Below are 57,671 nucleotides of genomic sequence, written 5' to 3' on the forward strand. Positions count from 1 at the left end.
GTCAGCCGTGAAGTCTTCGCCGAGGCGTTGCAGATCATCACCGGACTGTGGACCAAACCCGTCGGTGAGCCGTACACCTTCGTCGGCAAGCACTTTCAGGTGTTCGACGCCGACTGTCGCCCCACTCCGCTGCAGCGCCCTACCCCGCCCATCTACGTCGCGTCGATCAGCCCCGAATCATTTGATCTGGTCGCCGAATACGGTCACAACATGCTCATCACGCCGACCCTGATGACGTTGCCCGAGCTCAACAGCTTCGTCATCAAGGCCAAACGTGCACTGATGCAACGCGGCGTCAGCCCGCTGTCCATGGATTTCCCGATGAATTGGCAGATCCACCTCGCCGACACCGACGAGCACGCCATCGACAACGCGCGCGAGTCGCTGGAGTGGTACTTCCGCTCCGCCATGAGCAACGCACCGCACGGACCCGAGACGCCGGAGACGTATGAGCGATACGCCGACCTGGCCGCAGCCGCCGGGGAGGCGGGCGGCATGACCGTCAGCGGACTGCGCGAGGGCGGTGTGGTCTACGTGGGCGACGCCGACGGGCTGATCCGCGAGATCGAGATCTTGCGCGAGGAAACAGGTTTGCAGCACCTGATCTGCTGGATGCGGTTCGGCGACATGAAGCACGACCACGTCGTCGAATCGATGAAGATCTTCGCCGACAAGGTGATGCCGCACTTCCGCGACCTGCCACCGGTGGTCCCACGCGCCCTGCGCGACGAGGACGATGCCGACTGGTCGGGCGCACATCTTCATCTCGACATCACCGACGACGAGCTGGAACACCAAGGAGAAGGAGAAGTTTCATGGGTTATCTCGCGGTAGAGAACGACAAGCGCATCTACTTCGAACACCATGCCGGCGAGGGCAGGCCCATCGTGCTGGTGCATGGGTGGGGCGCGAACACCCGCTGCTGGGACACCACTGCGCCGGCGTTGCGAGCGGCCGGCCACGAGGTCGTGCTCGTGGATCTGCGTGCCTGTGGGCGGTCGGACAAGGACTTCGACGATGTCTCCATCGCGACCCTCGGCGCCGATGTCGCCGCGTTGGCCGAGCATCTGAACCTGAAGAACCCCGTCATCAACGGCTGGTCGCTGGGCGGCGGCGTCGCCACCGAGGCCGTCGCGGCGCTGGGCTCACGGGCCGGCGGCCTTGTCCTCACCGGCGGCGCATCACCCCGCTACACCGCCACCGACGACTGGCCGCACGGCAGCACCGTCGAGGACGTCGAAGGCGTGCTGGCCGGCGCCGCAGCCAACCGCGCCGACACGTTCCGGGCCGTGGCCGGTGCCGTCTGCGCCACCACCCCGAGCGATGACACCCTGAACTGGATCTGGGGCATGTTCATGGAGATGGGGCCTCGCGGCGACGACTCGCTCCGCGACCTGGCCACCATCGACCTGCGCAAGCACCTCACGTCGCTGGAGGTCCCGATCCTGGTGCTGCACGGCCGCGAGGACGGCTTTGTGCCCTTCTCCAACGCCGAGGCGATCCCGTCGCTCAACGCCCGGGCCACGGTTGTGGAGTTCACCGACTGTGGGCACGCGCCGTTCCTGGAATACCGCGACAAGTATCTGTCCGAGCTGATGGGATTCCTCTCCGCATGAGCAACTCACCGAAAACGTGGATCGTCACGGGCGGGTCGCGCGGCATCGGCCGGGCGGTGGTCGAACGGGCCACCGCGGACGGCGACCGTGTCGCGTCGCTGGCCCGCGGGGTGTCGTCCACGCCGTATTCGTTCCCTGACCAGGTGCTCGAGCTGAAAACCGATATCACCGACCGCGACTCGGTCGACCGGGCGATCGCCGCGGTCACCGAGGAGTTCGGTACCTGCGACGTACTCGTCAACGGGGCAGGCGTGCACCGCGGCGGCCGGGTCGAGGATCTGAGCCGCGACTCCTGGGATCTGGTGCTGGCCACCAACCTGACGGCAGCGTTCGAGATGTGCCGCGCCACCCTGCCGTTGTTCGACGGCGGCGGATCGATCGTGAACGTCGGCGCGGTCGTCGGCTTCCGCGGCTTCCCGGGCGACGTGGCGTACGGATCGGCCAAGGCCGGCCTCAGTGGACTCACCCAGGTGCTCGCCGCCGAACTCGCACCCCGAAACATTCGGGTCAACCTGGTGATCCCTGGTTTTGTGGATACCGACATGACATCGGGACTGAGCGAACGGGCCCGCGCCAAGATCGTCCGGTCGATCCCCGCCGGACGGACCGGAACAGCCCAGGAAGTGGCCCAGGTGATCGTCGATGTGGCTGCCGCGACCTATATGTACGGCGCCATCGTCCCCGCTGACGGCGGATTGATGAACTCGTTCAGCGGCGGCCAGTAGCTGCGGTTGTGACAACCCACAACGGCCCGCAAATCACCGATAGTGACCGAGGCCACACGACCGATAGCGTGGTGTTTGCAACGAACAGTTACCCCAAATCGCGCCGGACACAACATATTCGGTAGCCGAGTCTAGATCCGAGGAGTCTGCCAGTGAGCACCACCGCCCCCACCGTCAGTATCGAGGAGAAGAACAAGGAGCTCGTCGCCGACTTCATGAAGGTGTTTTCCGCCGGCGACGTCGACAAGATACTGAGTTTCCTCTCACCGACCGCCACCTGGTGGGTGGCAGGCACCATCGACGGCATCTCCGGGTCGAAGAACAAGCAAGAGTTCGGCGAGATGCTCAGCAGCCTGTCGTCGACATCCAAGAACGGCGCGATCGCACTCACGCCGCTGGCCTGGACCGCCGAGGGTGAGCGGGTCGCGGTCGAAACCGAGTCGTACGCCGAACTCGAAAACGGCAGGACCTACAACAATCTCTACCACTTCGTCTTCGTCATCAAGAACGGTGAGATCGAATCCATCAAAGAGTTTCTCGATACCGAGCACACCCGCGCAGTCTTCCTCGGCTGAACCGCCCACAACAACCAACCCTCAACTGATTCAGGAGTTTTCATCATGGAATGTGGAGTCCTTCTCGTCTTCCAGAACTACCACGCGAACGCCACCGACCAAGAAGTGTTCACCCACGATCTGGGGCTCGGCCTCCTGGCCGAAAAGCACGGATTCGACTCGGTCTGGTCGGCCGAGCACCACTTCGACGACTACTCGATGTGCCCGGACAACATGCAGATCATGTCGTACCTCGCGGGCCAGACCTCACGCATCAAGCTCGGCCTGGGTGCGGTGATCCTGCCCTGGAACAACCCGCTGCGCGTGGTCGAAAAGGTCATCATGCTCGATCAGATGTCCGGTGGGCGTGTGCTTCTCGGTATGGGCCGCGGCCTGGCGAAGATGGAATACGAGGCCTTCGGCATTCCGATGGAAGAGGCCCGTGCACGCTTCAACGAGTCCGCCGAAGTGGTCATGCGCGGTCTGCGCACTGGCATCGTCGAGAGCGACGGCCCGATGTATCCGCAGATCCCCACCGCCGTGCGTCCCGCACCAGGACCCGAGAACAACTGGGATGGGCGACTCTTCGCGGCCGCGATGTCGCCGGACTCGGTTCCCATCGTCGCCGACCTGGGTGTGCAGATGATGACCTTCATGCAGTTCCCCTTCGAGAAGCATGCTGAAGCGATCAACGGCTGGAAAGATCTGTTCCGCGCTGCGCAGGGCCGCGAGCCCGGCCCCGCCGTCATCCAGGACTTCGTCATCTGCCACGAGGACGAGGAAGAGGCCCGCCGCCTGGCCTACGAGCACATCAACCGTTACTTCCTGTCGGTCATCAAGCACTACGACTTTGCAGGCAAGCACTGGCGCGAGACACCCGGCTACGAGACCTACCAGGCCGGCGCCGACATGATCCGCGAAGCCGGCATGGAGAACGCCGCCAACGCGTATGTCGAGGCCAATATCTATGGCACGCCGGAGCAGTGCGTCGAGAAGTACGCGCACCGCCACGAACTGATCGGCGACTTCTTGCCGAACGCCGCGTTCTCCTTCGGCGGCATCCCGTTCGACACGGCCGAATCAAGCCTGAAGCTGTTCGGCGAGAAAGTTGTTCCTGAGCTCCACAAGATGAAAGCTCCTGCAACAGCGGGAGTCTAGATACTGCGGTGACGCCAGAGGCGAGTCATCCCTCTGGCGTCACCGTTCACCAACTGTTCGTTCCATCGCGAAGAGGTCATCACCAGTGAATACCAACCACGAATCCGTAGCCGCCCAGTTCCGCGACGTCATGTCCCGGGTGTGTACGCCGGTATCGGTGATCACCTCGCTCGACGGCAACCGCCCCCACGGCACCACCGTGAGTGCTTTCGCCTCACTGTCGATGGACCCGCCGATGGTGCTCGTATCGCTGGACCGCGGCTCCGACCTGCTGGCCATCGTCCGAGACACTGGGCAATTCGGGATGAACATCTTGGCTCACAACCAATCCGAGCTGGCGATGACGTTCGCACGCAAAGGTTCGGACAAGTTCTCGAGAGTCGATTGGCAGACCTCGTCTGGCGTGCCGCAGCTGCCCGACGTCTCTGGCTTTCTGGCCTGCTCGGTCTCCACCCTCGTCGAAGGCGGCGACCACATCGTGGTTCTCGGTTCGGTACTGGCCTCCGAGTCCAGCACCGCTCCGCCCCTGACCTACCACGATCGGGCTTTCGGCACCCACCGCGCGCTGGAGGTGTGCGCGCGATGAAGACCCCGAGCGAAGCTGTGTCGCATGCCGTCGCCGCCCTGGCCGAAGGCCGGATGATCGTCGTGATCGACGACGCCGACCGCGAGAACGAAGGTGATCTGATCGCCTGCGCGTCCATGATCACCGCCGATCAGATGGCGTTCATGGTGCGCCACACCACCGGCATCGTGTGCGTGCCGATGTCCGCCGAACGCGCCACCAGACTGCAGTTGCCGCAGATGGTGCAGAACAACACCGATTCCCACGGGACCGCGTTCACCGTCAGCGTCGACCACATGGGTGTCACCACCGGCGTCTCCGCCCACGACCGGACCCGCACTGTCCGAGCCCTTGCCGACGACGCCACCTCCCCCAACGACCTTCGCAGGCCCGGACACCTCTTTCCGCTGCAGGCCCGCGCGGGCGGCGTCTTGACGCGCGCCGGCCACACCGAAGCCGCCGTCGACCTCGTGAGCCTGGCCGGAGCCGGTGATGTCGGGGTGATCAGCGAATTGGTCGCCGACGACGGCAGCATGATGCGCGGCGAACAACTCATGGAGTTCGCCGCCGCACACGACCTCCCGGTACTCGAGATCGCCGACCTGGTACGCCATCGCAACGCCACCGAATCGATGGTCGAACGCATTGCCACATCCAGCATGCCGACGCTGTTCGGACAGTTCCGTGCCGTCGCATATCGCTCCGTGGTCGATCAGACCGAGCACCTCGCGCTCGTGATGGGCGACGTCGCCGAAGCCGGTGCCACCGACGCCGGAGCGCTGGTCCGGGTGCACAGCGAATGCCTCACCGGCGACATCATCGGCTCACTGCGCTGCGACTGCGGCGAACAGTTCGAGCAGGCCATGGCCGCCATCGCCGCCGAAGGCGCCGGGGCCGTGATCTACCTGCGTGGACACGAGGGCCGCGGCATCGGCCTCGCCCACAAGATCCGCGCGTACGCCCTGCAGGAGGAAGGTCTCGACACCATCGAGGCCAACCTCGCGCAGGGCCTGCCGGTCGATTCCCGCAACTACGGGGTCGGTGCGCATATTCTCGCCGACCTCGGGATCCGGCGGCTGCGCCTCATCACCAACAACCCGGCCAAGTACGGCGGCCTCGACGGCTATCCGTTGGAGATCGTCGATCGCGTCGGACTCCCCGCGCGGCCCACCGAGCAGAACGTGCGCTATCTGCGCACCAAGCGCGATCGGATGGGCCATGAGTTCATCGGCATCCACGACCCGGAAACCGACCCCGGGAAACTTGAGAGCCTCAACAGATAGCCGGTAGTGTGACGTAGAGCATAGCCAGCCGATGTGAAGTGGCGGAGATGACCGTAGAACGAACGGTGAGCACGGCGGCCCTCGACGACGAGGACCACCGGAACGGCCTGTCGATACAGGTCGCGGCAAGTGCTGCCGACTCGAGTTCCACTCGCGAGCGCGAGGTCATCGCGGCATTCAGCGAGATCACCACCGAGGCCATCACCGACGCCAAACTCGAGGATCTGCTCTGCCTCGTCGGCCAGAAACTGTGCCAGCTGATGGGTGTGACCCGGTGTTCGCTGTATCTGCGTCACGCCGGCGGTAAGTACCGCGGCGCCGCCGGATACTGCGAGGAAACCGGCAACATCAGCGAGGCGGTCAAGCGCCAGGAATCGGGTTTCGCCGACGACCTCTTCAGCCAGGAGGTCATCAGCACCAAGCAGCCCGTCGTGATCCACGACGCGCTGAACGACCCCCGGCCGCATCACCGGACGATGGCCCACTGGGACGTCCGCGCGATGCTCGGGGTCCCGCTGATCTTCGACGACGAGGTCATCGGGCTGATCTTCGTCGACACCCGCGGTCGGGAACATCGGTACACCGATGAGGACATCGAGGTCGCGCGGCTGTTCGCGCGGCTCAGTGCCCTGTTCATCAGCCAGGCGATGCTCAACGCCCGGCTACGCGGTCAAGCCGCCGAGATCGCCCGCAACAACGCGACCCTCGCCTATCTCGGCGACGTCCACCACAAGCTGACCAGCGCCGTGCTCGAAGGCGCCGACATCACCACCGTCGTCCGCCTCCTCAGCGAACTGTCGGCGAAGCCGGTGGTGCTCTACAACAACAACTTCGAAGTGCTCACCTGGGCCGCGCCTCCGGCGCTCGCTTTCGATGCGCCTCCGGTCCTGACGGAGAAGGTGCGGGCGATGCCGTCGGTGCGGCAGACACTCAGCGAGTTGAGTGTGTCGACGCCGTCTGCGGTGGTTCCGGCCAGCCTCGCCGTCGGACTCGGACGTCGTCATCTGCTGTGTCGCATGGTGATCGAAGGCACCCCCAGCGGATTCCTCGGCATCGTCGAGGTGGGACGCAGCCTCGAACCCATCGACGCCAACATCGCCGAGCGCGGCGCCATGGTGCTGGCGTTGCAGATGCTCTCGGAACGGCGGCAGATAGAGACCGAGGGACAGGCCCGCGACGACTACCTCTCCGACCTGCTCCGCAACAGCCGCGACAAGGAACATCTGGTCCGGCGCGGACCCCAGTTCGGCATCGACCTGTCCATCCCCCATGTCCTGATTCGCTTCTCGGTCGACGACGCACCGGGAAAACTGTCGGCGTCGGCGACGCAGAACCTCGTGACCCGCACCTTCCAGGATGTACTGGGCATCCCCGCGCCTCCGGCGGTGCGCCTTCCTGGCGCAGTCATCGTGCTCATCCCCCTGACCACCGGGGACAACGCCGAGATCGAAGCCCTGCGTCAGCAGGTCACCGCCGTGCGCGACCGGTTGAGCGGACAACTCGCCCTCGGCGCCACCATCATCTCCAGCGCATGCCACACCTCCGTCGACTATCCGCACGCCCACCGAGAGCTGCGTGAAATCGGCTCCATCGCGCGATCTTTCGACTGGCATAGCCGCATCCTGACCCTCGACGAATTGGGTCTGTTCCGCGTGGTGATCAGCAGCGGGCACGTCAAGGAGGCCGTCCACTTCGCTCACACCTTCGTGCGCGCGGTCCGCGACCACGACGACGGCACCTTGCTCGAGACCTGGCGGGCCTTCGTTGCCGCCGAGGGCAAAGCACAGGCGACGGCTGTGGCGCTGGGCGTCCACGAGAACACCATCCGGTACCGGCTCGGCAAGATCAAGGAGATCACCCAGAAAGACCCGACCGGTTTGGACAGTCTGCTGTCGGCGCGGATGGCCTTTCAGGTGCTGGATCTGGCCGGGGAGTAGCGATTCGGTCTGAGATCGTCCGTTTGACGTGGGTCCAAGGGCATATTGCCCTCCGCCACCCTGAATCGGACGATCTCGGGGTCGGTTTGGGGAAAACCACAATGGTTCTCGGCCAAGGCCTGTTGACCGGCACCGACCCGCAATAACGTGGCACATATGGGTACACCGTCGACGCCGACCACCGAGATGACCGTGGACCTGCGCGCCGTCAGCGACTGGATGGACACCCGCGGCCTGCCCGATGGCGACATCGTCGACGCGAACGCACTGGGCGGCGGTACCCAGAACATCATGATCGCGTTCACCCGCGGCGACCGCTCATATGTCCTGCGCCGCGGTCCGCGGCATCTGCGGCCACAGTCGAACAAGGTGATCACCCGCGAGATCGAACTACTGGGAGCGCTCGCGACGACGGACGTCCCCCATCCCCGCCTTGTCGCGGGGTGCACCGACGAGAACGTCCTCGGCGCGGTCTTCTACCTGATGGAACCGGTCGACGGATACAACGCAGCGGTGTCGCTGCCGTCGGCCTACGCGGCTGATCGCGCCGGCAGGCACACGATGGGTCTGGCACTCGTCGATGCACTCGCGACCCTGGGCGAGGTCGATCACCATGCGGCCGGCCTCTCTGACTTCGGGCGGCCCGACGGGTTCCTCGAACGGCAGGTACCGAGGTGGCTTGGAGAACTGGAGCGCTACGCGTCGACACCCGGCTATCCTGGACCGCCCTTCCGCAACCTCGACGCCGTTGCCGACTGGCTACAACGCAACTGTCCGAACGATTTCACACCCGGTGTGCTGCATGGTGATTACCACGTCGCGAATGTGATGTACGCCCCTGACGAACCTCGCGTCGCGGCCATTGTCGACTGGGAGATGGCCACGATCGGTGACCCTCTCCTCGACCTCGGCGCCCTGTTGGCGGTGTGGGTCGACGGTCCGGACAGCACCGATCTTCTCGACAGCGCGCTCGGCGCAGCAGGCGGGCTTCCCTCACGCGGCGAACTGATCGCCCGCTACGCCGAGACATCGTCCCGGGACCTCTCGGCGATCACCTGGTACATGGTGGTGGCCTGTTTCAAACTCGGTCTCATCCTCGAAGGCACCTACGCCCGGGCCTGCGCCGGCAAGGCACCACGAGAGGTCGGCGATCGCCTGCACCGCTACGCCACCGAACTGTTCGATCGCGCCGGAGCGTTCATCGCCCAGGCCTGATCACCACGACCCCCGATCACCGAATGGAGTGAACAACCCTATGTCATGGGATTTTTCAACTGAGCCGGAGTTTCAGAAGAAGCTCGACTGGATGGGCGAGTTCGTCCGCGAAGAGATCTGGCCGCTCGAAACGCTGGGCCTGGACTGGGACCAACTCCGCAAGGCCATCGCGCCCCTGCAACAGGAGGTCAAGGACCAGAACCTGTGGGCGGCGCATCTCGACCAAGAGCTCGGTGGTCAGGGATATGGCCAGGTCAAGCTCGGCCTGATGCACGAAATACTCGGTTCGTCGACCCTGGGTCCACTCGTATTCGGCTGCCAGGCACCCGATTCGGGCAATTGCGAGATCCTCGCCGCGGTGGGCACCGACGTTCAGAAGAAGAAGTGGCTCGATCCGCTGTTGTCGGGTGAGTACTATTCGGCGTTCGCGCTGACCGAACTCGACAACGCAGGCGCCGACCCGACCAACCTCACGACGACCGCCGTGGCCGACGGCGACGATTGGATTCTCAACGGCCACAAATGGTTCATCAGCAACGCATCGACGTCCGACTTCATCATTGTTGTCGCCGTCACCGACCCCGGCGCCGAACGGCACCGCCGGACCTCACAGTTCATCGTGCCCATCGGAACCCCGGGACTCGTCGTGGTCCGCGACATCGCGTCCATGGAGAACACCGCACCGCGGCCCAACACCTACGGCTCCCACTGCGAGGTCACGCTCGAGAACGTGCGCGTCGACGCCGACGCCCTGCTGGGCAACGTGGGCGACGGTTTCCTCATCGCGCAGAAACGGTTGGGGCCCGGGCGCATTCATCACTGCATGCGGTGGATCGGGCAGTCGCAGCGAGCGTTCGACATGCTCTGCGAGCGTGCGACCTACCGTTTTGCACAGGGATCAGTGCTCGGCGAGAAGCAAACCATCCGTAATTGGATCGCCGATTCCGCTGCCGAGATCCAGGCCCTCAAGCTCATGACCCTGCACGCGGCATGGGTCATCGACGAGGAGGGCACCGCGAAGGCACGCAAAGACATCGCGCTGATCAAGTTCTACGGCGGCAAGGTCTTGCACGATGTGATCGACCGCGCCATCCAAATCCACGGATCGCTGGGCTTCAGCTCGGACCTGCCGCTGGAGTCGATGTACCGGGCCGCGCGCGCGGCGCGGCTTTACGACGGACCCGACGAAGTGCACCGCGACAGCGTCGCCAAGGCCTACCTGAAGGCGTACTCACCGCCCCCGAACAATGTCCCGACCCAACACATCCCTACCCGCCGGGCCGCGGCGCAAGAACGGTTCGCCGACCTGCTCGCCGAAATCGCCTGATTTCTCCCCGACAACCGCCACGAACAAAGGAGTTCAGTCATGTCGCTCGAAGGAACACTCGCCATCGTCACCGGGGCCGCGCAGGGCATCGGGCAGGCCACCGCGAAGAAGCTCGCCGCCGACGGCGCCCACGTCGTCGCCGCCGATATTCAGGACTGCGACGTCACGGTCAAGGAAGTGTCCGATGCCGGGGGCTCGATCCAAGCGGTGCGCCTCGACGTACGCGAAGCCGAGAACTGGGCGTCGGTGGTCGCCGACCTCAAGGCCGAACACGGTAAGCCCGTTCAGCGGCTTGCCAACATCGCCGGTGTGGTCAACATGCTCAGCGAGGACTCCGTTGTCGGACTCACCGAAGACGCCTGGAACGTCGTCATCAACACCGACCTCAAAGGCGTCTGGCTCGGTATGCAGGCCGTGATTCCCGGGATGATCGAGGATGGCGGCGGTCGCATCGTCAACATCTCGTCGATGGCCGCACTGCGCGGTCTGCCCAACCTCGCGTCGTACTCTGCGGCCAAGGGCGGCGTCGTCGGACTCACCAAACAGGCCGCCTATGAGTACGGGCCGCACAACGTGCTGATCAACGCGATCGCGCCCGGCACCATCGACACCCCGATTCTCGCGGACATCACCGAGGAGATGCGTCAGGCCAACGCCAATGCGCACATCGTCAAGCGTCTCGGACTGCCGTCCGAGATCGCCTCGATGGTCGCCTATCTCATGCGGGAAGGTGACTTTCTCACCGGCGAGATCTATCCGGTCGACGGTGGTTGGGCCGCGAAAGGCAATTTCTGAGTCGGCTGCAATTCCGGAAGTTCGTCGGCACAGGTGGTCACCCGATAGGTTCTCCGTAGCCATCCGAACGAACCGAGGACGATCCACTGACGACGACGACCGCTTCACAGGCCATCGCCCGGCGTCGCACCCTGCCGCGTGGCACCGACCCCGCGATCATCGGTGTCGTCGCCTTTGTCATCGGCATCCTCGGCGCCGGGCGACCGTCGTTCTGGTTCGACGAAGCCGCCACGATCGCGGCGTCGACGCGGTCGAGCAAAGAACTCTTCGAGCTGGTGTCGCAGCACGACTCCGCGCACTCGTTGTACTACCTGCTCATGCACGGCTGGTTCTCGATCTTTCCGCCCACCGAGTTCTGGGCCCGTGTCCCAAGTGTGCTCGCGGTCGGCCTGGGTGGGGCAGGCGTCGTCGTCCTGGGCAAGAAGCTCTCGACCCGAGCAGTCGGGATCAGCGCCGGCCTCTTCTTCGCTGCCCTGCCCAGGGTCACGTGGGCTGCGATCGAAGCGCGCCCCTACGCGCTGGCCGCAGGTGTTGCGGTGTGGGCGACCGTCGCATTGCTCGTCGCGGTCGAGCGGCGGAAGGTCGGGTTCTGGGCTCTGTACGCAGCTGCGGTGATGCTGTCGATCCTGGTCAACATCCACCTGCTCATGATGGTGTTCGTCTATCTGTGCGTGATGGTCATCGTCCGCGTACCACGCGCGGTGTTCTTCTCTTGGTGTCTGGCAACCGGGCTGGCCCTGGCAGTGCTGCTGCCGTACATCCAGTTCATGAGGTCGAAGGCTGACCAGATCAACTGGATCCGGCCGCTCGACAAGCGAGTGCTCTTCACAGTCGTCCAAGGCCAGTACTTCGAAACTGCCGTCTGGGCCGTGGGTACAAGTGTCGCGCTGATCGCCGGCGTGGCCGTCGTACTCCTTTTGCGTAAGGCCGCGATCACCGGTTTTTGGCGCACCATCGGTGTGGCCGCGGCGTGGATCATCGTCCCTACCGCCGGGATGCTGCTGTACTCGGTTTTCGTCAAGGTCATCTACGTCGACCGGTATCTGACGTTCACCGCCCCCGCGATGGCATTGCTGCTCGGGGTCTGCACCGTGCAGATCGCCGCCCGATCGATTGTGCGCATCGAGGTGGTGCTGGTCATCTTCGCCGTCGCAGCCCTGCCGAACTACGTTCAGCAGCGCGGCGATTATGCCAAGTTCGGTGCCGACTACAGCCAGGTCGCCGACACCATCGCCGCGCAGTCGTCCCCCGGCGACTGCTTTCTGCTCGACGAGACCGTCCCCTGGCGGCCGCGGCCGATCCGTGCGCTGCCGGCGTCTCGCCCTGAGGCGTTCGAAGATCTCGTCGACGTCGGCCTGCGTGAACCTGCCACCGTCCCCAATTTTCTGTGGGATCGCAATCTGCCCCCGGAACGGGTGGTCGACCGGATCGCCGCGTGTGACGTGCTCTGGACGATCGCGGGCAAGAATCCCGCCCGCCCGGACTACGAGGAAGGCGCAGCGCTCGCGCCTGGGCCGAGGTTCGCCGCCTCATCCGCGTTCACCGTGCCCGATGCGCTGGGTTTCCAGATCGTCAAGCGGTGGCAGTTCAACTACACCGCGCTGAACAAGTCCGTCCGGTAGCGGCTACAGCTCGTCGACGCTGATGAGCCCGTCTTGCAGCGCGCGAGCGAGTAGCGCCGACTTGGTGGCGCCGGAGCGGCCGACAGCGTCGTATTTGTCCCGGATCCGCGTGATGTGGGTATTGACCGTTGCCGGGGTGATGAACAGCTTCCGGGCGGCCTCACTCTTCGAATCACAGGTGAACCATGTTCGGAGAACTTCGATTTCGCGTGCGCTGAGCGTCGGAACGGACGTGACGGCGACATCAGGTTCGGGGTTCATCGTGTACATGGCGTGGGTCCGATCTACTTTCGGCGGCAGTTTTGCTAACTGCCAGTCGAGAGAACACTATCGGCGAAGTCGGACACTCACCAACTGAAACTTGCAGTGACCCCAGTACTGGGGTCATGCTTAGCACCAACAACCGAACATCCTGCGTTGTAACAGTTTATCGTCCGATAATGCCCCGGCGACCGGACCGAACTCCACCGCGATGCGTTGGATCGCCCCTGAAGTGATAGACCTCCCCCGGGCTCTGGGCGTTGCGCCCCTTCAATAACGTTGATGCTCTTCCGATTTGGGTGTTCATATCTTCGTACGACTCGCGTGGCCACAGCGACACCGCCGACCGGGCACATCGGCAAACACATGACGACGGCCCGGCCCGGCAGCACCTCGGCGATGATGAAGCGCCGCCGAGTCAGCGGCCGCCGCTGCTCCTCGCTCGCTGCTCGGCCCGCCAGATCGCCGTCGGGATGTCGGTGTCGAGCCACTCATTACGGCGTGCGACCTGGTCGATCAGCTCCGATACCAGGTCGTCGTCTATGTCGTCTCCGGAAACATCAAGGGCTCGAGCCACGTACGTCGCCACGATTCCGTCCACCTGCACCGCCGGAATACCGGCTAGCAAGAGCAGGTATGACCACGTGAAGCCCGACCGCTGACCGGGCACTTCCCGCCACACCGCCTTCACCACGTGAAGCGCATCGCAATCTGCGGCCACCCGAAGGTCTTCGGAGGTCGCGATGCCGGCTGCGTGAAGCCTGGTCGCGGCCTCCTTGACCGCCTCGGCCTTGAGCGGCGCACCGGGTGTCGTCGAGGTCGGCCGACGGTTGCCGATATCTTGCGCCCAGGCCTCAGAGCTCCCCAGTTCCGCAAAAGTGGCGAGCAGCTCAGGCGCGCCGTCCCCGGTCGCGTCCCCATCCTGCGCCTCCCGGTAGGCGATGTACCGGTCGAGGATGTTCTCGACCGTCGCGTACCGCGCGCCCGTCGAGAAGATCGCGTCGATGATGCTCAGCGCCAATGAATCCCGATACCGCCGCGGCCGGAACCACTGCGCGTGATCCCCCAAGTCCGACTGCAACGCACTCTCCAGCGCATCCACCCGAACGTCCACCCCTGCTGACATGTTTCCCCCTACGAAATTTGGCCGCCCACTCCCCATGAGCGACTCGTGAAGGAGGCTAGCGCGGGCCTCCGACAAACGACTCCGAGGCCGACGTCGACTCGGTCGCGGAAGCGTTGTAGTCATCGAGCGAGTTCCAGAACGTCAGCGCGACAATGACGCTGAGAATGCCTGCCGCGGTCATGATGTAGCCGATCACCGTCGCGGCCAGAGCCACGCCCCGCCCGTCCGCGCCGGTCTTCTTGATCTGCCGCAGGGCCATATGTCCGAGCACGATGCCGAGGGGCCCGAAGATGATGCTCGCAACCATGGCGCTCAGTGTCAGCCCGCTCATCGGGCCGGACTCCGCGCGCCGCGGACCCTTCTCAGGCTGTCCGGTTCCCTGCGATGGGTGCATGTTCTCCACGATAACCAGGCCGTCGCCGCCCACCGCACGGCACAAGTAGCCCTGAAACCGGACCGCACGGGCCCCTCGAGGGAAAATACCCCTCGGCGCTTACCTATCTGCCGGTTTTCAGGGCGCGCCCAACGTGCCGGCCGGGTCCACCACACCCCAGTGATCTACTGATCTCATGAGCTCACCCGCGCCACTCGCTGCCGGCCTGGACATCTCCCCGGAGGCATTGACCCTCGGGATCTCGCTGTATTCGGCAGCGATCCTGGTCGGTATCGGTGTCGGCATCAACGCCGCGGCCAAGCATCGGCGTCGGCTGGCCGTGGTCATGGCTGTCATCGTCACGGTGTTGGTCATCGCCGGAGTGATCGTCGCGATCTTGAGCAGCACCCACAATCCGCACTAGATGCGCTCCCCGATGGTTCGCAACCGGCAAATGTCCGATTTGACCTGCTCCGACACGGCCAGCGGCTCGAATTGATGCGCGGTGTGACGAGTGGGTCTTAAAGTAATCCAGTCAACACCGCCGGATCCCGACGGAGCTCGCATCAGTCCCGTTCGGGGTGAGGGGTAATCGCTATGACCACAGACGATTCGGTCAAGGTGCAGAAGAGGGCACCCGGGCTGCGGGAGCTGACCCTGCGAGGTGTCATCCTCGGCGGTCTGATCACGTTGGTGTTCACTGCCGCGAATGTCTATCTCGGCCTGAAAGTCGGCTTGACGTTCGCCACCGCCATCCCTGCCGCGGTCATCTCGATGAGCATCCTGAGGTACTTCAAGAACCACTCGATCGTCGAGAACAACATCGTCCAGACCATCGCGTCCGCGGCGGGAACACTCTCGGCCATCATCTTCGTGCTGCCCGGCCTGATCATGGTCGGCTGGTGGACCGGGTTCCCCTACTGGATCACCGTGGCCGTCTGCGCCATCGGCGGCATCCTCGGCGTCATGTACTCCATCCCGCTGCGCCGGGCGCTGGTGACGGGCTCCGATCTGCCCTACCCCGAAGGCGTCGCGGCCGCAGAGGTGCTGCGGGTCGGTGACACCACCCAGGGCGCCAACGAGAACAAAGGCGGCCTGCGGATCATCCTGATCGGCTCGCTCGTCGCTGCGGGCTTCTCACTGCTGGCCTCGCTGAAGGTCATCAGCAACTCGCTGGCCGGAGCCATCAAGGTCGGCGCCGGTGGAACCATGTGGGGTGCAAGCCTGTCGCTGGCCCTGATCGGTGTCGGGCACCTGGTGGGCCTCACGGTCGGTATCGCCATGCTGGTCGGACTGGTCATCTCCTTCGGCATCCTGCTGCCCATCCAGACGAACGGCAGCCTGCCTGCGGGGGAAGACCTCCTCGACGGCGTCAGCAGCATCTTCTCCGCCGACGTCCGCTTCGTGGGTGCCGGCGCGATCGCCGTCGCCGCGATCTGGACCCTGCTCAAGATCATCGGCCCCATCATCAAGGGCATCAAGAACGCCATGGTGTCGGCCAACGCGCGCAAGGGCGGCAAGTCGGTCGACATCACCGAGCAGGACATCCCCATCACCTACGTCGGCCTGGTGATCGTCGTCGCGCTCATCCCGATCGGATTGTTGCTCTGGGACTTCGTCCACAACACGGCGCTGCACGGCACCGCGACCGGCATCATCGCCGTCAGCATCATCCTGGTGTTCGTGATCGGGCTCGTGGTCGCGGCCGTCTGCGGGTACATGGCCGGCCTCATCGGGTCGTCGAACAGCCCCATCTCCGGCGTCGGGATCCTGGTCGTCATCATCGCGGCCCTGCTCATCAAGATGGTCTACGGCGACGCCACCGACGCGCAGAACACCGCGCTGATCGCTTTCACGTTGTTCGTGTCCGCGGTGATCTTCGGCGTGGCGACCATCTCCAACGACAACCTCCAGGATCTCAAGACCGGCCAGCTCGTCGGCGCGACGCCGTGGAAACAGCAGGTGGCCTTGGTCATCGGTGTGATCTTCGGGTCTGCGGTCATCCCCCCGATCCTGCAGCTCATGCAGACCGCCTTCGGGTTCGTCGGGGCCCCCGGCGCCACGGACGATGCGCTTGCCGCACCACAGGCCGCACTGATCTCGTCACTGGCGAAAGGCGTGTTCGGCGGCGACCTCGACTGGAACCTCATCGGTCTCGGCGCCCTCATCGGTGTCGGCATAATCATCGTGGATGAGGTGCTGTCCCGGACCACCGACAGCAAGTTCCGGCTCCCACCGCTGGCAGTGGGTATGGGTATGTACCTGCCCATCGCGCTGACGCTGGTCATCCCGATCGGCGCCATCCTCGGCACGCTCTACAACCGGTGGGCCGACAAGTCCGGCGGTGACGTCGAACGCAAGAAGCGGATGGGCATCCTGTTGGCGACCGGTCTGATCGTCGGCGAGAGCCTGTTCGGTGTCGTCTTCGCGGGCATCGTGGCGGCGACGGGTGACGACAACCCGATCGCGGTTGTCGGCGACGGCTTCGCGAAGACCTCCGAGTACCTCGGGGTGATCCTCTTCGTCCTCGTTATTGCCTGGCTGTACAAGAAGACTCAGCAGATCGCGAACCGGCCCGTCGAGGACGAGCCGGCGGATCTGACCAAGTCCTAGCTGACGCCATAATCCGCTCGGCTTCAGGAGGCCCCGATGAGTCATGACGAGCAGGTCGCCGCCGAACAGGCGGCGCGCTGGAATGGCCCGTCGGGGCGGGCGTGGGCCGACAATCAGGACCTTCTCGATCGGCTGTATGAACCGTTTGAGAAACTGCTGGTCCGCTACGTCGACGATGCCTCCGGGCAGCAGGTTCTCGACGTCGGATGCGGCACGGGCAGCACGACATTGGCGGTGGGCCGGGTGTCTGGCGGTCGCGCCGTCGGCGTCGACATCTCCGAACCGATGATCGCGGTGGCACGTCGTCGTGCATCCTCCGCAGATGTGTCCGCCGACTTTGTCACTGCCGACATGCAGACCCATGAGTTCACCGACACCCGGTTCGACACCATCGTTTCCCGTTTCGGGGTGATGTTCTTCAGCGACCCGGTGGCGGCGTTCCGAAACCTGCATCGGGCGACCACCGGCAGCGGCAACCTCCGAATGATCGTGTGGCGCAATCCCGATGACCGGGACATCATGGTGGCCGCCGAAAACGCGACCGCGTCGCTGCTGCCCGACCTGCCGCCGCGGCCTCCCAGCGTTCCGGCAACACCCGGTCAATTCGCGTTCGCCGATCCGGACCTCGTCTCTCCCATCTTCCGCGAGAGCGGGTGGCGCGACGTTTCGATCGACCCGCTGGACGTTGATCTGAGCATGCCTGCCGGCGACATGCTGCGGTATGTGACGACGTTCGGCCGGGTGGGTGTCCAGTTACCGACCGTTGACGAAACGGTTCGAGCGCAGGTCATCGAGCGGGTGTCGGAGACGTTCACGGGGTTCGCAGACGGAGCCGATGTTCGCTACACCGCTGCGTGCTGGCTGGTCAGCGCTCAGGCTTAGGGCCCAGCCACACGATCCGCTCCACTTTCGGGAAAGCGCTTGACCCCGAACGGGTAAAGGTTTCTCCCCCTACGACAACCGACCGCAACCTATTTCTCCGGTGTAGTGTCCGTCACACTGGAGATTCTACGACCGTAGAATCACAGCCCTCTTCATGCAGGTGGAGCGGCGTTTCATCGCCGGGCCCGGAGAAAGGTCGATCATGGTCGAACAAGCAGTATCGTCGTCGGTTTCTGCTCCGCCACACAGACTCCGGGGGTCGATCGGGGTCAGCGGCATCGTCTTTCTTGTCATCGCAGCCGCCGCACCCTTGACCGCTGTTGCCGGCTCGCTCCCGGTCATGATCGCCCTGGGCAACGGCGCCGGAGCACCCCTGACCTACATCGTCGTGGCCGCAGTCCTGCTGGTCTTCAGCGTCGGCTACGCGACGATGAGCAGCGCGGTGACCGAGACGGGCGCGTTCTACGCCTACGTCACCAAGGGCCTCGGACGTGCTCCCGGACTCGGTGCCGCGGCGCTCGCGCTGCTCGCCTACACCGCAGTCCAGGCCGCGATCTACGGTCTCGCCGCCTCCACCATGGATGCCGTGATGGCGCGCTTCGGCGGACCGGATCTGCCGTGGTGGGTGTGGGCGTTCGCGTTGATGGCGTTGGTCGCTGTACTGGGGTACCGCAGCATCGATCTGGGCGCAAAAGTGTTGGGCGTGTTGCTGATCGCCGAGATCGGGCTCATCGTGGTGCTGTCCGGATCCATCCTCGGCCAGGGCGGCGCCGAAGGGATCGAGTTCTCGTCCTTCAGTCCCTCGTCGTTCTTCTCGGGCTCACCGGGCATCGCCCTGATGTTCGCGGTCGGCTCCTTCATCGGTTTCGAGGCCACCGCCATCTACGGCGAGGAAACCAAGAACCCCCGCCGAACGGTGCCCATCGCCACCTACGTTGCCGTCATCACCATCGGCGTCCTGTATGCCATCGCCAGCTGGGCGATCGTTCTCGCGTTCGGCTCCGACCAGGTGCAGGCGGTGGCCGCCGAGCACACCGGCGACCTGACGTTCATCGCCGCCACCGAGTACCTCGGCAGCGTGACGTCCGACGTCATGATGGTCATGCTCGTCACGAGCCTGTTCGCTGCACTGCTCGCCTTCCACAACGCCATCTCCCGGTATTCACATGCCCTCTCGCGCAGCGGTTTCGCTCCCCGCGGGTTGATGGGCGTGCACGCCCGGCACGGCTCACCCCATGTCGGATCGCTCGTTCAGACCGCGACCGCCTTCGTCCTCGTCGGGATCTTCGCGGTGGCCGGCGCCGACCCGGTGCTCGAGCTGTTCACCTGGATGGCCGGAGTCGCAACCGTCTCGATCCTGGTCGTCATGGTGCTCACCAGCATCGCGATCGTCGTCTACTTCGCCCGTTCGGGTGCTGACAAGCGGCTGTGGCACAGCAAGATCGCGCCGGTCCTCGGCGGGCTCGGCCTCTGCGCCATCACGGCCCTCGTCATCGCGAACTTCACCACCCTGATCGGTGGATCGCGAGTCCTCGCCAACGTCTTCCTCGCGATCATCGCGGGTACGTTCCTGCTGGCGTCGGTCACCGGGCACTTCGTCATCCGTGCGCGCCAACGCCGCGATGCGACCCCGATCTCGCAGCAACCCTGAGTCAGCTTCACTTCAGGCGCCACTTCACGCCGACACCCACACAGGCACGACGTATTGTTCGACTGAACATGTAACCGTCGATCTGAGGAGGCGTCTGCAATGGCTGGTGGTCTGGTCGCACTGTTGGACGACGTAGCGGCGATCACGCGTGCCGCTGCGGCAACACTCGACGACGTCGCAGCCGCCGCTGGTAAGGCGAGCGTGAAGGCGACCGGCGTGGTGGTCGACGACGCCGCGGTCACCCCGCGCTACGTCCACGGCTTCTCCCCCGACCGGGAACTGCCGATCATCGGCAAGATCGCTCTCGGGTCGATTCGCAACAAGCTGCTGATCATCCTCCCGGTCGCGATGTTGCTGAGCCAGTTCCTGCCGGGGGCGTTGCCGTACCTGCTGATCGTCGGCGGCGCGTTCCTCTGCTACGAGGGTGCCGAGAAGGTCTACGAAGCGCTCGGCGGCGGCCACGCTGCCGCCGAAGAACCCACCGAGCGCGGGCCGGCGTTCGAGAAGACGATGGTCAGCGGCGCCATCCGCACCGACCTCATCTTGTCGGCGGAGATCATGATCATCTCGCTGTCGTCGGTCGAGGACGAACCGTTCGTCACCCGGCTCCTGGTGCTGATCGCCGTGGCATTCCTGATCACCGCACTCGTCTACGGCGTGGTCGCGTTGATCGTCAAGATGGACGACTTCGGTTTGGCGTTGGCCAAGCGCAAGTCCACGGTGAGCCAGAAGATCGGCCGCGGTCTCGTCTCGGCGATGCCCAAGCTGATGAACGTGCTCACCGTCGTCGGCATCGCGGCAATGCTGTGGGTCGGCGGACACATCCTGCTCGTCAACCTCGGCGAAGCCGGCTTCCACTGGCCTGCCGATCAGCTCCACCACCTCGAACACTGGGGCAAAGAACTCGTCCACGGCTGGTTCGGCGGAGTGCTCTCCTGGATTCTCGGCACCACCGTCTCCGCTGTGGTCGGCCTCATCCTGGGCGCGATCATCGTCGCGATCATGCACGTCATCCCTAAGCGCAAGAAGAAGACCGCTGCCGCCCACTGACCCCCGGCGTCACAACCCTCGCCGCACCACCGCCTCGGTGACCCGATCGTCGATCGATGACACCGGGTTCTCGCGCCCGACCCACGGGTCGCCGCCGAAGTACTTCGTGAAGACGACCTCGGCTGTCCGCGTCGCGATCGCCTGGGTGGTCAGTGTCGGATTGGGGCCACCGAGCGAGTTGGCCAACGCCGAGTTGTCGGTGATGAACAGGTTGTTCACCCATCGCGCCTCGGCGTTGGAGTCCAGCACCGAGTTCGACTCCTGCTCGCCCATCCGCATGCTCGACTGAGAGTGCAGGATGAGCGGTGGCCAGTCCGACCGGTGGACGGTGCGTGCACCGGCCGCCCGCATCAGTTCGACAGCTTTCCGGCTGCAGTAGTCCCGGTTCCGACGGGTGCGTGCCGACCGGTTCCGGTGCTGCATGGTGACCCGTGGTGCCAGGCCGTGCTCGTCAGGCGGCAGGATGCCCGGCACCGTCACGGAGTTGCCGTATTCGACGTCGTCGTCGGTGATGACCAAGGCCGCCAGCGTCTTGTCGGCGTCGTCCAGCGTGGTGAGCAGGTCCCGTCCCACCAGGCGACCGTAGGTGTCCGCGCCCGCCGAGCCCACGACGCCGCCTGCCCTGCCGTACCCCTGCGTTCCGGAGTCGCTGAAGTTCATCGCGTACGCCTGCAGCGCCGGGGGCAGACAGACCTGTTCGATGCCGCCGTAGCCGGGCAGGTCTACTCGAGCATTGGACCCGGCACCTTTCGTCTGCCCGGTGTACTCGTCGAAGATCCCGAACACCACGTCCATGTGGTGATCGGTCAGGCCGCGGCCCACCCACCCGTTCGGATTCGGCAGCAGCGACTGGAACCACAACCGCGGCGACTCGATGCATCCCGCGGCGAGGACGACGACCTTCGCGGTCTCCTCCTGGATCGCGCCATCGGCGCTCCGGAATTGCACGCCGTACGCGGTCATCTCGCCTCCACGCTCTGCGGCGAGGATGCGGGTCACCGTGGCGTCGGTGACGAGCCGGGCGGCGCGCCCACCCGGCGACCAGGCGTCTGCGCTGAGCATCATCGGCACGTACGAATTGTCCGTCGACCGCTTGGCCTTCAGATTGCGCGGCGCACCCTTGGGCAGGTAGCACCCCTGATAACAGTGCCCACACATGGTGCAGCCCTGCGCTTCCGGGTGACGCAGCCGCGCCGGATCGCTCGTTCGACCGGCGGTGCCGCCCGGCTGGAGGATCGCGTTCTGCTGGGCACGATGTGCGGGGCCCGTGGTGTCGAGGGAGGTCTGGTGGGGCAGCCCCATCGCCGCAGCACCACGCAAGAACACCTCTTCTTTCGCTCCCATCGGGGCAGCGAGGATCGGCAACGTGGCCTCGCACCACTCGAAGTAGGGCCGCAGATCCTCGTACCCGAACGGGAACAGATGCGCGGTGTCGTACATGACGCGGTCTGGTCCGGTGTAGTCGTTGAACACACCCGGCGCCGGCCGCGGGCAGTTGCCGAAGTAGTGCAGCGTGGTGCCGCCGACGCCGTTGACCTGCCAGATGAAGGAACTCTGCGGGAGGTCACGCAACCAGGGTCCGCGGCTGCGGTCGCCCGGTCCCACCCGGAGGAATCCGGTGATCGGGTTGTTTGCGTCGTCCTCGAAGTGGGTCCATTCGTTCTCGGGGTCGCCGAACCGCGGACCCGATTCGATCACGAGGACATCGAGTCCACGGGCCGCGAGTTCTTTGGCCGCGACGGGTCCACCGCCGCCTGCGCCGATCACGATGACGTCGGTCATAAATGACTCCCGTTCTGTTGCAGCACCACCATCACTGGACTCCCCGGTAGTACCCGCGGAACTCGTCCCACCCGTCGCTGACGCCGTCGTATTTGCTCAGCTCCCAGCCGACAGGTCGGCCGGTGAGTGTGCGCGTCCGGGGGTCGAACGCCGAGGTCTCCGAGTAGGCCGCGAACGCGGCAAGGGTCGGAATCGCGTTGACGGCGAACTTGATCGGGAGACCTGGGATCAGCGGGTGAGTATCGAGAACGTCGAACACCTCGGCCTTGCGTGCGTGCGACAGGTTGGCGAACGGCGCGGAGAACGCGCCGCGTACCGAGTTCGGTTCGATGGACACCGCAATCAGGTTCAGCAGGGCGGCGATCGCGGCGGCACCAGGCAGGGTGATTCCGAACGCCGGGCCGAGTACCGGGAACGGCACCGCCCGATCAAGAGTGCGGGTCAACGAATCGGCAGTGCCGGGCGTGACGCCGCCCGGACGGCCGGTGGCCATCCCCTGGGCCCGTGAATAGTGGTCGTCGCCGGGGACGACGAAAGCCAGGACTCCGCAGACGGTTTCACGGACCGGCGGCAGCGAGTTGGCGTACGCGCGAGCGCTGGTGAAGACGCTGGGCACCACGGTGAGCGCGGTGAACCCGGCTCCGACCGCAGCCAGCCCGGTCAGAAAGTGACGACGATCGAACACGCCCATCCCCCGAGTCGAGAAACCTCGACAGCACAGGGCTGAACTGTCCTTTATGACCGAACCATAACAAAGATGATGTCGAGGGGTTGCAGCAATAGGGCAGATCGCCGCCGCAGTGGTCGACGCGGGACGCAAGCCGCGCGCGCAATCCAGGGATCTACTCATCGCCGCCACCGCCCATGCGCACGATGCGCGCCTCTTCACTCGCAATCCCTCGGATTTCGCGGGGCTCGCCGACCTACTCGAGGTCGTCGCAGTCTGAAGTGACTTCCGCGCGTGCTCCTTGCCGCAAACCCACTCTTTCCGGTCAAACCCAAGGGTTTGCGCCTCGTGGGTTTGACCAGAACGGGTGGGTTTGCAGAGACGGCTACTTCTGCTGCGCCTGCTGGAACGCCGCCGCGACCATGCCCACGTCGTCGCCGACCTGGAACACCCCGCGCGGCAGATCAGGGAAGACGGCGTTGCTCACGGCAGTCACGAACAGCAGTCGCTTGCCGTCACCCACGTCGAGGTAACCCGACAGACCCTGGGTCGTGATGACAAGCCGCTCGGTACCCGGCTCCACGTCGGCGGACGTCGAGGTCTTGCCGATCACCTTGCCCTTGGCCGGGCTGTCGACACCGACCCCGGACAGCGACCCACGCTCGCCGAGGATGGGCTGACCGCTCCAGAAGGTGTCGGCCCACGGCTGGTCGCTGACCCATTTGAGCCAGGTGGCCACCGCGGTCGGCGTCGCCGACGACGGGTCACCGCCCTGGCCGTCCATGATCACGAAGTCCGATGCCGGGACACCGGCTTTGGCAGCCAGGTCCCGGATTGCGGGCAGCCCGTCTTCGCACTGGTCAGAACCGGCCTCGACGGCCAGCAGGCAGACGAACGTGTTGGCGCCGGTGTTGTAGCTGGTCGCCAGGATCATGCCGCCGGCTTCACCGAGTGGAGCCGACTCGAGCGATGCCAGCCGCAAGTTGTCCTGATAGCTGCCGGTGGCCGGCAGTGCGGCATCATTGTTCGACTTCGACGTCGAGGCCACCGTGATGCCTTTACGCTGCAACGCTTCGATGAACAGCTGACGAGCCCAACTCGAGGCATCGGTAATGCGGTAGACGGTCAGCGAGGTCTTGCCCGCCGGCACCGATCCGGTGACGCGCAGCAGCGTCGGATTCGCTTCGTCGGCGGCTACTTTCAAGCTGGAGTCGCTGTCCGCGGCACCGGTGGTCACCTGCGAGTCGATGGTGAACAGGCCGTTGCCCGGCAGCATCTGGATCGTCGCGGGTTGCCCGGGCTCGCCCGGTGAGGCCTGGATGTCGACGAGGTTGTCGTTGACAAAGATCGACGGCACCAGGCCCTCGACGGTGTCGTAGGTTTCCCACAGTCGCGGGTCGACGAGGACGTCGCCGTCGACGCGGGTGACCCCCGATGCGGCAACCTGTTCGGCCATCGCGTCAAGGCCGGCCAGCGGGTTGCCGGGTGCCAGCACCGCACCGGGGAGAGCGTCGGCGTAGACATGGTCGATGCCGTCGGTGGCGAAGTCGAACTTGCCCTGGTCGGCGTTACGGCCACCGAGTGCCAGATCCCCCGACCCGACGAGCACCAGGTCGCCGGTGAGGGTCCCACCCGCGGGTGCGGCGGTTGCGTACACGGGGGTCGTGACCTTCTTGTCGACGCCCAGGTCGTCGAACACCGTTCCGACGGTGAAGTGCTTGGTCTGCGACGCCAGGAACATGAAGGTGTCGGCCTGATTGCTGTAGATGACCTCGTCGGTGTCAGGGTCGACCACCAGGTAGGACCACCGCGCCGCGGTGTAGGGATCGGTCTCCATGATCGCGGCGGCCTCGGCCGGGATCTGCTGTGCCTGCGCCTCTTTCGAGTCCGAGTCGTCCGACGAGTCACCGGAGCACGCGGCCGTCAGCAGCAGTCCGGAGACCACCCCGACCGCGATGAGCGACTTGACTGCGCGTGTCTGCCGACGTCGCATGGGCATGAAAACCACCTTCGAGTGTTCGACGCTACGCCGCGCCGTGCTTGCCGGGCCCCCGGCGGGCATGTCGGCACCACCGCAATCTACCCGAGAGTTGGTGCAACTTGCATACTGTACTTTGCATTCAGAAGCGCTACTATCGTTTTACCAATCCTCCACCAAAGGATCGACAAGCGTCGGGCAAAGTCCGCACGCGGGCCAGCTTTTGGATCAGCTCAGACGGAGCATCATGTTGTCACCGCGCGCCAACTTCCCACGACGGCGGCGACCCCGTACCTACATCACCACCGCAGTGGCTTTCGGCACTGCAGTTGCACTGGTGTTCTCGGGGTGCTCGTCCTCTGACGATTCATCCTCCACCTCGCTCGCCGAGGTTCCACCGAGCGTGCCGGCCCCCCAGATCGACCGCGCCGGCGTCGACTCGGCCATCGACCAGCTCGACGGGAACGTCGAGAAGATCATGGCCGACACCGGAGCTCCCGGAGTGGCGGTCGCGGTGGTCTACAAAGGTGAAGTCCTGTACGCCAAGGGGTTCGGCGTCAAGAAGGTCGGCGAATCCGGCAAGGTCGACACCAGCACCATGTTCCAACTGGCGTCGGTGTCGAAACCGTTGGCCTCGAGCGTGGTGGCAACCGTCGTCGGAGACGGCAAGATCAACTGGGACGACCCGGTGAAGAGGTACGAGCCCGGGTTCGCCGTCGCCGATCCGTATGTCACCGCGAACGCCACCTACACCGATCTGATGTCGCACCGCTCCGGTCTGCCCGATCACGCCGGCGATCTGCTCGAAGACCTGGGATACAGCTATCCCGAGACGATCAGCCGACTCAACCAGTTTCCGCTGTATCCCTTCCGCGATCACTACGACTACACCAACTACGGATTCTCGATTGCCGGCAATGCCGCGGCCAACGCCTCGGAGATGTCGTGGGCGGATCTGTCGGAGCAGGCGATCTACGAACCGCTCGGGATGGAGAACACCACCTCCCGGTACGACGAGTGGCTGAACTCCCCCAACCGCGCGTACAACCATCAGCTCTCCGACGCCGACGCCAAGACCTGGGCGGCGGAGTATGTCAGCAACCCCGCGGAGCAGGCTCCTGCCGGCGGCGCGATGTCGTCGGTCGACGACATGGCCAAGTGGGTTCAGATGGAACTGGCCGACGGCATGTTCAACGGACAGCAGGTCGTCGACGCCGAGGAGCTGCAGTTCACCCATCAAGCCCATTCGTTCGCCCACCCGTCCACGACACCGGGCGCGCGAGATGGCTTCTACGGCATCGGTTTCAACGTCGACACCGACGCGCATGGCCGGGTACAGATCGGGCACGCCGGCGCCTTTGCGCTCGGCGCCAGCACCGACGTCAAGATGCTGCCCAGCGAACAACTCGGCATCGTCGTCCTGGCCAACACCGCGCCGGTCGGGGTCGCCGAGACGATCACGGCCCAGTTCCTGGACTACGTCAGCAACGGCAAGCTGACGGTCGATTGGGCCCCATTCATCGCCGGACAATTCGAAATGGTCATCAACGCCGGGCGCTCTGAAGTGGACTACGCCAACCCTCCGGCCGACGCCGCGCCCGCTCGGCCGGCGACCGACTACATCGGGAGGTATGTCAGCCCGCTCTACGGTCCGGCCGACGTGGTCGCCGAGGGCAACAACCTTGTCCTCAAGATCGGCAGGGATCTGCAGCAGAGCTACCCGCTCACCCACTACCAGGGCGACACCTACTGGTTCGATCCCGAGGGTGAAAACGCCGCAGGCCCAACCGGTGCCGAGTTCACCGGCGCCGGACCTGCGTCCTCGATGACCATCGAGTACTTCGACAGAGACGGCCTCGGCACGTTCACGCGAGCACCCCAATGATTTCGGAAATTGCCATGTCAGAAGATGCAGCACAACCACTGTCAAGGAGAAACACCATGTCACCAGGTGGAGCAGTCCCCCGAGCCGATCGTCGGCGAATGCCACGTGGCGTTCGGTCGGCAGCGCTGGCCATGATGCTGTCGGCAGCGCTGGTCGCGACCGCCTGCTCGTCGGACGATTCGTCGGATTCGGCGAGTTCGTCGACGGCCAGCGGTTCGCCGAGTTCGGGCGGATCGTCGTCGAGCGCGCTCGTGCCGTTCGATACCGCGGCCATGGACAAGACCATCGACGACCTCGCCAAGGAGTACCGCGAGATCGGGATGATGGTGCTGATCCGCACCCCGCAGGGTGAGTACGTCAAGTCGTACGGCACCGTCTCCAGTGACTCGAAAGACGCACCCAACCTCGACACCAAGGTGCGCATCGGCTCTAACACCAAGACCTGGACCGGCAGCGCGATCATGCAGATGGTGCAGGAAGGCAAGATCTCCGTCGACGACCCGGTCAGCAAGTACCGTCCCGACGTCCCCAACGGTGCGAACATCACCATCGGTCAGCTGTTGGACATGCGCAGCGGCTTGTACAACTACACCGAGACGGTCACCCTCAACGAGGCCCTCGACAACGACCCGCAGAAGGTGTGGACGCCTGAGCAGTTGCTGGGCCTGGCGTTCGCCAATCCGCCGTACTTCCCACCGGGCGGCGGCTATCACTACTCCAACACCAACACAGTGTTGCTCGGCCTCATCGCCGAGCAGCTGGACGGCAAACCGATCGCCCAGATCTTCCAGGATCGGTTCTTCAGCAAGCTGAACATGACGGACAGCTCGTTCCCCGCCAACACCGACACGTCCATCCCCGCCCCCTATGCCAGTGGCTACTCCTACAGCGGCAACGTCGAGACGCTCGACGAACCGGCGCTGTCCCCGGAGCGGATCGCGGCCATCGAAGCCGGTGGAGTCGCGCCTCGCGTGACCACCAACGACAACCCGTCGTGGACGTGGTCGGCCGGGCAGGGCATCTCGACCGCGAACGATCTGGCCACCTGGGTCAAGGCCATGGGTGACGGCGAACTGCTCGACGAGGCGACGCAGAAGCTGCGGATCGACAGTGTGCAGGCGACAGACCCGGCCAAGCCGGAAGGCGCAAGCTACGGATACGGGATCGCCCAGATGGGTCCGATGTACGGACACATCGGTGAGATGCCCGGGTACAACTCGTTCATGGGTTACGACCCGGCCAGCGGCGTGACCATGGTGGTGTGGGCAAACCTCGCCCCCACCATCGATGGCAACGCCGCCGCCGCCGTCGTCGCCTCGAAACTGGTGCCGTTCATCTACGGCAAGCCGCCCGCCGACACGGGCGGAGACATCGACGAGGTCGCTGACGACACCAGCGGCGGATAACACTCGTTCGACCGGTGATGGTGGGTGCTCGACACCCTGTCGGGCACCCACCCTCATCGTTGCTAAGCTGTCGGCCGCATTCATGTTGTCGCAGTTTTAGGAAGAGAGGTTGCTGTGCCACAAGGCGACCTCAACACGATGTCTTACGCCATCCTGGGCATTCTCTCGGCCCGGGACTGGTCGGCATACGAAGTGGCCGAGCAAATCGGCCGAGGCATGTCCGAAATCGTCCCCCGGGCCGATCGCCAGCGCTACAACGCACCCAAGAAGCTGGTGGAGCGTGGGCTGGTGACGGCCCGCACCGAACCCACCGGCACGCAGCGCAGCCGGACCATCTACTCGATCACCCCGGAAGGTCGCGCCGCCATCACCGAGTGGATGGCGACCGAGACCAAGGCCTCGACCATGGAGTTCGAAGGCCTCCTGCGGGTCTGTGTGGCCGACCTGGGGTCCATCGACGACCTCCGCAACACCCTGCGGACGGTGCGCGCTCAGGCGGAGATGAAGCGCCAGGTGTTCGTCGCCAACGCCCGACTGATCAAGACCCCCGGCGCCGGCTCGTTTCCCGGCCGTCAGCACGTGCTCGCGATGTCCGCGAAGTACATGGTCGGGCACTTCACCCACATCATCTCGTGGGTCGACTGGATGCTGGACGAAGTCGCAGACTGGCCCGACACCGTGACCCCCGTCGAGACCCACGCCGACCGCATCCAAGCCATCCTCGACGGGATCATCGAGGAGTACGGGGACAGCAGCCCGGCGCAGGAGTGATCGGCCCGCGCCCCGGGATCCTCTCGATCACCGCGTGAGCTTGCCCGGCTCCCGGTGCTTGATGCCGAACAGCGTGAACAGTGTGGCGAGCACCGCGGTGATCACCAGCAGGGTCAGCCCGATCGTGTAGCTGTGGTCGGCGGAGTCGTAGGTGGCTCCCATGACCAGTGGCGGGAAGAAGCCGCCGAGTCCACCCGCTGCACCGACGATGCCGGTGACCGACCCTGCCCGTTCCTGGGGCGCCTCTTTGGCGACCCAGCTGAACACCGAGCCCGACCCCAGGCCCATGAAGACGGCTGTCAGAACGAAGTCCAGGCCGGCCGGGAACTCAAGCGGAGGCTGGGTGATCATCCACACCGCCGTCACGGCGGCTCCACCGCAGGAGATTGCAGTGATCAGTCGCGCCCCGAAGCGGTCCGACAGAACGCCGCCGACCGGCCGGGCGATGACCGCGGCGATCGCGAACCCTGCGGTGCGGGTGCCGGCTGCCTGGAGGTCGAAGTCGTACACGTCTTTGAGGTACGTGGGCAGGTAGGTCGAGAACGCGACAAAGCCACCGAACGCTGCCGCGTACAGAAACCCCATCTGCCAGGTGATCGGGAGCTTGGCGGCACCGACGAGTTTGGGCACCACCGCATCGTGGTTCGACGACCAGCGCGGCGAATCACGTAGGAACATCCAGCAGATGGCGGCGACCACCGTCAACGCCACCGCGATGATGATGTGCGTCGCGACGTAGCCGAACCACTCGACGAACCGCGGGGTGAAGAACGCCGAGAGCGCGGTGCCGCCCATGCCGGCGCCGAAAATGCCGGTGGCAAATCCTCTGCGAGACTTGTCGTACCACGCCTGGACGAACGGAATGCCGACCGCAAACGAGGTGCCGGCGATACCGAGGAAGAACCCCGCCACGAGCAGGATCGTGTAGTTGTCGAGGTGGCCGCCGAGGGCCACGAGTAGGACAAACGGCACGGATGCGAGGAGCAGGACGGGGAACATGATGCGGCCACCGAACCGATCGGTGAGCGCACCGGTGAGGATGCGTCCCAGCGAGCCGACCAGAATCGGGATGGCCACCAGCACCGACTTGGCGGTCGCCGACAGGTCCATGTCCGTGGCGTAGCGAACCCCTAAGGGCCCGATCAGGTTCCACGCCCAGAAGCTGATGGTGAACGCTACCGTCGCGAGGACCAAGTTCAGCGATTGCTGACGCCGATCAACCGGAGTCTGTACTGCGGTGGTCATCGTTCACGGTCCTTGACTCCGACCGGCGCCCAGCCACGCCGGTATTGCTGATTGCCTGGTACCGACTGTCGATCGCGGCTTCGATACACGATGTAGGGCCGGAACAGATAGTGCACCGGGGCGGTGAACATGTGCACCAGCCGCGTGAAGGGCACCGCTGCGAAGACGAGCATCCCGACGAGGACATGGATGTGAAAGCGCAGGGGCGCGTTGTTCATCGCTTCGACATCAGGGCGGAAGTAGAAGATGGACCGGAACCAGGGTGAGACGGTTTCCCGGTAGTTCACGCCTTTCTGATCGGGTAGGGCGCCGAGCAGGGTGCAGTAGAAGCCCAGCAGTAGTGCGGCGGTGAGCACGATGTACATCACCTTGTCGTTCCGGGTGGTGGCCATGAACACCGGGCCGGTGGTGCGGCGCCGGTAGACGAGGATCGCGAGACCGGTCAGCGTGCAGATTCCGGCTATGAGCCCGAAGAACGCAGAGTTGAGGTGATACAGGTTCTCGGAGATCCCGAAGAACTCGGTCCACGACTCGGGGATGACCAGCCCGATCGCGTGACCGATGATGACCACCAGGATGCCGAAGTGGAAGAGCGGTGAACCGATGCGCAGCAACCGTGATTCGTACAACTCCGAGGACCGGGTGGTCCAGCCGAACTTGTCGTATCGGTAGCGCCAGATGGTGCCGCCGATGAGCAGTGCGATCACCAGGTACGGAAGAACACCCCAGAGGATCCAGTCCATGTCGTCACCTCGTCTCGGCGATGGGCAGCAAGCGCGGGTCAAACGGTTCCAGTCCAACGGTTTCGGTGGGGATCGACGACTGCATGGCGAGCGCGGAGCGACGATCTGTGGGTGAGGCGCCGGGCAATCCGGTGCAGATCGCAGTCAACACCCCGGCGTAAGGGGTGCCGAGGTCGAGTAGCCCGAACCGGATGAGTTCGAGGGCGGGCCGGTACGTCGTCAGCAGCTCGAGTCCGGCGCCGGATTCGGCGCGGGCACAGTATTCGAGAACAACAGGAAGGAAGTCGGGCAGTTCGCCGTGCAGGTCGACGAGGTAGCCGCTGTCGCGATAGCGTTGCTTGAACTCGCCGAGGGCTGCTCCGCGCCGGCGGGTGTCCCCGTCGGTCCAATACGACAGGTAGAGCGTCTGTTTCCTCGACAGATCGAACACGTCGACGTACTCACGCCGTAGGGCTTCACCATCGGACCCGGCCAAATACTCGACGAAGCGCGCCAGCGGGTCTGCCGTGGTGCGGTCAGGGTGCTCGGCGAGCGCCGCGCGCAACAGGTCCACTCTCGAGAGCAGCTCGGCATCCGGGTAGCCCAGAGACCACGCGGCGGCTTGGTAGATCACCCGATGATCGACCTCACGGGCTCCGCGCCGCCACTTCACGGCGTCTCCGAGTTCTTCGGGAACATCCCGGACGGCACACCATTTCCGTCCCAGTTGAGCAGGTTCACCCGGCCGGCCAGGCTGTCGGCGCCGGCGGCGGTGTCGCTGGTCTGGCGCTGCTTGAGAGCGTGGAACGTCTCGACCGACACCGGTGCCGGTGTCCCACTGGCCTCCCCAAACGAGCCCGACTCGAACATGCCGGGGCCCTCGTCGTAGTCGAGGGAACAGCCCATCTCGTCCAGCTTTTCGGCCTGTTCGAGGTGCGCAGTCGGGATCACGTACCGGTCCTCGTATTTGGCGATGGCCATGAGGCGGTACATCTCGTACACCTGCTCCTCCGTCATACCCACCGACGCCGGGATGTCGGGGTTCGGTTCGCGACCGAGAGTGACGTCGCGCATGTACGCGCGCATGGCGGCCAGACGTTTGAGGACGGTGTCGATGACGTCGGTGTCGCCTGCGGTGAACATCTCGGCGAGGTACTCGACCGGGATCCGCAGCGCATCGATCGCGCCGAACAAGGTGCCGTAACCCTCCGCGTCGTGCCCCTGTTCGGCGAGGAGATCGACGATCGGCGACAGCGGCGGGACGTACCAAACCATGGGCATGGTGCGGTATTCCGGATGCAGCGGAAGGGCCACCCGGTACTTCTTGGCCAGTGCATAGACCGGGGACCGGCGAGCGGCGTCGAGCCAGTCGTCGGGGATCCCGTCGGCCCGGGCGGCCGCGATCACGACGGGGTCATCAGGATCGAGCATCAGATCGAGTTGCGCCTCGTACAGGTCTTTCTCGTCCGGGGTCGACGCAGCGTCGGCGACGGCATCGGCGTCGTAGAGGAAGATCCCGAGATACCGCAGCCGGCCCACGCACGTTTCCGAGCAGACCGTCGGCTGGCCGACCTCGATCCGTGGATAACACAGCGTGCATTTTTCTGCCTTACCCGACTTGTGGTTGAAATAGATCTTCTTGTAAGGACATCCGGTGATGCACTGGCGCCAGCCGCGGCAGCGATCCTGGTCGACCAGCACGATCCCGTCTTCGCTGCGCTTGTAGATCGCCCCCGACGGGCACGACGCCATACACGACGGATTGAGACAGTGTTCGCAGATCCGCGGTAGGTAGAACATGAAGGTCTGCTCGAAACTGAACTTCACTGCGTCTTCGCAGTCGCGGCGTAGTTTCGCGACAATTGGATCGAGGTCTCCGTACTGCGTTGCGCCGCCGAGGTTGTCGTCCCAGTTCGCCGACCAGCTGATCTTCGTGTCCTCACCGGTGAGCAGCGATTTGGGCTTGGCCACCGGAAAGTCGTCGCCCAAGGGTGCGTCGATGAGCGTTTGGTAGTCGTATGTCCAGGGCTCGTAGTAGTCGGAGATCGTGGGCTGGACCGGGCTGGCGAAGAGGGTAAGCAGCTTTTGCAACCGGCCTCCGGTCCGCAGCCGCAGCTTGCCCTTGGAGTTCAAATGCCAGCCGCCGCGCCACTTCTCTTGGTCCTCGTACTGACGCGGATACCCCTGCCCAGGCCTGGTCTCGACGTTGTTGAACCACACGTACTCGGTGCCGGCGCGGTTGGTCCACGCCTGCTTGCACGTCACTGAGCACGTATGGCACCCGATGCACTTGTCCAGATTCATCACCATGCCCACCTGGGCCATGACTCGCATCAGTACGTCACCTCCTGGCTACGTTTGCGAATGGTGGCCACCATGTCGCGTTGATTGCCTGCCGGCCCGAGATAGTTGAAGGCGTAGGACAATTGGGCATAGCCACCGATGAGATGCGTCGGTTTGACCAAGAGCCGGGTGACCGAGTTGTGCATGCCGCCGCGGCGACCGGTCGCCTCCGACTTCGGAACGTCGATGGTGCGTTCCTGCGCGTGATAGACGAACGTCACGCCTTCGGGCATCCGGTGGCTGACGATGGCCCGGCACACCAAAACGCCGTTGGCGTTGACGCATTCGATCCAATCGTTGTCGACCACATCTATGGCGGCGGCATCCTGCGGGCTGAGCCACGCTGTCGGACCACCCCGCGACAGCGACAACATGAACAGGTTGTCCTGGTACTCCGAGTGGATCGACCATTTCGAGTGAGGCGTCAGGTAACGGACGGTGATCTGTTGCGCACCGTCGGATCCCAGACGCGGCTCGCCGAACAGCCGGTGCATATCCAGGGGCGGGCGATAGATCGGTAGCGCTTCACCCATGTCGATCATCCAGTCGTGGTCGAGATAGAAGTGCATTCGACCGGTCAGGGTGTGGAAGGGCTTGAGCCGTTCGATGTTCACAGTGAACGGTGCGTAGCGGCGCCCACCGGTCTCCGATCCCGACCACTCCGGCGACGTGATGACCGGGACCGGCGCACGCTGGGTGTCGGCGAAGGTGATGCGTTTTTCTTCCGACCCGGCCGCCAGATCGTCGAGCTTTTTCCCGACGCGCTTCTGCAACTTGTCGAAGCCGTCCAGCGCCAAAGCCCCGTTGGTCGTCCCGGAGTAGGTCAGGATCGCCTCCGCCATCTTCACGTCGGTGTCGATCGCCGGGCGTCCCTCGGCGGGGCCCGACGGCATCACGCCGTTGCTCGCGGCCAGCCGATCGCTCTGCTCGGCGACGTCGTATGTGACGTTCTTGACCGTGAATCCGAGCTTGTCGGCCAACGGTCCGACGGCTGCGAGCTTGTGCGCGATGGCGGTGTAATCGCGTTCGACGACAGTGAAGTTCGGCAGGTTCTTCCCCGGCGTTCCCGGGGTCGGCGCGTCTTTCCAGTCGGTTACCCGGCCGTGGGGTTGAGCCATCTCACCGGGGGTGTCGTGCTGCATCGGGACGCTGACGAGATCATGACGCACCCCGAGGTGGGTCTTTGCCAGCGCCGAGAACTTCTCGGCGAGCAGGTGGAAGAGGTCGAAGTCGGACTTGGCTTCCCACGGCGGGTCGATCGCCGGAGAGAACGCGTGAACGAACGGGTGCATGTCTGTCGAGGACAGATCGTGCTTCTCGTACCAGGTGGCAGCCGGGAAGACGATGTCGGAGAGCAGCGTCGTCGACGTCATCCGGAAGTCCGCTGACATCAGCAGGTCGAGCTTGCCCTCGGGTGCTTCGTCGTGCCACCGCACGTCTTTCGGTCGCGGTGTCTGCGGGTTCTCGGTGCCCAGCACGTTGTGGTGGGTGCCGAGAAGATTGCGCAAGAAGTACTCGTTGCCCTTGGCCGAGGACCCCATGAGGTTCGAGCGCCACAGCACCAGGGTCCGCGGCCAGTTCTCGGGTGCGTCGACGTCGGTGATCGCCGGTGTGAGGCCGCCGTCGTGCAACTTCTCGGCGACATAACTCCCGACAGTGTCTGCGGCCCCGGCGTCAACTGCGGCGTTCGCCTCGTCTGCGAGATCAAGAGGGTTGCGATCGAACTGTGGGTAGAACGGCATCCACCCCATGCGCGCCGATTGCGCGATGGCGTCGGCGGTGTGTTCGTGTGTCAGTGTGCCTTTGGACAGCGGGGAGGCCAGCGATGCCGTCGAGTAGCCGTCGTTGCGCCACTGGTCGGTGTGCATGTACCAGTACGAGGTTCCGGTCATGGTCCGTGGCGGTCGCGACCAGTCGAGCGCGTTGGCCAGCGAGATCCACCCGGTGATGGGGCGGCACTTCTCTTGGCCGACGTAGTGGGCCCAGCCGCCGCCGTTGCGGCCCATGCATCCGGTGAGGATGAGCAGCGACAGGATGGCGCGGTAGGTGGCGTCGCCGTGGAACCACTGGCAGATGCCGGCGCCCATGATGATCATCGATCGTCCGCCGGAATCGATGGAATTGGTGGCGAACTCGCGGGCCACCCGGATCGCGGCGTCGGCGGGGACTCCTGTGATCTCGGCCTGCCATGCGGGGGTGTACGGCGTGGTGGCGTCGTCGTATCCGGTGGGCCACTGCCCGGGAAGCCCGTCGCGGGCGACGCCGTATTGCGCGAACATGAGGTCGAAGACCGTGGTCACCAGTGCGCCGTTGACTCGGGTCGCCGGCACTCCGCGACGTAGGACCGAGCCGGAGCCGTCGGGGGCGTCGAAGGCTGGGAGCAGGATCTCGACGTTGTCGGCGCCGTCGCGGTCCAGCAACGTCAGCACAGGCTCGATGTCGCCGAGGTCGAGGTTCCAGCGACCTTCGCCTGCCGCGGAGAACCGGAACCCGAGCGACCCGTTCGGCACCGCGGGGTCGCCGGTGGTGTCGTCGAGAACCACCGTCTTCCAGACGTCGTCGTCAGCCTCTGCGCCGTCAGGCAAGCTCGCGAGTTCGTCGGCGGTGACGAACTTCCCGGGCACGTAGGCACCCTCGTGTTCGTCGAGATGGATGAGGAACGGCAGGTCGCTGTAGGTCTTGATGTAGTCGGTGAAGAACGGTACCGACTTCTTGACGAAGAACTCGGTGAGAATGACGTGTCCCATGGCCATCGCGAGCGCGGCGTCGGTGCCGGCCTGGGCGGGCAACCATTCGTCGGCGAACTTGCTGTTGTCAGCGTAGTCGGGGCTGACGGCGACCACCTTGGTGCCGCGGTACCGAACCTCGGCCATCCAGTGCGCGTCCGGCGTACGCGTGACCGGGACGTTCGAGCCCCACATCATCAGGTATGTGGCGTCCCACCAGTCGCCTGATTCGGGGACGTCGGTTTGGTCGCCGAACACCTGTGGGCTGGCGACCGGTAGGTCGGCGTACCAGTCGTAGAACGACGTCATCACCCCACCGATGAGTTGGATGAAACGGGTACCCACGCAGTGCGACACCATCGACATCGCCGGGATCGGGGAGAAGCCGGCGCAGCGGTCGGGACCATAGGTCTTGATGGTGTGAACGTGCGCGGCGGCGGCCATCTCGATGGCCTCATCCCAGGAGACCCGCACCAGGCCGCCCTTGCCCCGGGCCTGCTGATACGACTTTCGGCGCAGCGGATCCCCGACCACGTCGGCCCAGGCGAGCACCGGATCTTTGAGCTGGGCTTTTGCCGCGCGATACATCTCGACCAGAACACCGCGGGCGTAGGGATGGCGAACACGCGTAGGTGAGTAGGTGTACCAGGAGAACGCGGCGCCGCGGGGACAGCCGCGGGGCTCGTACTCGGGGCTGTCCGGGCCGACCGAGGGGTAGTCGGTTTCCTGGGTTTCCCAGGTGATGATGCCGTCCTTGACGTACACCTTCCACGAGCACGATCCGGTGCAGTTCACGCCGTGGGTGGAGCGGACGATTTTGTCATGACTCCAACGGTCCCGGTAGAACACGTCGCCCGCTCGGCCGCCTTGACGAAAGACCATCCGGCCGTCTTCGCTCTCATCCCAGCGTGTAAAGAACTTACCCACGTCGAGAAGTGCTTTGGCGGCGTCACCCTGGACCCCGTGTGAATCAACATACGTTGGCCGAGCCATAGGGCCACCATACGAAAAAGAAATGTCTTGAGAGACTCATTGAGAAAAACGCGAACTTTCGCTACAAAAAACTTCAGTGTTGTTTAGTCGCATTCCCTTTGTACATCTTGTCCAATGAATAGGCTTGACTATCAGCCAGATTTGACGATCAGAAATTCAATCCGAAGTTCCTTCAGACATACTAAGATTCCGACGATGGCGACAGAGAACTACACCTCGTGGCGCTCGCGACTTCCCCATGGCCGACTGGGTCAGTTCACGTTCGTGATGGCAACCGGAATCGTCTCGACGGCGATGCACAACACCCGGGCCCACGAACTCTCGTTCGGCATGTTCATTCTCGCGGTTATCAGCTATTGCGTGCTTGTGGTGTGCGTCGTCCTGAACGCCCTGTTCATCACGGGAGTCGGTGAGCGGATCCGTGGTGAGGGATTCACCGTGCTCGCGTTCACTGCAGCCAGCGGAGTCCTCGGGGCGCGGTTTTCTGCACTACACCTCGACTGGGCCGCAGCCACTTTCACGATCATTGCTGCGGTCTCGTGGTTGATTCTCGGCTACCTGGCCGTCGGGTTGGCCATCGCTTCAGCGCAGGCGGAGTCGTCCGTAGTTGGTTTGGGACGGGTCAATGGAACGTGGTTCCTGTGGGTGGTTGCCACCCAGTCCGTGGCAGTGACGTCTGCAGCCCTGGCACACGAAGCCCAACTGTCGTTCTTCGCTGCCGTGGCGGCCCTGTGCTGGAGTGTCGGAATCTTGCAGTTGGTGGTGGTGGCTGCGCTGGTGGCAACCCGACTCCTGACCCATCCACTGAGAGCGTCGGATGAGGTCGCGCCCTACTGGGTGTTCATGGGCTCGGGGGCGATCACCGTGTTGGCCGGGGCTGAGATTTTGGTCGTGGCCGAAGAACAGACGCTGCTCGACCCCGATGTGGTCGGCACCGTGTGCATGGCGTTGTGGTCGTTCGCGACCTGGTTGATCCCGCTGCTGATCGCGCTGATGGTCTGGCATCACAGCCGCGGTGGCGCCGTGATCGGTTTTCGGACAGCGCTCTGGTCGATGGTCTTCCCGATCGGCATGTACGGCGAGGCGAGCCGCGAGCTGGGTGCCATCCGAGGTACCGAGTGGTTGAAACTACTCGGTACCTGGGAATCGTGGATCGCGCTCGCCGTGTGGGCCGTCGTGTTCGTCGGCATGCTCCGTTGGTGGGTGCGGTGGTGGCATCCGGCGGGCGACCGCGCAGCGGCCGTGGGTCAGTCAGCGACGTAGCGGGCACCCGTTGTGGAGACGTTGGCGAATGCGCGTGATCTGGTCTGCGGGATGCTCATGTCGTACTCGCGCTGCCGACCGATCACGTAGCGTCCAGGTGCCAAGCCGGTGGCGCTGCTCGGGGTGGATCAGGTACGCGACCACCTCGGTGTCGACGATGCCGAGCGCCAGACGTCGAGGATCGTAGAGTTTCGACGTCCACGTGCAGCGACCCTCTTCGGCGACGAGGCTGTGGGGATTGCCTCCGGCTGCGCTGCGCAGCAATTCAACTCCCGATCGCGGTACCTGTTTGGGGATCGCGTCAGCGAACGCCGCGACCATCGGGAGAAGGTCTGCGGGGACGACGATGAGGTCGCCTTGGGCTTGCAGACCGTCGACCACCGGGATCGATACCTCTTTGTCGAGGTAGTCGAAGACGTCGAGGCCGGTGTAGGCGGTGAGATCGGAGAGGGTCATGGTGGAGTTCATGGTGGTCACCTTGGGTTGTGTTGTTGGAAAATGGTTGTGGCTCATGTGCGGCGGACCAGCCGCGCGTAGTCGGATCCTTTGATGCCGTAGGTCCAGCCGGCGGCGTCGAGGGCGGAGGTTGTACCGTCGGGCACCGGTAGTCCGTAGCGTCGGCGGGTACCGTCGCGTTCACGGGATCCGTTCAGAACGAGCAGTATTCGTCCGTGTGGCCGCACCCGTGGCGGGGTTGCGTACAGCGCCAACGTGCCTGCATCGTTCCCGGGGTCTTGGGCCTGGTCGATCAGCGTGAGGTTGGACTCGGAAATGTAGTTTTCCCAGCCGATACGCTCGATAGCGCTCCGTCGTATCTCGACGTTGCGTTCGCGATTGATGCGCTCGACGGTCGGATCCGTGGTCACCCATTTCGGAATGATGGTGCCGCTGACCGCGTACACCTCGTGCCCATCAGCGAAGGCAATCGCCGGGTCACTTCGGTGGTGCAGCCGACGCTGGCCGTACCGGGCGTCCGGAGCGGGTTCTGTGAGCAGCGCGATCGGTCGCTCGGCCATCACGCAGACCTGGTCGAACGGCCACCACCAACCGGTGGATTTTGCTATTGCACAGTGGATGTCGAGCACTTCCGCGTCTTCGGGCGAGTACTGTGCCAGTCCGAGTCGGCGGCCGACGTCACAATGCGCGATCCAGGGTGCCTCGTGTTGCCCGTACCAGGTGACGTAGCCGGAGATCGACGGGGTGATCTTGCGGATTCCTACCGCGATTCCGACGCTCACCGTGGTCTTCAGTGGGTCGCGGACCTGTTGGCGTGCTTGCGCTCTCGGTTCGGATTCTTCCTCAGGAGGCGGCGGCGGTTGCCACCCTTGTCGCCGCGGGGGTCGTGGCGGGTTGACTCGAACTTCCATGCGCCGCTTCGACGCGTTGATGACGGCCGCGATGCCGGCGTGTGCCGATTGTCGATCGCCGGTGAAGAAGGGGCCGCCCTCGGAGAGTCCACTGGTTGAGATCAGTTCCGACGCCGCAGGCGGGGACGGTACCCATACAAACTCGGGTTGAGGGTGTCCGGCCAGCCGATACAGCTGGGAGACAGCTGCTTCCGCAGCGGCTCGTTCACTCGGTCCGGTGGCCAACGCAGCAGCCAGCCACTCCGCGTGGACGGCAGCGATGGTGCGGTGGTGCTCTGAATCGAACTCGACATGCTCATGGTCCCCGAGAATCGGCGACCCGAATGCGGCGCTCACGGATGCGTGGCGGAATCCGCCTTTCCTGTAGTCATGTTCTCCAGAGTGACAGGCGCAGCGCGAGTGCGCAAGAGGTACAGGCGTCTTCGGGCCGATCGCCGGCCATACCGGCTTTCCGTGACGCTGCCGGTGTTACAACACCGGCAGCTGGCAAGAACCCCGGCACCGATGACGACGCACCGGTCCACGCGCTAACTCGTGGCGTCAGGGATACTGTCCACCGTGCACCAGTCCAATGCTCCGATCGACACCACGCTCCACATCGCCACCCCTGTGTGGGCTACCGCGGCGGCGTTGGTGATCGTGCTGGTGCTGGCGTGGGGTTTCAGTTCCGTGGCCCGCTGGCTGGTGCGGCATCGGGCCCGGTTGAACGCCACCACCGGGATGTTCCTGTCGATTCTCGGCTCTGCGGTCGGCCTGTTCATCGCCGGCGCGATCGATCCGGACCTGAAGGTGTGGAGCGTGCTCACCGTGGTGCTCGCGCTGGTGTCGTCGATTCTCAGCGTCACCGTGTACGCCGCCGTTGCAGCGCACTTCCAGAGGTCGGAACACGCGACCGTCAGCTCGCTGCTGGCAGCCGGCGAGTCCGCTCAGGTGGAGTTCAAATCGACAGCCCGGGTCAACCTCCACACCGGTGAGCGCGACGCCAAGATGGAGCAGGTCATCGTCAAAACCGTCTCGGCGTTCCTCAACGGCGACGGCGGCAACCTGCTCATCGGCGTCGACGACGAGGGCAACCCTCTTGGTCTCGACCCCGACTTCGGCACCCTGCGGCACCCCGACGCCGACCGCTTCGAGCTGTGGCTCCGCGATCTGCTGACCACCACGCTGGGCCAGAGCACCGCGGCCATCGTCGGAGTCGCGATCGAGGCTGTGCCTACCGACGACGGGGACCGCCAGGTCTGCCGGGTCACCTGTCCCCCGTCGCCGCGGCCGGTGTATCTGAAGCCGGCGACGAAGAACTCGACCACCGAGTTCTGGTTGCGCACAGGAAACTCGAGCCGCCAACTCAGCGTTGATCAGGCGGCGGAGTACGTGATGCACCGGTGGCCGCTCGGGGCCGGACGGTCGGTGGCGGCGCAAATTCGGGCTGCCGTGCGGTTCTCGGCGGATAGTTAGTCGGCTGCGCTCCTGCTGAGGCTCATGATCGCGAGGCGCCATTCGAAGCCCACTGCAGTGTCCTCGCCGATGGCGGCGGTCAGTCGCTCGGTGAACAGTTCGTGCTCGATCGCCGCGCGGTCTTCGCTGGGGATGGCAGCAAGCAGGGACGGACCGAACGACACCCGGATGGCTTCGGCGACGTCGCGGGCGTACTGCGCACGGTCGCCGTCCACATTCTGCTCGGCGATTGGATCGCCGAGGACGACTTCGTCAAAGTGGTCAAGTGTGAAGTCGGCGTGCGGGAATGGCGCCTGCCACTCGGCAGCGGTGCGGTACCACGCCGGGATGGGCGTGAGCGATGTCGCGGGCAGACGACCGGCCTCAACCATGTCCCCGGCGACAAGGCGGAGTGTCGTCATCACGCTTTCGGCCCCGCTGTTTCCGGCCGGGTCAGCCGACCCGACCACGATGATCAGCCGCGCTCCCGGCACCAATTCGCGGCCCCTTGCGTCGAGGAACCGGGCCCAGTCGTCGGCCGCCTGCTGAGCCCAGCGGTCGCGCTGAGACTGGGACCCGTCGGTGTACCAAATCCCGTCGAGCGGCCCCGGAGCCGCGCTGAGCCAATGCAGGGCAATCGAGCTCCACCCGAGCGAGACCGAGTGCGGGGGAAGAATGTGTTGGTAGAACGATTCCCCGACCGCGCTGGTGTAGATATTGGATCCGGTATAGGTGCCGGGATCGGCTGCGACGGTGGCGAACAGCGAGCTGAAGTCGTTCTGTGGGAGGTCGGTGTGGACCACACTGATCGGCGTATCGGCCGAGTTCACGCGGCGCATCACCTCGATCGCGGCGCGCATGGGGGCCAGAGAGTTTCGACCCTCCGAGCATCCGTAGTCGGCGATCGTCAGGAGCCCGCCGGAGGTCGGTGGCGCTACTGCAGCTGCCTCGCGAAGCAGTGGGAAGGCACGTGCCGCGGCGCTCAATTGCGCCGTTGAGTGCTCGTTGTACTGCCCGCCGCCTGCCATCGTCTCTGGGTGCGTCATCATGCGATTGTCCATCGATCAACAGGCTCTTGGTAATGGAACGCCGAGGAACTCTGTCCGGCTGACCCTCAGCTCACTCGTCAGTGGCGTCGGCTGCGTGAGGACAACCACAGGCTCACGTCACAAGGTCGCGTAGGAGTTCGGATAGATACCAATTCAGCCCGAGCAGAGGGATGGTCGCCAGTCCGGTCAGTAGGCCCGCTGCGATTCGGCGCTGGCGTCCGTCCAGCGGGATCATGAGCAGTCCGCCTCCCAACGCCAAGAGGCCAACAAATAGCATCAGCCCAGGAGCGAACAGCGCTACGGAAGCCGCGAACCCGACGACTACGGCACCGGCCGCATACGCGCTCTCGATGCCGTACCAGCGCTCACTGTCTGATTCTGTTCGTTTGTCAGCCATAGATCACAACCGACAAGACGTACAGCACACCGACCACGGCGCTTAGCATCGCCATCATCGCGGAAGAGCGGCGCGCGACCCGCTTGCGCAGGGTCATCATCAAGACGGAAGCGACAATTCCTGAGGTACAGAGGAATACGAGCGATTCAAGGAAAGGCCGCGCCGACTACTCTCCCGCAAGGTATGAACGGTTCAGTTGGACGACTACAACGCACAGGAAACTGCCGCCGAAAACAACTGTCCATGTCGGCAACGCCCAGCCGCCGTCGCCTGTATTTCCCCGAGAGCGCGACTTCATCTCGGCACCGCCACGGAGAGGTGGTTACATCCGCGCCCGTGTTCTTCGCACCGGGGGCTTTTTCGTTCGCTCACGTGCTCCGCCGATCTTCCAGGCGGCACGGTGTTGTCGTCGCGATGAGCGCGGCTTTTCGGCTACCGAAAGTGACTGATGCGCCATCGTGGCCGCTCAGCATCACGTCATGGCTGCCGGGGCGATCCTGGCGGGTCGTCAGGGTGGTCAATCCGAACTCGGCGGCAACCGATTGAACCGCAGCCGAAGCCGGCGACCACTTGTCTGCGGGAATCGGAACCGATGACACCAACATCGTTGTCGAGATCACGAATCCGTCGCTCTCGGCCAGATCGCCCGAGCAGGCCATCTTACCTACGCTTTGGCCCTCTTCCCACATCATCTCGGGTGCGACTTTCTCGACCGCGGCTGCGATCCGCCACGCGAACGCCTCGTACTCGGCGGCGACTTGCTCAAGACGGGGCAGTCTCGCTAACCGCCGGTTCATCTCATCGATCTTGTCTGTCGAGTCAGCCGCCGCATCTACCTGGTTGGCTACCCCATCAAGCGCGCAACCAGGCAATGCGAACGCCATTATCCATAGGACGGCAGCGACTTTTGCGGCACATGCCCGCTGCCTCATCACCGCTCCAAACCGCCCAAGCGATGCTCCGCGACATCCATGGACTTCCTCAATCGTCACAACAAGTCCTTAGACGTCTAATGCGGCGACCCGGTTCCGGCATCGGTTACCCGCCACTCAGCGAGCCGTCGCCTATGTGCTGCAGCAGTCGCCGCTCGCCCTGGGGGTCAGTAATCAGCCTCTCGCACCTCGATCGCTGGAGTAAGCGTCGTCTCCCGGTAACACTCGGGGTCCGGGCAGCTATATCCGGCTGAGTGCCGCAACTCCCCCTCGCGGCTCCCACCCGAAAGGCCACCCCCTCCGCGATGTCTGATCCATTTGCCATGCCCACCAATTGCGACCGTCCACCGGCCCCGCAGCCTCCGAAGAAGCGCAGGTGGCCATGGGTGGCCGGAGGGCTGGTCGCAGTGCTCGTGGCGCTCGGCACCATTGGTGCGGTGACCGAAGACGAGAAGCCGGCCACGGTCGCCGACACGGCGCCTGCTCCACCCAGCACAACCACGATGACGGTCACCGCACCGGCGACAACGACGGAGAAGGCGCTCCCGGTCGCGACGCCAGTCGCGCAGGTGACGGCTGCTCCCGGTGCCAACGCTGCGATGACGAAGCTGAATGCGCTGGCGGTCAAAGGCCGCGCCCCGAAGACCGGCTACGACCGCGGCCTCTTCGGCGAGGCCTGGACCGACGCCGTGTCCGTCGAAGGTGGACGCAACGGGTGCGACACGCGCAACGACATCCTGCGCCGGGACCTGACGCAGATCGTCTTCAAGGCGGGATCGCAGGGGTGCGCGGTGCAGACCGGCGTCCTCGCTGACCCGTACACCGGCACGTCGATCGACTTCCTCCGCGGCCAGGACACCTCCAGTGCTGTACAGATCGACCACGTCGTCGCGCTCTCCGATGCCTGGCAGAAGGGCGCCCAGCAACTCAGCCCCGCCAAGCGCATCGACTTCGCCAACGACCCTCGCAACCTGCAAGCCACCGACGGACCGACCAATCAGCAGAAGAGCGACGGCGACGCCGCCACCTGGTTGCCGCCGAGCAAGTCGTACCGCTGCACCTATGTGGCCCGGCAAGTGGACGTGAAGTCCGCGTACCAGTTATGGGTCACGCAGGCCGAGAAGGATGCGATTGCAAGCGTTCTCAGCTCCTGCGGTGCCACGATGCCCGAAACGCCGGTCATTGCCGAAACCGAGACCGCCACCCCGATTCCGAGAACGTCGACTCCGGCACCGGTTCGCCCAGCGAATACGCCTCCCCCGGCTCCCGCGTACACACCACCGCCGGAGCCGGTCTACACACCACCGGCCGTCGTCGATGCGCCGGTCTCGTACGCGAACTGTTCTGCGGTCCGCGCTGCGGGCGCGGCTCCGATCTACGCGGGACAGCCCGGGTACAGCAGCAAGCTCGATCGGGATGGCGACGGGGTGGCCTGCGAGACATAGTCTCTCTTGCGCCGCTCCCTTTCGCATCCTCCCAAGCAGGATGGTTCCGAACTAAACCAGCCCGCCAATCTGGAAGGTAGGCGGGCTGGGTTGCGGATTAATACGGAGGCCAGAGCGCAACCTCGCTACGGTAGTCCCCCGTCACATGTGGGTCCGGCAGAACGGTGATTGAAGTCCACTCAACCGGCAGCGTTGCGGACCATGAGGTGCGCGTCAGGCCCGGCGCGCTATGCAAGGCTGGGCTTCTAATTTCACGCGTTGTATTATTTACAATGGTAATCGCATGAACTGACGGTCCAACATCTCCCGACACCACCCACTCGCCTCGCAACAGGCTCAGCGGACTCGCAGTAATTAATGGATTGCCATCCGTGTCAAGCAGACTTGTTCTGTAAATACCCTGCTCGAGCAGGCCATGTATGCGAAGGACGAACTCAACGTAGCCATCGCCCTCGTTGCACTTCTCAGCCGCTGCTGCCATTTTCGCCCTGCTCACGTCCCCGTCCGCCGAACTGAGCGAACCGATGGACGAGAGCAACATGGCGATCCCCTGCTCGTCGGTGATAAACCACTGCCCGGTCGACTGACCGACGCCAACGGTACGAGCAAGCCTAGCCCGCGCAAGTCGACGCTCGATCACACGGAACCATCTGGGCCGTTGCAAGTCTTCAGCGATCACAAGCGCGAGCGCGAACGACCTGTCGACACCGTGCTCAAGCGCCAATCGGTCCACCATTGGCTTATACCGCCGCCGCGCAAGGTCGATCGAGTTCGAGTTCACCGCGACATCCTTAGACGTCGCACTTTGAATGAACACACCAACGCAAACAACTATCAGCGCTGTAACTATTGCCGTCGTAAAGTCTCGCCATTGCGGCAGGGTGGTACCGAACAACGGGGCTAACCAAACTGCGATTGCTAGAAAGCACACCGACACTAGCAACACTGCAGCCTGGAGCACATACCACGACTTTTCGCGTCGCGGACCCGGGTTTGTATACGGATTTATTCGGACAACCGAAATTACGAGGTGCCCCACACCGATACACAAAGCGACCGCCAAACGCTCCGTCACGTTTGAGAGATAACCCATCGCACACAGGGACGCTACGAAGAGTGGCAGGAAGCGGAACGACAGATACGAGAACGTCGTCTTCGATACTCGAGCCCCGATAGCATCGTCTAGGAGGTAGTAGCTTGACGGCCACTTCGTACTAGCCGCCAAGTAGAACAGGTAGATGGCAGCTAGCGCCGCGGACGCTCGAACCAGGACGTCAGCCCAAATAGTCATGAATCTCCGAAGGTTGATCAAAAAGGGTTTGAGGAATGATTGCGCGGGCTCCCGCCATAGCTGGCAGCCCCATTCGACGACGCGACCTACTCCTCGACCGCGACAATCGACGAAAGTGCGAGACAACAGATCTGGCTGATCTTGCCGATAGCGAATTCGCGAGTAGTTACTCTGCCGTCAAAGTTCCTCGAGAGTTATCAGACCGTGTGAATGCACACGCCACTAGCGCGGCTCAAGTATTCGCTGGACGACCTAACGAGTCCATACCTTCTCGCAGTTGCGAGCGACTTGGGAACTGCCCGTCGCAGCCCGGTGAACAATACGCGGCTGGCCGCCCCTTTCGCGACGCAGATCAACCAGGTCGACAGGACCTTGCCCTCGCGATCGCTTACGACGATCTGGTGGTCGCGGATGCCCCACGCATTTGTACATCACGGATCCGATCTATTCTTCTGTGACGACCGGGAGGTGCCATCAGCCAATGAGGAGAGCGTAGCGAGGGGGTACGACAATCAGCTCCGTCCCTGAGCGACGATCTTCCTCCCAGGCGTTTCGTTTTAGACGTACGATCGAGCGAACGTGGTCGATCGCCGATCACTGCTAACCCTCCGCGCACGTGACGGTGGCGGCGCTGCAAACTTCCGGCGCATCGTATTGTGTTCATGCCGCCCGCGATGGACGTCGTAAGTGGGCAACGGGTTGCGCAAGATGGGCGGCAACTCCCCGAGAGGTTAGCTTACGGACGATCAGCTCCAGGACCCCGCTACTTCGGCGATCCCGACGTCAGCGCAGCCGAAACGTCGGTTGCCACTCGTTCGAGCGAGATCGGAATGGTCAATGGTGACGGCTGCAACGACGCCAGGAAGACGATGTCCTGTTCCTGGCCGTAGAAGGCGACCGATCCGCGGCGCACGGCACTGAGATCTTTGAAGACCGGTACCGAGTACAACGACTGCGCGTCACCCGTGGACGGGTAGGCGATGATGACGTCGGCGTCGATCTCGCCGGCACGCTCGAGCGAGATGTCACCGATGAAGGCGCCGTCAGTGCTCTTATCCAGCGCCACGACACCCGGTGACGACACCAGCCCGAGTTCCTGGATCAGCTGATTGCGCGGATCAGCAGTCAGGTACGGCCACAATCCGGCGTCATGGACCTCGACGAACGTGTAGTTGACGCCGTCCAGCTCGGGGTGATCTGCCTTGACTTGCTTGATGCCACTGGTCAGCTCGGCTTCCAGCGCCACCGCTTCGTCGGTCATACCGATTGCCTTGGCGATGGTTTCGAGTTCGAGCCGCCAGTCCAGTTCCCACTGGCCCTGCGGCGACGCGATGGTCGGCGCGATCTGACTCAATTGCTTGTACGTGGCCTCGTCGAGCTCGCCGTAGGTGAGCAGGATCAGGTCGGGGTCGAGCGCCGCGACCTTCTCGATGCCCTTGGCACCAGACGGAAGCAGGGTCGTGACGTTCGTGTCGAGGAGGGGTTCGACCCACGACTGCACACCGTCCTCATTCGCCGCACCGAAGCCAGGAAACGTCTCGAGGCCAACAGGTTCCACACCGAGTGCGTACAAGATCTCACCAGCGGTTCCGGCTCCGAGTGCGACGATCCGTTCCGGCCGCTGCGGCACGGTGGTTTCGCCCATCGAGTGCTCGACGACAACGGGGAACGTTCCGTCGTTCGCTTCCGAGGCACTGGCAGTGTCATCGCTGGACGAACTACATCCGGCGAGCGCAAACAGCCCAGCGACGATGATCGCTGCGACTGTGCGGCCGGGCCCCCTGCGGGTGCTGAACACTTTTGACTCCTCATCGCTTCAGAGGCGGCACTGTTGCCCGGCTCAGTGCCTGAGGCTAACCTAACTTCCGGCGCAGAAGAATGCGGCAAACGAGCCACCAGGACGGGTAAATGGACACGGCGATGACCGAAAATCCGTATCGATTGGCGGCGAATACCGCGTCGGTCGATACAGATACCGCAAATGGGTCAATCGAAGATTTTTTCGTGACGCGGGACGCCTGCGACGTCGGGCTGCACTTCGAGCCGCATCGTCACGATACCGACGAGCTCATGTGGGCCCGCGAGGGACGACTCGATGTGCGCTTCGGTGGACGCAATCTGAGCCTGCATCACGGACATATGGCCTGGATCCCTGCGCAGGTAACGCATGAGGCCACGCTTCTCGGCGACGGTGAACTGATGTGTCTGTTCGCCGATACGCCACTCCGGCCGCCCGGCGACCGGTTCCTCGAACCCCATGTGGTCGCCGCCAGCTCACTGATGGGCACGCTGGTTCAGCACCTCCGCGATCTAGAGCGCCCGCGCGCTGAGCGACGGAAGACCCGTGAGCTGCTGACCGAACTCATCGCGACCTCGGAGGTTCGCGAGGACACTCTCGCGATGCCGCGCGACGGTCGAGCGGCAATCGTCGCCGACGAGCTGCTGGCCAATCCGGCCGATCAGCGGACTCTCGTCGAACTGGCGGAGTTCGTTCAGATCAGTCCGAGGACTCTCGCACGGACCTTCATCGCTGAGACGGGATCGTCACTGGGTAAGTGGCGCAACAGAGCTCGGCTCAATCACTCGCTCACGCTGTTGAAGCAAGGGCTCGCCGTCGAAGAGGTCGCAGCTGGCGTCGGGTACCGGACGACTAGTTCGTTCATCGAGACGTTCCGCAACGGCTTCGGGCTGACACCGGCTGCCTATCGGCGGCGGTTTCTGACGTAGAACATCAACGTAAGCGAGAAAAGCTCGCGAAGGCGGCATCGACGCGGGGCTTGCTCAACTTCGGCGGCCCGGTGTCGGGTGTGGAGGGAAACCGTTGTCATAGCAGCCTGGGACACTAGCGCCAACGCAGGTCAGGGAGGCCTTCAGCAAGATGTTGCCAGATTGACGGAGCACGGTGGACAAAGACGGAGCGATGCTGCGCAACCTTGTGTACGCATATGTGCGCAGTCGCGCGCACCGGCAAGTCACCAGGGGCGCCTACTAGGAACGTATGCGCGAAACCCTCTGTCCGTTGTTCACCTACGCGCCTGTTTGATGAGCGGCTGAACTGTTTCGGGTCGAGCCGTACTCATCGGAAAACGTCGAAGACGAGTTGCGCGCCCAACTCATCCGCGACGCTCTCGATGCGCTGCCGCCAACGCTCGACCCGTTTGCACGATATACGAAGGCTCCTGGATGGGTCATCAAACTGTCACAAAGCGCAGTTACCTGATCCGGGAAGCTCAGGTGGTGCTTGAAGATGGTGGTCTCAGGGATGACTTGTACGATTCTCGTGATGCAATGGCCCGGAATCGCATCAAGGACGGTCAGCCGGGAGACACCAAACGACGAAGGCATTCGTGGGTATCCGCCCGGTCTGCCGGAGTGGGACGAGTGGTAGCAAGCCAAAGCATCTCCGAGATCAGCCCCTGGCGAAACCTTCCTTAGCTTCAGATTGCGTGAATCTTGCGATTGCGCGCGCACCCTCGTGGCCATGCGCGATTTGGCACAAAAAGCCCTCATGCCAATGATCGCTCGGTGTTGGAGGCCGTGAACAGGTTCGCCGCCGGCAGATCGGCTAGGTTGCGACATTCGTAGTTGACGTTTCCCTCTAGTCGCAACCTCATCACGGTGCACTGTCACCGCAGTATTCCCCGGGGCCCTACACACCGAGACGCGTAAGGATACGTCCAGCGGTAGGCATCAACCACATCCTGCAGCCTGTGCTCGAGCCGATCCGGGTTGCGATCACGATTGTCGCGCACCGACGACCGATACGCTTCGGCCAGCTTACGAATGGCCGCTCGATCTTCTGAGTGCACCGGTATCTTCAGGACTCTGGCCTCTCCCTCGGCGACGCGAGTCAGCGCTCGGCCTTCGGCAAGTAGGTCATCCCAGTACTTCTGATTCATTCGCTTGTTCTCTCTTTCACAGGTGTCGACTCAGCAACAGGACGACTGCGACCTTTCGGCCTACCCGATTCCTGTTATTGGTTCTCAGTACGACTGAAATTCGGCGACCGTCAGTGTTGCCGTCAGCGACTCCAGGGTCGAAGGTAGACGCTGGTGACAACACCGACTCCGCCGTTGTAGCGCGCATGCTGTCCGCCTTGTGCAGGTCAGTGATGGCGCATACCTCGTGTTCGAGTCGTCGATAGTCAGCAGAACTGTTCGCTTGCTAATTTGGGAGTCATTGCCGCGCTTCAGCCGAGAATCCTTGCCCACCAACCCTTGGGTGTCCGCGACCATTTTCCGTAATCGCCCAACGCCGTCAGCGGTTCATCAAAGCGTCCGCCCGACGTCGAGAATACGTGCCTTCTCGACGTAGACACGCTCGGTGTGCGGGTCGGGCAGACCAACGAACGCGAGCCATCCCATCCCAACAGCTCGATTTCGCATAGCGAAACAGATCCCTTATAAGGTGTCAAGTGCCTGCAGGACATTTCCGTAGCACAGTCCGTCGTCGATCCGGTCTTCGACGGCGACACCGGCCTTGGCTGACGTTGAACCCGACTTGCAGAACCCCGCCGATTGCAGGCGGGCCGAACGATCGATATCCCTTGGCAGGAGCGTTCTGAGTAACAGACAAAGTAATTACTGATCTTAAAGTCGGCCACGAACCCGACGATTCGCACGGGTCGTGACGGAGAGCAGAGAACCCGTTCAATTCAGGTCGGCATCTCCCATCTCTGCAGTCACCCGAGACACGCGCAGGGCATAAGGTCGGTGGTGATCATCCGCTGGACGACGAGGAATCACTCCCCATGTACTTAGACCTACACGAACCGGACGCACCCGACCTCCTGTACCACTACACGACCGCTTCGGGGCTACTGGGCATCGTCGACAGACCTGACTTCACCCCGTACCGGACGCCCCATTGGGATCTTTCGCGCGCTTTAATGCTTCGCGCAACTGATGTCGGTTTCCTAGGCAATGGCACTGAATACCGGAATGCTCGGACTTTGCTCCTCGAAGAGATTGATCGCATCCACGACGCGTCATCGATGCATGTCCAGCAACTGCTCAACTCCCTTACTCGCCAATTGGATCGTCCGGCTGAAGATAGTGGCGCGCGCAGCTCTACGTACGCCGCTCGGTTTTCCGTCGATGGCGACTCGGCGGCCAAATGGCGAGGCTTACCAGCCACTGGAGGCAGGTACGCGATCGGGTTCGACGTGTCGCTCCTGGGACACCGAACCATAGTCTTAAACCGACCAATCAATCCTTCGCGCTTTGACGCGTACCGTCTAGAACCTGACACTTCGGACGACCACGTGAACTTCCGATTGCGAGCAGTCCACTACGGCAACGGAGCCGTCCGCAAGGCTGCGAGAGCGATCGTGAAGAAGTTGTTGGACACGGACCACCACGCTGTAGACAATCCCGAAGAATACGAAACGTGCCTGGCGGAGGTCGCTGCATGCCTCCGACCGGAAAGTGCCACCCAAGAACAAGAGTGGCGAATACTGTTCGAAGCTAACGAATCCGAAAGAACCGAGTTTCGCTCCGGCTCCATCGGATTAGTTCCGTATCGCAATCTGGCGATCATCGGTACACCGGCAAGCGAAGTGGCATCGGGAGCAAACGTTTGGGGTCCGATCAACCGCTTGCATGTGGGACCCGGTCCACACCAAGCAATCAGGATGGATGCCGCCAAACGTCTGTTGGCCGCAAACAAGATTGACCCCAACATCGTCTACGCAGCGGGCACAACCGGGCGCTGACCCACTACCGTCAAGCTACGCATCAAACCGTCCGCTGGCGACCGGCGGAAGGGTGCCTTCCCAATTCTCGACAGCCGTCGACGTTGTCAGAGCTCATCGACGGTGATCAAACCGTCCTGCAGAGCCCGCGCTAGCAGCGCGGCCTTGGTGTTGGCCGGACGGCCCGCGGCGTCGTACTTGCCGCGGATACGGGCGATGTGGGTGCTGACCGTCGCGGCACCGATGAACAGTGCGCGGCCGGCCTCCTCTTTGGTGTCGCAGATCAGCCAGGTCCGCAGGACCTCGACCTCTCGCTCGCTCAACGTCGGCCTGGTGGCCCGGGCTGTCTCGTCCATTGTGTACATCACGGATCCGATCTCTTCTTCGTCGACAGCCGGGAAGTGGCCGTCAGCAACGAGACGAACTTAGCTAGGGGGTGTGCCAATGAAATCCGTTGCGCGAGTGTCGATTTTACCTACACGCATGTGTTTTCGAACGCATGGTCGAGCGACGCAGTTGATGGCCCATCACTGTCAGACCCCCTCGCTACCCTTTCCCTACAGACAACAGAGAGGGAGGTGCCTGATGTCCAACATCTTCGACTTCGACGCTTCCGCTGCCGATGGATGGGCAGCATTCCGTGATGAGCTGGCGACCCGGCTGACCGGACTGCAGGCCTCGGACACGGTGCGGGTGAGTGCGGCGAACGCCGCCCTGGACGGCAGCGGGCCTGCTGCCCTGTTCACGGTCACCGATGACGATGAGGTGCGGTGCGTACTCGGTCCGACCCTGCTCGGGCAGAATCGGGAACTCGACGGCGCCGAGCTCTCGTTACTGATGGAACTCGAGTGGGATTCCATCTGCGAGGACGAATGTGTCGTGGAGCGTCCGCGCGACGAGATCGAACTCGTCGTGAACGCCGCCACGACGGTGATGCGGGAGCTGTGGCAGGTGGTGCACCCGACCTTCCTGCTCACGGTCCACGAGTCACCCCCGTCCACGCCTATCGTCGCTGTTCAGCCGACAGGCCAGTCGCATCTGCGTGCGCTGGTCGATGATGCGGTCGAGCGGATGACCGGGTCCGCGCCCACCAAGGACGACGACGGGGACATCATCTTCACCGTCAACGAGGAGACGTCGTGGCTATGCGTTGACGCTGCGGATCCGGTCCTTGAGATGTTCGCCAATCTCCCTGTCGACGTGCAGGACTCGGCGATAGCCAGCGCGGCACTCATGACGTTCTCGTCCACGTGGCCAGACATCAGGTTCGTCCTGCACGAGAGCCACGTCCGGGTGTCGATCAGGATGGACGCGACGGTCTTCACCGATGCGGTACTGCGGTCGACGCTGATCAAGTGGTTCGACTTCCTCACCGAAGGGTCGAGTGAGGTCGCGAAGGTCGTCGCTCAGGCCACTCCGGACGTCGAGGTGACAGACGGAGGGTTACCGGCCGGCCTGATGGTCATCTTGCAGCTCGACGACACCGACCACGGTCCCCTGTCGCCGCACGAGATCGCGACGATCTGCAACTTCGATCGGGACGACATCCTCCAGTACCTGCGGGTGAGCGAGGAGCAGGAATTGTCCTGGCGCAGTCCTATCTACGACGCGCTCTCCCGCGAAGACGAGGAAGAAGCGGCTGCCTGCGAGCACGAGGAAAAGGCGTGGTCGGCGACGGTGAAGAGCCTGCGGGAGGCGTTGCGGTTGGTGGTGCTGACAAGTCGGTTGGATGAGGTCCGGTAGACAGAGTCGGCCCGGCGACGACATCGAGGCACCGTCGTCTTGTTTCTACCGGATCGCCCGCCAAGAGATCCGAGTCAGTCCGGCTTACAGTGCTGGACCATGGCAAGAGTCCTCGTGTAGCTCGCCTCCCCGTCGGCGATCTGGTCGGACGCTTCGAAGCTGCTCTGCCCGTGGACGTAGTCGATATCGTCGCAGATTGTTCTTTCACCGCTGCATGACTTTCAGCACCCGTACCGCGGCCGCAGTGCACCGGCGGTGAAGTACTGCGCCACATAGGCATTCCACTGAGCATTCGGCATCAGGAACTCGGTGTCTGCGCAGTTTCCATCGAGTTCAACCCCTTCGCCGGTGGAGGCAATCTCGGTCGCGCTTGACGGGATCGTCGCCTCGAGAGTCGTCGCCACCTTCAGGTACCGTACAGCAGCGACGTGCGGCGAGCTGCGAGGCATGAGGTAAACGCTATAGCGCTCACGGCATGGCGCCTATCGCATGATCAGACCACATGGGTGTCTGCGGCATTGTCAAACATTTGCCACTGCGCTGTCGGGCTTGCGTGCTATACCTTTCGGGCATCGAATCTCGATCCGCGACATGGGTTACCCACGAACATATCTCGGCGCACCGCGTCTAACGCGCCGTATCGCGGCGCCTGTGCACCCCTTCAGCTTCTTCCCAAACAGAGAGTTGTCCTATGAACACACCACAATCGCCGTCACCGTCTCACGATTCGAATGCTGATCAGCCGACTCGGCGACCGCACCGGAAGGCCAGGCGGTCGTGGATGGTCAGCGGTATTGGTGCGGCCGTCCTACTGCTCGGGGTCGCCGGAGTGGCCGGCTGCTCGGACGACAAGGAAGCCACCACCACGACCACGTCATCGGCCTCGACGGTCACCGTCGCGCCGAGCACCGTGACCGTTCAGCCGACGGCAACCACCACCGCCGAGACAGCAGCACCGGCGCCGGTCGCACCGACAACCACGTCTGCACCACCCGCGGGCGGCATCATGCCGGCGGTCGTGTGCATGAATCTTCAGGCCGCGCAGAATCTCATCCAGGACAATGGGGTCTTCTACTCCCGGAGTGAGGACGCTACCGGCGAGGGCCGCATGCAGGTGAACGACAGCAACTGGGTCGTTGTGAGCCAGTCTCCGGAACCCGGAGTGGCAATCTCCGAAGGTGATGCGGTGTTGTCCGTGGTGAAGATCGGTGAGACGAGCGCGTGCTGATCGAGCCGGCGCCGACTCGGCCTGCGTGGCTGGTCTCCGGCCTCACTGAGCGATAACCGGTAGCTCGTTTGCCGTCGCGACGGCCGCTCTGCGGGTAGCGCGCAGGGTTGGCCGGAAAGGGCCGCTCGCGCCATCGATGTTCAGCGGTAGATCGACGGTCTCGATCAGCTGGTCCTCCAGGAGCCAAGGTGCGGGGTGGATGATCCACGAGACAAGTGCGTTGTGGGCCATCCACTCCGACAGCCGATCTTCGCCGTCGCCGAACTTCATTCGTTCACTGGGACCGAATCGTCTGAGTTGTAAACCCAACTCTTCGGACAACAAGCATCCCAGTGACTTTCGCAGCGTGGACACCGAGGCGTCCCCTGCGTAGTGCAGTTTGATCCGCCGCCGGATGTTCTGCTTGCTGGCCACTCCAGTCGAAGACGGTTTGCTCGGACTGATCCCGGCATAAAGCAGCACGAGGCCGTCGTCACGGTGGATGCAGTTCGAGACGTCGATGTCTGCGGGCAAGGCCTTGAACCACCAGCCGTAGACACCCGGCTCAGGGGGAACGGGATACGGTTTCGCGAGTACTTCCTCGCGGCGGTAGGTGCGGGCCGCGAGGTAGCGCTCGAGATAGTCCTGCTGGTTCATTGCGCTCTCACCGTATCGCCCAGGATCGAAGGATGGTGCAGTTCGCGGATCCTTCGAACACAAAATGCCAATCCAACCGAAGTGCAAGTCCGTGGAGCGTAAAGTCCTGTTAGCTAAAGTTATATCGTTAGCTATTTGAAAGGTTTGCGATGAGAAGGTGGCACGTCCGAGCTCACGAGCTCTAGTTGGTGGACATGCGTACGTTCACTCGTTCGGTCGCAGCGGTTGCCTTTTGCGCACTGGTTCTCGTCGGTTGCAATACATCTGCAGACGAATCCGACACACCATCAGACAGCTCTGCAGCCACATCTTCATCAGAGGAAGCGCTCACGTCGGACCCGGCCACTTCATTAAGCCCTTCGATCGCCGCGCCGCCACCGCTCACAGTGGAGCCGCCACCGCCCGCGCCGATCACCTTCGAGTGTGGTGACCCGTCGCTTTACCAGTCGGGCACCGCAATCTACTCGGACGGAACAACCGGTTACGAGCCATCGTGCGACACGTATGTTCCACCGACCGGCAGCCAGGATCAGAACGGTGACGGAGTCATCAGCGGATTCGAGCGCTGCGGAATGGCGTGCGGTGAGGACCCCACCAGCGGCGAACTCCAAGCGCAGTTCGGTTGTGAGCAGGGGTACATCACCGGACCGCTTTGCGACGAGGTGGGGCGGCCCTAGCGAGCCATTCCGCATTAGATATTCCGTTGAGGCACTGGGCACGTAGCGTCATAGGCTAGTCGAATGCGTGGGCCTGTCTCGGATACGAACACCTGGCAAAAGTTGATAATTACCACCGAGGAGTGTTGATGGACGTTTCAAAGGCGCCGCGGGCTCTCAAGAACGACCGCCTGCGCTCCCAGCGTGCGTCGGCGATCAGGCTCCCCCATGTTCGACCAATCAACGATCTCATCGACGAGATCGGCCGCGATGTGGGCGTCGAGAATCTTGCCTACAACGACCCGACCTTCGGTGGTCTCGATGCAGAAGTCCTTTTTGTCCTGAAAGCGCTGGAGGGTGACGCGAGCTCAGACAGCAAGCGGGTGAACTTCAGAGCTTCGACAACGACGACTCCGGTGCTGAGTTCTTGTTCCGTACTTGCAACCGGCTGGGCCTCGCTCGCGACAAATGCGCGGGGTGGAATATCTGTCCGTTCCCGACCGAGGGGAAGAACCCTTCGCGAGCCGAATTGGAACGTGCGCGTCCGTATACGATGCGAGTTCTCGAACTCTTACCGAAGCTCACAGTGGTTCTTCTGCTTGGCAATCCAGCTCAGAAGGGGTGGGAGTCCAGGTTTCTGCGTCGTCGTCCTGACGTCGAGGTCATTCTGGGCGCATCCCCATCCCCACCTGGTATCAATCAGAAGCGCAACCGCGAAGATTTCGAAAGCGCCATTCGCCGCGCAGTGAGTGTTGTGGAACGAACCTGAACGCACGGTTGTCGGCTCAGTCAAAGTTCCGCTCACCCTGGATTCGAGCCCGGGAAGATGCGTACGGTGATACGGGCTGACTTGCCACTCAAGACCCACTGATCCCAACCGAGGGTTTACGTGACGCCGCCTCGTGGAGCAACGCCCGAACCCTGTCGTCCAACTGATCGTCCGTCAAAACGGAAAAGTCGATGAACGCCATCAGTCGACGCAGACGCGGCGTAGCGCCCCGTAGCGCTTGGCGGCGTCCACCCTCTTGAGACCCTTCGGTAAGCACTCGAGCGATCGATCGTGCAAGTGGCGTGACGCCGGCGATGAATCGGCGTTCCGTGATCTGGTTCAGATCGCTTTCTGTCAGCCGCCGCAAGAGCGAATAATCATACGATTCTCCATTTTTGACACCGAACGTCGCGGCCTGCCACCACAGACGCGAAAACATGTGGCGAGTCAAGTCTGTCGCGATCCAGCGCTCGAGATTGTCACCGCTGAATCGCCAAC

The 57,671-nt window shown here is 63.8% G+C and carries 52 protein-coding genes and 1 pseudogene (2 of these 53 running past the window's edge); 29 read left to right on the forward strand and 24 right to left on the reverse strand.

Annotation, left to right across the window (positions count from 1 at the left end; translation table 11 throughout):
• From DFR67_RS06990 to DFR67_RS07040, 11 genes are all read left to right on the forward strand, one after another.
• Window positions 1-834, forward strand: the 3' portion of a protein-coding gene (locus DFR67_RS06990; RefSeq protein ID WP_110468656.1) for an LLM class flavin-dependent oxidoreductase. 369 nt of this gene lie to the left of the window's left edge; 834 of the gene's 1,203 nt are visible here — the last part of the coding sequence; its start codon lies off the left edge, out of view; its stop codon occupies window positions 832-834.
• Complete coding sequence (locus tag DFR67_RS06995) at window positions 816-1,616, forward strand: alpha/beta fold hydrolase (protein WP_110468657.1); 801 nt, start codon at window positions 816-818, stop codon at window positions 1,614-1,616. The genes DFR67_RS06990 and DFR67_RS06995 overlap by 19 nt, the downstream gene beginning before the upstream one ends.
• Window positions 1,613-2,341, forward strand: a complete 729-nt coding sequence (locus DFR67_RS07000; RefSeq protein WP_110468658.1) for an SDR family NAD(P)-dependent oxidoreductase — start codon at window positions 1,613-1,615, stop codon at window positions 2,339-2,341. The genes DFR67_RS06995 and DFR67_RS07000 overlap by 4 nt, the downstream gene beginning before the upstream one ends.
• Before the next feature lie 152 nt (window positions 2,342-2,493).
• Window positions 2,494-2,916, forward strand: a complete 423-nt coding sequence (locus tag DFR67_RS07005; protein ID WP_110468659.1) for a nuclear transport factor 2 family protein — start codon at window positions 2,494-2,496, stop codon at window positions 2,914-2,916.
• A 45-nt stretch (window positions 2,917-2,961) separates the two neighbouring features.
• A complete protein-coding gene (locus DFR67_RS07010; protein WP_110468660.1) occupies window positions 2,962-4,053 on the forward strand; it encodes an LLM class flavin-dependent oxidoreductase in 1,092 nt (363 codons plus the stop codon).
• 130 nt (window positions 4,054-4,183) lie between these two features.
• Entirely contained in the window at window positions 4,184-4,639 is a 456-nt protein-coding gene (locus tag DFR67_RS07015; protein ID WP_110468789.1) for a flavin reductase family protein, read from the forward strand.
• On the forward strand, window positions 4,636-5,901 hold the full coding sequence (locus DFR67_RS07020) for a bifunctional 3,4-dihydroxy-2-butanone-4-phosphate synthase/GTP cyclohydrolase II (protein WP_110468788.1): 1,266 nt from the start codon (window positions 4,636-4,638) through the stop codon (window positions 5,899-5,901). The genes DFR67_RS07015 and DFR67_RS07020 overlap by 4 nt, the downstream gene beginning before the upstream one ends.
• A gap of 47 nt (window positions 5,902-5,948) precedes the next feature.
• A complete protein-coding gene (locus DFR67_RS07025; RefSeq protein ID WP_110468661.1) occupies window positions 5,949-7,838 on the forward strand; it encodes a helix-turn-helix domain-containing protein in 1,890 nt (629 codons plus the stop codon).
• Between the two features lie 156 nt (window positions 7,839-7,994).
• Window positions 7,995-9,053: a phosphotransferase family protein gene (locus DFR67_RS07030; RefSeq protein ID WP_110468662.1), complete on the forward strand. Its 1,059-nt coding sequence runs from the start codon at window positions 7,995-7,997 to the stop codon at window positions 9,051-9,053.
• A gap of 40 nt (window positions 9,054-9,093) precedes the next feature.
• Window positions 9,094-10,380, forward strand: a complete 1,287-nt coding sequence (locus tag DFR67_RS07035; protein WP_110468663.1) for an acyl-CoA dehydrogenase family protein — start codon at window positions 9,094-9,096, stop codon at window positions 10,378-10,380.
• Window positions 10,381-10,419: 39 nt separating this feature from the next.
• Window positions 10,420-11,175, forward strand: a complete 756-nt coding sequence (locus DFR67_RS07040) for an SDR family NAD(P)-dependent oxidoreductase (protein WP_110468664.1) — start codon at window positions 10,420-10,422, stop codon at window positions 11,173-11,175.
• A gap of 104 nt (window positions 11,176-11,279) precedes the next feature.
• On the opposite strand, the gene DFR67_RS07045 is transcribed toward DFR67_RS07040, so the two are convergent.
• A complete protein-coding gene (locus DFR67_RS07045; protein ID WP_110468665.1) occupies window positions 11,280-11,462 on the reverse strand; it encodes a hypothetical protein in 183 nt (60 codons plus the stop codon).
• On the opposite strand from DFR67_RS07045, the gene DFR67_RS07050 reads away from it, so the two are divergent.
• On the forward strand, window positions 11,451-12,797 hold the full coding sequence (locus tag DFR67_RS07050) for a glycosyltransferase family 39 protein (protein ID WP_110468666.1): 1,347 nt from the start codon (window positions 11,451-11,453) through the stop codon (window positions 12,795-12,797). The genes DFR67_RS07045 and DFR67_RS07050 overlap by 12 nt on opposite strands.
• 3 nt (window positions 12,798-12,800) lie before the next feature.
• On the opposite strand, the gene DFR67_RS07055 is transcribed toward DFR67_RS07050, so the two are convergent.
• The 3 genes from DFR67_RS07055 to DFR67_RS07065 form a co-directional block, all read right to left on the reverse strand.
• Window positions 12,801-13,067, reverse strand: a complete 267-nt coding sequence (locus DFR67_RS07055) for a helix-turn-helix transcriptional regulator (RefSeq protein WP_110468667.1) — start codon at window positions 13,065-13,067, stop codon at window positions 12,801-12,803.
• Between the two features lie 409 nt (window positions 13,068-13,476).
• A complete protein-coding gene (locus DFR67_RS07060) occupies window positions 13,477-14,184 on the reverse strand; it encodes a heme peroxidase (RefSeq protein WP_146240390.1) in 708 nt (235 codons plus the stop codon).
• A 55-nt stretch (window positions 14,185-14,239) separates the two neighbouring features.
• Entirely contained in the window at window positions 14,240-14,578 is a 339-nt protein-coding gene (locus DFR67_RS07065; RefSeq protein WP_146240391.1) for a DUF4190 domain-containing protein, read from the reverse strand.
• Window positions 14,579-14,753: 175 nt separating this feature from the next.
• Between DFR67_RS07065 and DFR67_RS07070 the strand changes: the two genes are divergently transcribed.
• From DFR67_RS07070 to DFR67_RS07090, 5 genes are all read left to right on the forward strand, one after another.
• Window positions 14,754-14,981, forward strand: a complete 228-nt coding sequence (locus tag DFR67_RS07070; RefSeq protein ID WP_110468670.1) for a hypothetical protein — start codon at window positions 14,754-14,756, stop codon at window positions 14,979-14,981.
• 173 nt (window positions 14,982-15,154) lie between these two features.
• Window positions 15,155-17,170 (forward strand): OPT family oligopeptide transporter, encoded by a 2,016-nt coding sequence (locus DFR67_RS07075; RefSeq protein WP_110468671.1) that lies wholly within the window; start codon window positions 15,155-15,157, stop codon window positions 17,168-17,170.
• Window positions 17,171-17,206: 36 nt separating this feature from the next.
• Complete coding sequence (locus DFR67_RS07080; protein ID WP_110468672.1) at window positions 17,207-18,052, forward strand: class I SAM-dependent methyltransferase; 846 nt, start codon at window positions 17,207-17,209, stop codon at window positions 18,050-18,052.
• 202 nt (window positions 18,053-18,254) lie between these two features.
• Window positions 18,255-19,703 carry an APC family permease gene (locus DFR67_RS07085; RefSeq protein ID WP_110468790.1) on the forward strand — a complete coding sequence of 483 codons (1,449 nt, stop codon included), beginning with the start codon at window positions 18,255-18,257 and terminating at the stop codon, window positions 19,701-19,703.
• A gap of 99 nt (window positions 19,704-19,802) precedes the next feature.
• Window positions 19,803-20,753, forward strand: a complete 951-nt coding sequence (locus DFR67_RS07090; protein WP_110468673.1) for a DUF808 domain-containing protein — start codon at window positions 19,803-19,805, stop codon at window positions 20,751-20,753.
• A 9-nt stretch (window positions 20,754-20,762) separates the two neighbouring features.
• Here DFR67_RS07090 and DFR67_RS31355 read toward each other — a convergent pair whose 3' ends face one another.
• Together DFR67_RS31355 and DFR67_RS07100 are read right to left on the reverse strand one after the other, a co-directional pair.
• Window positions 20,763-22,535 carry a GMC family oxidoreductase N-terminal domain-containing protein gene (locus DFR67_RS31355; RefSeq protein ID WP_110468674.1) on the reverse strand — a complete coding sequence of 591 codons (1,773 nt, stop codon included), beginning with the start codon at window positions 22,533-22,535 and terminating at the stop codon, window positions 20,763-20,765.
• A 31-nt stretch (window positions 22,536-22,566) separates the two neighbouring features.
• Complete coding sequence (locus DFR67_RS07100; RefSeq protein ID WP_110468675.1) at window positions 22,567-23,226, reverse strand: hypothetical protein; 660 nt, start codon at window positions 23,224-23,226, stop codon at window positions 22,567-22,569.
• Window positions 23,227-23,335: 109 nt separating this feature from the next.
• Here DFR67_RS07100 and DFR67_RS07105 point away from each other — a divergent pair, with 109 nt between their 5' ends.
• Entirely contained in the window at window positions 23,336-23,482 is a 147-nt protein-coding gene (locus DFR67_RS07105) for a PIN domain-containing protein (protein WP_245937783.1), read from the forward strand.
• Window positions 23,483-23,587: 105 nt separating this feature from the next.
• Here DFR67_RS07105 and DFR67_RS07110 read toward each other — a convergent pair whose 3' ends face one another.
• A complete protein-coding gene (locus DFR67_RS07110) occupies window positions 23,588-25,201 on the reverse strand; it encodes a D-alanyl-D-alanine carboxypeptidase/D-alanyl-D-alanine-endopeptidase (RefSeq protein ID WP_245937784.1) in 1,614 nt (537 codons plus the stop codon).
• A 226-nt stretch (window positions 25,202-25,427) separates the two neighbouring features.
• Here DFR67_RS07110 and DFR67_RS07115 point away from each other — a divergent pair, with 226 nt between their 5' ends.
• From DFR67_RS07115 to DFR67_RS07125, 3 genes are all read left to right on the forward strand, one after another.
• Complete coding sequence (locus tag DFR67_RS07115; protein WP_110468791.1) at window positions 25,428-27,065, forward strand: serine hydrolase; 1,638 nt, start codon at window positions 25,428-25,430, stop codon at window positions 27,063-27,065.
• 98 nt (window positions 27,066-27,163) lie between these two features.
• Entirely contained in the window at window positions 27,164-28,471 is a 1,308-nt protein-coding gene (locus tag DFR67_RS07120) for a serine hydrolase domain-containing protein (protein ID WP_245937785.1), read from the forward strand.
• Window positions 28,472-28,609: 138 nt separating this feature from the next.
• On the forward strand, window positions 28,610-29,242 hold the full coding sequence (locus DFR67_RS07125; protein ID WP_245937786.1) for a PadR family transcriptional regulator: 633 nt from the start codon (window positions 28,610-28,612) through the stop codon (window positions 29,240-29,242).
• Window positions 29,243-29,269: 27 nt separating this feature from the next.
• On the opposite strand, the gene DFR67_RS07130 is transcribed toward DFR67_RS07125, so the two are convergent.
• Genes DFR67_RS07130 through DFR67_RS07150 form a run of 5 tightly spaced genes read right to left on the reverse strand, consistent with a single transcriptional unit; the run spans window position 29,270 to window position 37,271 of the window.
• Entirely contained in the window at window positions 29,270-30,487 is a 1,218-nt protein-coding gene (locus DFR67_RS07130) for a nitrate/nitrite transporter (RefSeq protein WP_110468678.1), read from the reverse strand.
• A complete protein-coding gene (narI, locus tag DFR67_RS07135) occupies window positions 30,484-31,230 on the reverse strand; it encodes a respiratory nitrate reductase subunit gamma (protein ID WP_110468679.1) in 747 nt (248 codons plus the stop codon). The genes DFR67_RS07130 and narI overlap by 4 nt, the downstream gene beginning before the upstream one ends.
• Window positions 31,231-31,234: 4 nt before the next feature.
• Entirely contained in the window at window positions 31,235-31,882 is a 648-nt protein-coding gene (gene narJ, locus DFR67_RS07140) for a nitrate reductase molybdenum cofactor assembly chaperone (protein WP_245937787.1), read from the reverse strand.
• Window positions 31,879-33,543 carry a nitrate reductase subunit beta gene (gene narH / locus DFR67_RS07145; protein ID WP_110468680.1) on the reverse strand — a complete coding sequence of 555 codons (1,665 nt, stop codon included), beginning with the start codon at window positions 33,541-33,543 and terminating at the stop codon, window positions 31,879-31,881. Before narH ends, narJ begins: the two co-directional genes overlap by 4 nt.
• Window positions 33,543-37,271: a nitrate reductase subunit alpha gene (locus tag DFR67_RS07150; protein ID WP_110468681.1), complete on the reverse strand. Its 3,729-nt coding sequence runs from the start codon at window positions 37,269-37,271 to the stop codon at window positions 33,543-33,545. The genes narH and DFR67_RS07150 overlap by 1 nt, the downstream gene beginning before the upstream one ends.
• 195 nt (window positions 37,272-37,466) lie before the next feature.
• On the opposite strand from DFR67_RS07150, the gene DFR67_RS07155 reads away from it, so the two are divergent.
• Window positions 37,467-38,534, forward strand: coding sequence for a tellurite resistance/C4-dicarboxylate transporter family protein (locus DFR67_RS07155; protein WP_245937788.1), 1,068 nt, complete (start codon window positions 37,467-37,469; stop codon window positions 38,532-38,534).
• Here the strand turns inward: DFR67_RS07155 and DFR67_RS07160 are convergent.
• Window positions 38,519-39,002, reverse strand: a pseudogene (locus tag DFR67_RS07160) (hypothetical protein). The gene DFR67_RS07155 and the pseudogene DFR67_RS07160 overlap by 16 nt on opposite strands.
• A 41-nt stretch (window positions 39,003-39,043) precedes the next feature.
• The gene (locus DFR67_RS07165; RefSeq protein WP_110468682.1) at window positions 39,044-40,237 is read right to left on the reverse strand and encodes a DUF6745 domain-containing protein; all 1,194 of its coding nucleotides are present in this window, start codon (window positions 40,235-40,237) and stop codon (window positions 39,044-39,046) included.
• A gap of 222 nt (window positions 40,238-40,459) precedes the next feature.
• Between DFR67_RS07165 and DFR67_RS07170 the strand changes: the two genes are divergently transcribed.
• The gene (locus DFR67_RS07170) at window positions 40,460-41,356 is read left to right on the forward strand and encodes an ATP-binding protein (protein WP_211324957.1); all 897 of its coding nucleotides are present in this window, start codon (window positions 40,460-40,462) and stop codon (window positions 41,354-41,356) included.
• Here DFR67_RS07170 and DFR67_RS07175 read toward each other — a convergent pair.
• The 3 genes from DFR67_RS07175 to DFR67_RS07185 all read right to left on the reverse strand — a co-directional run bounded on the left by DFR67_RS07175 (window position 41,353) and on the right by DFR67_RS07185 (window position 43,713).
• Complete coding sequence (locus DFR67_RS07175) at window positions 41,353-42,381, reverse strand: class I SAM-dependent methyltransferase (RefSeq protein ID WP_158539915.1); 1,029 nt, start codon at window positions 42,379-42,381, stop codon at window positions 41,353-41,355. The genes DFR67_RS07170 and DFR67_RS07175 overlap by 4 nt on opposite strands.
• A 115-nt stretch (window positions 42,382-42,496) precedes the next feature.
• On the reverse strand, window positions 42,497-42,781 hold the full coding sequence (locus tag DFR67_RS07180) for a hypothetical protein (RefSeq protein ID WP_110468684.1): 285 nt from the start codon (window positions 42,779-42,781) through the stop codon (window positions 42,497-42,499).
• 368 nt (window positions 42,782-43,149) lie between these two features.
• Complete coding sequence (locus DFR67_RS07185; protein ID WP_110468685.1) at window positions 43,150-43,713, reverse strand: LppA family lipoprotein; 564 nt, start codon at window positions 43,711-43,713, stop codon at window positions 43,150-43,152.
• A 305-nt stretch (window positions 43,714-44,018) separates the two neighbouring features.
• Here DFR67_RS07185 and DFR67_RS07190 point away from each other — a divergent pair, with 305 nt between their 5' ends.
• Window positions 44,019-45,158 carry a GmrSD restriction endonuclease domain-containing protein gene (locus DFR67_RS07190; protein WP_425451253.1) on the forward strand — a complete coding sequence of 380 codons (1,140 nt, stop codon included), beginning with the start codon at window positions 44,019-44,021 and terminating at the stop codon, window positions 45,156-45,158.
• Window positions 45,159-45,255: 97 nt separating this feature from the next.
• Here the strand turns inward: DFR67_RS07190 and DFR67_RS30185 are convergent, their stop codons facing one another.
• Complete coding sequence (locus DFR67_RS30185; protein ID WP_146240392.1) at window positions 45,256-45,939, reverse strand: hypothetical protein; 684 nt, start codon at window positions 45,937-45,939, stop codon at window positions 45,256-45,258.
• A 1,273-nt stretch (window positions 45,940-47,212) separates the two neighbouring features.
• On the reverse strand, window positions 47,213-48,247 hold the full coding sequence (locus DFR67_RS07205; RefSeq protein ID WP_110468689.1) for an ABC transporter substrate-binding protein: 1,035 nt from the start codon (window positions 48,245-48,247) through the stop codon (window positions 47,213-47,215).
• Between the two features lie 206 nt (window positions 48,248-48,453).
• Here DFR67_RS07205 and DFR67_RS07210 point away from each other — a divergent pair, with 206 nt between their 5' ends.
• Window positions 48,454-49,176: an AraC family transcriptional regulator gene (locus tag DFR67_RS07210; RefSeq protein WP_158539917.1), complete on the forward strand. Its 723-nt coding sequence runs from the start codon at window positions 48,454-48,456 to the stop codon at window positions 49,174-49,176.
• 2,023 nt (window positions 49,177-51,199) lie between these two features.
• A complete protein-coding gene (locus DFR67_RS30190; RefSeq protein ID WP_146240393.1) occupies window positions 51,200-52,162 on the forward strand; it encodes a hypothetical protein in 963 nt (320 codons plus the stop codon).
• Window positions 52,163-52,248: 86 nt separating this feature from the next.
• Here DFR67_RS30190 and DFR67_RS07225 read toward each other — a convergent pair whose 3' ends face one another.
• A complete protein-coding gene (locus DFR67_RS07225) occupies window positions 52,249-52,506 on the reverse strand; it encodes a LuxR C-terminal-related transcriptional regulator (RefSeq protein ID WP_084838768.1) in 258 nt (85 codons plus the stop codon).
• Between the two features lie 220 nt (window positions 52,507-52,726).
• On the opposite strand from DFR67_RS07225, the gene DFR67_RS07230 reads away from it, so the two are divergent.
• Window positions 52,727-53,884 carry a T3SS (YopN, CesT) and YbjN peptide-binding chaperone 1 gene (locus tag DFR67_RS07230; protein ID WP_110468693.1) on the forward strand — a complete coding sequence of 386 codons (1,158 nt, stop codon included), beginning with the start codon at window positions 52,727-52,729 and terminating at the stop codon, window positions 53,882-53,884.
• Window positions 53,885-54,105: 221 nt separating this feature from the next.
• Here DFR67_RS07230 and DFR67_RS07235 read toward each other — a convergent pair whose 3' ends face one another.
• Window positions 54,106-54,333, reverse strand: a complete 228-nt coding sequence (locus DFR67_RS07235; RefSeq protein ID WP_146240394.1) for a hypothetical protein — start codon at window positions 54,331-54,333, stop codon at window positions 54,106-54,108.
• Between the two features lie 332 nt (window positions 54,334-54,665).
• Here DFR67_RS07235 and DFR67_RS07240 point away from each other — a divergent pair, with 332 nt between their 5' ends.
• Complete coding sequence (locus DFR67_RS07240) at window positions 54,666-55,112, forward strand: PASTA domain-containing protein (RefSeq protein ID WP_211324958.1); 447 nt, start codon at window positions 54,666-54,668, stop codon at window positions 55,110-55,112.
• Between the two features lie 42 nt (window positions 55,113-55,154).
• Here DFR67_RS07240 and DFR67_RS07245 read toward each other — a convergent pair whose 3' ends face one another.
• On the reverse strand, window positions 55,155-55,748 hold the full coding sequence (locus DFR67_RS07245; protein ID WP_110468695.1) for a GIY-YIG nuclease family protein: 594 nt from the start codon (window positions 55,746-55,748) through the stop codon (window positions 55,155-55,157).
• 181 nt (window positions 55,749-55,929) lie between these two features.
• Window positions 55,930-56,163, reverse strand: a complete 234-nt coding sequence (locus DFR67_RS30430) for a hypothetical protein (protein ID WP_158539918.1) — start codon at window positions 56,161-56,163, stop codon at window positions 55,930-55,932.
• A gap of 668 nt (window positions 56,164-56,831) precedes the next feature.
• Here DFR67_RS30430 and DFR67_RS31565 point away from each other — a divergent pair.
• The gene (locus tag DFR67_RS31565; RefSeq protein ID WP_110468696.1) at window positions 56,832-57,173 is read left to right on the forward strand and encodes a uracil-DNA glycosylase family protein; all 342 of its coding nucleotides are present in this window, start codon (window positions 56,832-56,834) and stop codon (window positions 57,171-57,173) included.
• 88 nt (window positions 57,174-57,261) lie between these two features.
• Here the strand turns inward: DFR67_RS31565 and DFR67_RS07260 are convergent, their stop codons facing one another.
• A protein-coding gene (locus DFR67_RS07260) for a DUF6339 family protein (RefSeq protein WP_110468697.1) crosses the window boundary here: on the reverse strand, window positions 57,262-57,671 show its 3' portion. Its footprint extends 358 nt past the window's final position; only the last 410 of its 768 coding nucleotides appear in the window; its start codon lies off the right edge, out of view; its stop codon occupies window positions 57,262-57,264.

This window comes from Williamsia limnetica (assembly GCF_003217475.1).
GTDB classification, from domain to species: domain Bacteria; phylum Actinomycetota; class Actinomycetes; order Mycobacteriales; family Mycobacteriaceae; genus Williamsia; species Williamsia limnetica.

Excerpts from the sequence above, each read along its gene's own strand:
- DFR67_RS07010 (WP_110468660.1), top strand. The coding sequence starts at position 2,962 with ATGGAATGTGGAGTCCTTCTCGTCTTCCAGAACTACCACGCGAACGCC.
- DFR67_RS07060 (WP_146240390.1), bottom strand. The coding sequence starts at position 14,184 with ATGTCAGCAGGGGTGGACGTTCGGGTGGATGCGCTGGAGAGTGCGTTG.
- narH (WP_110468680.1), bottom strand. The coding sequence starts at position 33,543 with ATGCGAGTCATGGCCCAGGTGGGCATGGTGATGAATCTGGACAAGTGC.
- DFR67_RS07190 (WP_425451253.1), top strand. The coding sequence starts at position 44,019 with ATGTCTGATCCATTTGCCATGCCCACCAATTGCGACCGTCCACCGGCC.
- DFR67_RS31355 (WP_110468674.1), bottom strand. The coding sequence starts at position 22,535 with ATGACCGACGTCATCGTGATCGGCGCAGGCGGCGGTGGACCCGTCGCG.
- DFR67_RS30190 (WP_146240393.1), top strand. The coding sequence starts at position 51,200 with ATGTACTTAGACCTACACGAACCGGACGCACCCGACCTCCTGTACCAC.
- narI (WP_110468679.1), bottom strand. The coding sequence starts at position 31,230 with ATGGACTGGATCCTCTGGGGTGTTCTTCCGTACCTGGTGATCGCACTG.
- DFR67_RS07030 (WP_110468662.1), top strand. The coding sequence starts at position 7,995 with ATGGGTACACCGTCGACGCCGACCACCGAGATGACCGTGGACCTGCGC.
- DFR67_RS07080 (WP_110468672.1), top strand. The coding sequence starts at position 17,207 with ATGAGTCATGACGAGCAGGTCGCCGCCGAACAGGCGGCGCGCTGGAAT.
- DFR67_RS07085 (WP_110468790.1), top strand. The coding sequence starts at position 18,255 with ATGGTCGAACAAGCAGTATCGTCGTCGGTTTCTGCTCCGCCACACAGA.
- DFR67_RS07090 (WP_110468673.1), top strand. The coding sequence starts at position 19,803 with ATGGCTGGTGGTCTGGTCGCACTGTTGGACGACGTAGCGGCGATCACG.
- DFR67_RS07130 (WP_110468678.1), bottom strand. The coding sequence starts at position 30,487 with ATGACCACCGCAGTACAGACTCCGGTTGATCGGCGTCAGCAATCGCTG.
- DFR67_RS06995 (WP_110468657.1), top strand. The coding sequence starts at position 816 with ATGGGTTATCTCGCGGTAGAGAACGACAAGCGCATCTACTTCGAACAC.
- DFR67_RS07000 (WP_110468658.1), top strand. The coding sequence starts at position 1,613 with ATGAGCAACTCACCGAAAACGTGGATCGTCACGGGCGGGTCGCGCGGC.
- DFR67_RS07125 (WP_245937786.1), top strand. The coding sequence starts at position 28,610 with ATGTCTTACGCCATCCTGGGCATTCTCTCGGCCCGGGACTGGTCGGCA.
- DFR67_RS07245 (WP_110468695.1), bottom strand. The coding sequence starts at position 55,748 with ATGAACCAGCAGGACTATCTCGAGCGCTACCTCGCGGCCCGCACCTAC.
- DFR67_RS07180 (WP_110468684.1), bottom strand. The coding sequence starts at position 42,781 with ATGGCTGACAAACGAACAGAATCAGACAGTGAGCGCTGGTACGGCATC.
- DFR67_RS07015 (WP_110468789.1), top strand. The coding sequence starts at position 4,184 with ATGTCCCGGGTGTGTACGCCGGTATCGGTGATCACCTCGCTCGACGGC.
- DFR67_RS07055 (WP_110468667.1), bottom strand. The coding sequence starts at position 13,067 with ATGTACACGATGAACCCCGAACCTGATGTCGCCGTCACGTCCGTTCCG.
- DFR67_RS07110 (WP_245937784.1), bottom strand. The coding sequence starts at position 25,201 with ATGCCCATGCGACGTCGGCAGACACGCGCAGTCAAGTCGCTCATCGCG.
- DFR67_RS07240 (WP_211324958.1), top strand. The coding sequence starts at position 54,666 with ATGGTCAGCGGTATTGGTGCGGCCGTCCTACTGCTCGGGGTCGCCGGA.
- DFR67_RS07035 (WP_110468663.1), top strand. The coding sequence starts at position 9,094 with ATGTCATGGGATTTTTCAACTGAGCCGGAGTTTCAGAAGAAGCTCGAC.
- DFR67_RS07175 (WP_158539915.1), bottom strand. The coding sequence starts at position 42,381 with ATGACGCACCCAGAGACGATGGCAGGCGGCGGGCAGTACAACGAGCAC.
- DFR67_RS07225 (WP_084838768.1), bottom strand. The coding sequence starts at position 52,506 with ATGTACACAATGGACGAGACAGCCCGGGCCACCAGGCCGACGTTGAGC.
- DFR67_RS07155 (WP_245937788.1), top strand. The coding sequence starts at position 37,467 with ATGGCGACAGAGAACTACACCTCGTGGCGCTCGCGACTTCCCCATGGC.
- DFR67_RS07235 (WP_146240394.1), bottom strand. The coding sequence starts at position 54,333 with ATGCCTCGCAGCTCGCCGCACGTCGCTGCTGTACGGTACCTGAAGGTG.
- DFR67_RS07120 (WP_245937785.1), top strand. The coding sequence starts at position 27,164 with ATGCCACGTGGCGTTCGGTCGGCAGCGCTGGCCATGATGCTGTCGGCA.
- DFR67_RS07100 (WP_110468675.1), bottom strand. The coding sequence starts at position 23,226 with ATGGGCGTGTTCGATCGTCGTCACTTTCTGACCGGGCTGGCTGCGGTC.
- DFR67_RS07020 (WP_110468788.1), top strand. The coding sequence starts at position 4,636 with ATGAAGACCCCGAGCGAAGCTGTGTCGCATGCCGTCGCCGCCCTGGCC.
- DFR67_RS07075 (WP_110468671.1), top strand. The coding sequence starts at position 15,155 with ATGACCACAGACGATTCGGTCAAGGTGCAGAAGAGGGCACCCGGGCTG.
- DFR67_RS07115 (WP_110468791.1), top strand. The coding sequence starts at position 25,428 with ATGTTGTCACCGCGCGCCAACTTCCCACGACGGCGGCGACCCCGTACC.
- DFR67_RS07025 (WP_110468661.1), top strand. The coding sequence starts at position 5,949 with ATGACCGTAGAACGAACGGTGAGCACGGCGGCCCTCGACGACGAGGAC.
- DFR67_RS07065 (WP_146240391.1), bottom strand. The coding sequence starts at position 14,578 with ATGCACCCATCGCAGGGAACCGGACAGCCTGAGAAGGGTCCGCGGCGC.
- DFR67_RS07230 (WP_110468693.1), top strand. The coding sequence starts at position 52,727 with ATGTCCAACATCTTCGACTTCGACGCTTCCGCTGCCGATGGATGGGCA.
- DFR67_RS07150 (WP_110468681.1), bottom strand. The coding sequence starts at position 37,271 with ATGGCTCGGCCAACGTATGTTGATTCACACGGGGTCCAGGGTGACGCC.
- DFR67_RS07185 (WP_110468685.1), bottom strand. The coding sequence starts at position 43,713 with ATGAGGCAGCGGGCATGTGCCGCAAAAGTCGCTGCCGTCCTATGGATA.
- DFR67_RS07040 (WP_110468664.1), top strand. The coding sequence starts at position 10,420 with ATGTCGCTCGAAGGAACACTCGCCATCGTCACCGGGGCCGCGCAGGGC.
- DFR67_RS07070 (WP_110468670.1), top strand. The coding sequence starts at position 14,754 with ATGAGCTCACCCGCGCCACTCGCTGCCGGCCTGGACATCTCCCCGGAG.